This window comes from Anaerobacillus sp. QJM3NY_17, assembly GCF_056173665.1.
In genome coordinates, this window is the sequence record NZ_CM149685.1 from 519,045 (window position 1) to 574,868 (window position 55,824).

General features: G+C 38.7%; 62 protein-coding genes (1 of these 62 cut by a window edge). 37 read left to right on the plus strand and 25 right to left on the minus strand.

Annotated features, from left to right (window positions below):
- Positions 1-204 carry the end of a bifunctional GNAT family N-acetyltransferase/carbon-nitrogen hydrolase family protein gene (locus AC0VYV_RS02860; RefSeq protein ID WP_194220046.1) on the plus strand. It extends 1,332 nt beyond the left edge of the window, so 204 of the gene's 1,536 nt are visible here — the last part of the coding sequence; its start codon lies off the left edge, out of view; its stop codon occupies positions 202-204.
- Between the two features lie 191 nt (positions 205-395).
- Complete coding sequence (locus tag AC0VYV_RS02865; protein WP_475374422.1) at positions 396-2,135, plus strand: phospho-sugar mutase; 1,740 nt, start codon at positions 396-398, stop codon at positions 2,133-2,135.
- A gap of 137 nt (positions 2,136-2,272) precedes the next feature.
- Here the strand turns inward: AC0VYV_RS02865 and AC0VYV_RS02870 are convergent, their stop codons facing one another.
- A complete protein-coding gene (locus AC0VYV_RS02870) occupies positions 2,273-2,461 on the minus strand; it encodes a hypothetical protein (protein ID WP_194220044.1) in 189 nt (62 codons plus the stop codon).
- Between the two features lie 157 nt (positions 2,462-2,618).
- Here AC0VYV_RS02870 and AC0VYV_RS02875 point away from each other — a divergent pair, with 157 nt between their 5' ends.
- From AC0VYV_RS02875 to AC0VYV_RS02895, 5 genes are all read left to right on the plus strand, one after another.
- Positions 2,619-2,879, plus strand: a complete 261-nt coding sequence (locus AC0VYV_RS02875; RefSeq protein WP_194220043.1) for a metal-sensitive transcriptional regulator — start codon at positions 2,619-2,621, stop codon at positions 2,877-2,879.
- Between the two features lie 273 nt (positions 2,880-3,152).
- On the plus strand, positions 3,153-3,722 hold the full coding sequence (locus AC0VYV_RS02880; RefSeq protein WP_475366499.1) for a TlpA family protein disulfide reductase: 570 nt from the start codon (positions 3,153-3,155) through the stop codon (positions 3,720-3,722).
- Positions 3,723-3,835: 113 nt separating this feature from the next.
- Entirely contained in the window at positions 3,836-4,024 is a 189-nt protein-coding gene (locus tag AC0VYV_RS02885; RefSeq protein ID WP_194220041.1) for a hypothetical protein, read from the plus strand.
- A gap of 286 nt (positions 4,025-4,310) precedes the next feature.
- The gene (locus tag AC0VYV_RS02890; protein WP_475368373.1) at positions 4,311-5,198 is read left to right on the plus strand and encodes an EamA family transporter; all 888 of its coding nucleotides are present in this window, start codon (positions 4,311-4,313) and stop codon (positions 5,196-5,198) included.
- A gap of 81 nt (positions 5,199-5,279) precedes the next feature.
- On the plus strand, positions 5,280-6,359 hold the full coding sequence (locus AC0VYV_RS02895; RefSeq protein WP_475366501.1) for a mechanosensitive ion channel family protein: 1,080 nt from the start codon (positions 5,280-5,282) through the stop codon (positions 6,357-6,359).
- 38 nt (positions 6,360-6,397) lie between these two features.
- Here AC0VYV_RS02895 and AC0VYV_RS02900 read toward each other — a convergent pair whose 3' ends face one another.
- Positions 6,398-7,363, minus strand: a complete 966-nt coding sequence (locus AC0VYV_RS02900) for a bile acid:sodium symporter family protein (RefSeq protein ID WP_475366502.1) — start codon at positions 7,361-7,363, stop codon at positions 6,398-6,400.
- Positions 7,364-7,534: 171 nt separating this feature from the next.
- Between AC0VYV_RS02900 and AC0VYV_RS02905 the strand changes: the two genes are divergently transcribed.
- The 6 genes from AC0VYV_RS02905 to AC0VYV_RS02930 all read left to right on the plus strand — a co-directional run bounded on the left by AC0VYV_RS02905 (position 7,535) and on the right by AC0VYV_RS02930 (position 12,992).
- Entirely contained in the window at positions 7,535-8,938 is a 1,404-nt protein-coding gene (locus tag AC0VYV_RS02905; protein WP_475366503.1) for a SpoVR family protein, read from the plus strand.
- 3 nt (positions 8,939-8,941) lie between these two features.
- Positions 8,942-9,514 carry a hypothetical protein gene (locus AC0VYV_RS02910; RefSeq protein WP_194220036.1) on the plus strand — a complete coding sequence of 191 codons (573 nt, stop codon included), beginning with the start codon at positions 8,942-8,944 and terminating at the stop codon, positions 9,512-9,514.
- Positions 9,515-9,589: 75 nt separating this feature from the next.
- Entirely contained in the window at positions 9,590-10,294 is a 705-nt protein-coding gene (locus AC0VYV_RS02915; RefSeq protein WP_475366504.1) for an alpha/beta fold hydrolase, read from the plus strand.
- A gap of 254 nt (positions 10,295-10,548) precedes the next feature.
- Complete coding sequence (locus AC0VYV_RS02920) at positions 10,549-11,910, plus strand: TrkH family potassium uptake protein (RefSeq protein ID WP_430243169.1); 1,362 nt, start codon at positions 10,549-10,551, stop codon at positions 11,908-11,910.
- Between the two features lie 541 nt (positions 11,911-12,451).
- Positions 12,452-12,667 (plus strand): alpha/beta-type small acid-soluble spore protein, encoded by a 216-nt coding sequence (locus AC0VYV_RS02925; RefSeq protein ID WP_194220033.1) that lies wholly within the window; start codon positions 12,452-12,454, stop codon positions 12,665-12,667.
- A 76-nt stretch (positions 12,668-12,743) separates the two neighbouring features.
- Positions 12,744-12,992: a hypothetical protein gene (locus tag AC0VYV_RS02930; protein ID WP_194220032.1), complete on the plus strand. Its 249-nt coding sequence runs from the start codon at positions 12,744-12,746 to the stop codon at positions 12,990-12,992.
- 37 nt (positions 12,993-13,029) lie between these two features.
- Here the strand turns inward: AC0VYV_RS02930 and AC0VYV_RS02935 are convergent, their stop codons facing one another.
- The 11 genes from AC0VYV_RS02935 to AC0VYV_RS02985 form a co-directional block, all read right to left on the minus strand.
- Positions 13,030-13,689, minus strand: coding sequence for an amino acid ABC transporter permease (locus tag AC0VYV_RS02935; RefSeq protein WP_194220031.1), 660 nt, complete (start codon positions 13,687-13,689; stop codon positions 13,030-13,032).
- Entirely contained in the window at positions 13,682-14,473 is a 792-nt protein-coding gene (locus AC0VYV_RS02940) for a transporter substrate-binding domain-containing protein (protein WP_430243172.1), read from the minus strand. Before AC0VYV_RS02940 ends, AC0VYV_RS02935 begins: the two co-directional genes overlap by 8 nt.
- 175 nt (positions 14,474-14,648) lie before the next feature.
- On the minus strand, positions 14,649-15,746 hold the full coding sequence (locus AC0VYV_RS02945; protein ID WP_475374423.1) for an ABC transporter ATP-binding protein: 1,098 nt from the start codon (positions 15,744-15,746) through the stop codon (positions 14,649-14,651).
- A 206-nt stretch (positions 15,747-15,952) separates the two neighbouring features.
- The gene (locus tag AC0VYV_RS02950) at positions 15,953-17,176 is read right to left on the minus strand and encodes an ISL3 family transposase (RefSeq protein ID WP_475374424.1); all 1,224 of its coding nucleotides are present in this window, start codon (positions 17,174-17,176) and stop codon (positions 15,953-15,955) included.
- 126 nt (positions 17,177-17,302) lie between these two features.
- Complete coding sequence (locus tag AC0VYV_RS02955; protein ID WP_475368374.1) at positions 17,303-18,193, minus strand: PucR family transcriptional regulator; 891 nt, start codon at positions 18,191-18,193, stop codon at positions 17,303-17,305.
- Positions 18,194-18,366: 173 nt separating this feature from the next.
- Complete coding sequence (locus AC0VYV_RS02960) at positions 18,367-18,582, minus strand: hypothetical protein (RefSeq protein WP_283153046.1); 216 nt, start codon at positions 18,580-18,582, stop codon at positions 18,367-18,369.
- A gap of 57 nt (positions 18,583-18,639) precedes the next feature.
- Positions 18,640-18,861, minus strand: a complete 222-nt coding sequence (locus AC0VYV_RS02965; RefSeq protein ID WP_194220027.1) for a DUF5342 family protein — start codon at positions 18,859-18,861, stop codon at positions 18,640-18,642.
- A 44-nt stretch (positions 18,862-18,905) separates the two neighbouring features.
- Complete coding sequence (locus AC0VYV_RS02970; protein WP_475374425.1) at positions 18,906-20,069, minus strand: YheC/YheD family endospore coat-associated protein; 1,164 nt, start codon at positions 20,067-20,069, stop codon at positions 18,906-18,908.
- Positions 20,066-21,439, minus strand: coding sequence for a YheC/YheD family endospore coat-associated protein (locus AC0VYV_RS02975; RefSeq protein WP_475374426.1), 1,374 nt, complete (start codon positions 21,437-21,439; stop codon positions 20,066-20,068). Before AC0VYV_RS02975 ends, AC0VYV_RS02970 begins: the two co-directional genes overlap by 4 nt.
- Positions 21,436-22,497, minus strand: coding sequence for a YheC/YheD family endospore coat-associated protein (locus AC0VYV_RS02980; protein WP_475374427.1), 1,062 nt, complete (start codon positions 22,495-22,497; stop codon positions 21,436-21,438). The genes AC0VYV_RS02975 and AC0VYV_RS02980 overlap by 4 nt, the downstream gene beginning before the upstream one ends.
- Before the next feature lie 12 nt (positions 22,498-22,509).
- Positions 22,510-23,868, minus strand: a complete 1,359-nt coding sequence (locus tag AC0VYV_RS02985; RefSeq protein WP_475366506.1) for a YheC/YheD family endospore coat-associated protein — start codon at positions 23,866-23,868, stop codon at positions 22,510-22,512.
- Between the two features lie 127 nt (positions 23,869-23,995).
- Between AC0VYV_RS02985 and AC0VYV_RS02990 the strand changes: the two genes are divergently transcribed.
- Positions 23,996-25,138, plus strand: coding sequence for a DUF445 domain-containing protein (locus AC0VYV_RS02990; protein WP_475374428.1), 1,143 nt, complete (start codon positions 23,996-23,998; stop codon positions 25,136-25,138).
- Between the two features lie 83 nt (positions 25,139-25,221).
- Positions 25,222-25,590, plus strand: coding sequence for a YlbF/YmcA family competence regulator (locus tag AC0VYV_RS02995; RefSeq protein ID WP_194220021.1), 369 nt, complete (start codon positions 25,222-25,224; stop codon positions 25,588-25,590).
- Positions 25,591-25,781: 191 nt separating this feature from the next.
- Here the strand turns inward: AC0VYV_RS02995 and AC0VYV_RS03000 are convergent, their stop codons facing one another.
- Positions 25,782-26,003: a hypothetical protein gene (locus AC0VYV_RS03000; protein WP_194220020.1), complete on the minus strand. Its 222-nt coding sequence runs from the start codon at positions 26,001-26,003 to the stop codon at positions 25,782-25,784.
- A gap of 195 nt (positions 26,004-26,198) precedes the next feature.
- Here AC0VYV_RS03000 and AC0VYV_RS03005 point away from each other — a divergent pair, with 195 nt between their 5' ends.
- Positions 26,199-27,050 (plus strand): Cof-type HAD-IIB family hydrolase, encoded by an 852-nt coding sequence (locus AC0VYV_RS03005; RefSeq protein WP_404684046.1) that lies wholly within the window; start codon positions 26,199-26,201, stop codon positions 27,048-27,050.
- A gap of 164 nt (positions 27,051-27,214) precedes the next feature.
- Positions 27,215-28,696, plus strand: a complete 1,482-nt coding sequence (locus tag AC0VYV_RS03010; RefSeq protein ID WP_194220018.1) for an aldehyde dehydrogenase family protein — start codon at positions 27,215-27,217, stop codon at positions 28,694-28,696.
- 122 nt (positions 28,697-28,818) lie between these two features.
- Here the strand turns inward: AC0VYV_RS03010 and AC0VYV_RS03015 are convergent, their stop codons facing one another.
- Positions 28,819-29,004, minus strand: coding sequence for a YhzD family protein (locus AC0VYV_RS03015; RefSeq protein WP_194220017.1), 186 nt, complete (start codon positions 29,002-29,004; stop codon positions 28,819-28,821).
- A 146-nt stretch (positions 29,005-29,150) separates the two neighbouring features.
- On the opposite strand from AC0VYV_RS03015, the gene AC0VYV_RS03020 reads away from it, so the two are divergent.
- From AC0VYV_RS03020 to AC0VYV_RS03060, 9 genes are all read left to right on the plus strand, one after another.
- Complete coding sequence (locus AC0VYV_RS03020) at positions 29,151-30,047, plus strand: ABC transporter ATP-binding protein (RefSeq protein WP_475373275.1); 897 nt, start codon at positions 29,151-29,153, stop codon at positions 30,045-30,047.
- The gene (locus tag AC0VYV_RS03025) at positions 30,040-31,290 is read left to right on the plus strand and encodes an ABC transporter permease (protein WP_475366509.1); all 1,251 of its coding nucleotides are present in this window, start codon (positions 30,040-30,042) and stop codon (positions 31,288-31,290) included. The genes AC0VYV_RS03020 and AC0VYV_RS03025 overlap by 8 nt, the downstream gene beginning before the upstream one ends.
- A gap of 180 nt (positions 31,291-31,470) precedes the next feature.
- Positions 31,471-32,712 carry a metallophosphoesterase family protein gene (locus AC0VYV_RS03030; RefSeq protein ID WP_475373277.1) on the plus strand — a complete coding sequence of 414 codons (1,242 nt, stop codon included), beginning with the start codon at positions 31,471-31,473 and terminating at the stop codon, positions 32,710-32,712.
- Positions 32,712-35,495, plus strand: coding sequence for an ATP-binding protein (locus AC0VYV_RS03035; RefSeq protein WP_475374429.1), 2,784 nt, complete (start codon positions 32,712-32,714; stop codon positions 35,493-35,495). The genes AC0VYV_RS03030 and AC0VYV_RS03035 overlap by 1 nt, the downstream gene beginning before the upstream one ends.
- A gap of 12 nt (positions 35,496-35,507) precedes the next feature.
- Positions 35,508-36,173, plus strand: a complete 666-nt coding sequence (locus AC0VYV_RS03040) for a response regulator transcription factor (RefSeq protein WP_430243196.1) — start codon at positions 35,508-35,510, stop codon at positions 36,171-36,173.
- The gene (locus AC0VYV_RS03045) at positions 36,170-37,537 is read left to right on the plus strand and encodes a sensor histidine kinase (RefSeq protein WP_194220011.1); all 1,368 of its coding nucleotides are present in this window, start codon (positions 36,170-36,172) and stop codon (positions 37,535-37,537) included. The genes AC0VYV_RS03040 and AC0VYV_RS03045 overlap by 4 nt, the downstream gene beginning before the upstream one ends.
- 57 nt (positions 37,538-37,594) lie before the next feature.
- A complete protein-coding gene (gene yhaM / locus AC0VYV_RS03050; protein ID WP_430243198.1) occupies positions 37,595-38,563 on the plus strand; it encodes a 3'-5' exoribonuclease YhaM in 969 nt (322 codons plus the stop codon).
- A 147-nt stretch (positions 38,564-38,710) separates the two neighbouring features.
- Positions 38,711-39,988 carry an MDR family MFS transporter gene (locus AC0VYV_RS03055; RefSeq protein ID WP_475374430.1) on the plus strand — a complete coding sequence of 426 codons (1,278 nt, stop codon included), beginning with the start codon at positions 38,711-38,713 and terminating at the stop codon, positions 39,986-39,988.
- An 89-nt stretch (positions 39,989-40,077) separates the two neighbouring features.
- On the plus strand, positions 40,078-40,356 hold the full coding sequence (locus AC0VYV_RS03060; protein ID WP_283153030.1) for a sporulation YhaL family protein: 279 nt from the start codon (positions 40,078-40,080) through the stop codon (positions 40,354-40,356).
- A 45-nt stretch (positions 40,357-40,401) separates the two neighbouring features.
- On the opposite strand, the gene AC0VYV_RS03065 is transcribed toward AC0VYV_RS03060, so the two are convergent.
- The gene (locus AC0VYV_RS03065; protein ID WP_475373279.1) at positions 40,402-41,328 is read right to left on the minus strand and encodes a peptidylprolyl isomerase; all 927 of its coding nucleotides are present in this window, start codon (positions 41,326-41,328) and stop codon (positions 40,402-40,404) included.
- 262 nt (positions 41,329-41,590) lie between these two features.
- Complete coding sequence (locus tag AC0VYV_RS03070) at positions 41,591-41,773, minus strand: hypothetical protein (protein ID WP_194220063.1); 183 nt, start codon at positions 41,771-41,773, stop codon at positions 41,591-41,593.
- A gap of 123 nt (positions 41,774-41,896) precedes the next feature.
- On the opposite strand from AC0VYV_RS03070, the gene AC0VYV_RS03075 reads away from it, so the two are divergent.
- Positions 41,897-42,493, plus strand: coding sequence for a YpmS family protein (locus AC0VYV_RS03075; protein WP_475374431.1), 597 nt, complete (start codon positions 41,897-41,899; stop codon positions 42,491-42,493).
- A gap of 233 nt (positions 42,494-42,726) precedes the next feature.
- On the opposite strand, the gene AC0VYV_RS03080 is transcribed toward AC0VYV_RS03075, so the two are convergent.
- Complete coding sequence (locus AC0VYV_RS03080) at positions 42,727-43,272, minus strand: DUF3267 domain-containing protein (protein WP_475366514.1); 546 nt, start codon at positions 43,270-43,272, stop codon at positions 42,727-42,729.
- Positions 43,273-43,507: 235 nt separating this feature from the next.
- On the opposite strand from AC0VYV_RS03080, the gene AC0VYV_RS03085 reads away from it, so the two are divergent.
- The gene (locus AC0VYV_RS03085; protein WP_430246908.1) at positions 43,508-43,849 is read left to right on the plus strand and encodes a DUF1878 family protein; all 342 of its coding nucleotides are present in this window, start codon (positions 43,508-43,510) and stop codon (positions 43,847-43,849) included.
- On the opposite strand, the gene AC0VYV_RS03090 is transcribed toward AC0VYV_RS03085, so the two are convergent.
- On the minus strand, positions 43,846-44,418 hold the full coding sequence (locus AC0VYV_RS03090) for an HTH-type transcriptional regulator Hpr (protein WP_475374432.1): 573 nt from the start codon (positions 44,416-44,418) through the stop codon (positions 43,846-43,848). The genes AC0VYV_RS03085 and AC0VYV_RS03090 overlap by 4 nt on opposite strands.
- Before the next feature lie 71 nt (positions 44,419-44,489).
- A complete protein-coding gene (locus tag AC0VYV_RS03095) occupies positions 44,490-44,858 on the minus strand; it encodes a YtxH domain-containing protein (protein WP_430246905.1) in 369 nt (122 codons plus the stop codon).
- A 169-nt stretch (positions 44,859-45,027) separates the two neighbouring features.
- On the opposite strand from AC0VYV_RS03095, the gene AC0VYV_RS03100 reads away from it, so the two are divergent.
- Both AC0VYV_RS03100 and AC0VYV_RS03105 read left to right on the plus strand, forming a co-directional pair.
- Positions 45,028-45,225: a hypothetical protein gene (locus AC0VYV_RS03100; protein WP_194220001.1), complete on the plus strand. Its 198-nt coding sequence runs from the start codon at positions 45,028-45,030 to the stop codon at positions 45,223-45,225.
- 120 nt (positions 45,226-45,345) lie between these two features.
- On the plus strand, positions 45,346-45,744 hold the full coding sequence (locus AC0VYV_RS03105; RefSeq protein WP_430246903.1) for a YkvA family protein: 399 nt from the start codon (positions 45,346-45,348) through the stop codon (positions 45,742-45,744).
- A 36-nt stretch (positions 45,745-45,780) separates the two neighbouring features.
- On the opposite strand, the gene AC0VYV_RS03110 is transcribed toward AC0VYV_RS03105, so the two are convergent.
- Together AC0VYV_RS03110 and serC are read right to left on the minus strand one after the other, a co-directional pair.
- Complete coding sequence (locus AC0VYV_RS03110; RefSeq protein ID WP_430246902.1) at positions 45,781-46,299, minus strand: tryptophan transporter; 519 nt, start codon at positions 46,297-46,299, stop codon at positions 45,781-45,783.
- Between the two features lie 130 nt (positions 46,300-46,429).
- Entirely contained in the window at positions 46,430-47,518 is a 1,089-nt protein-coding gene (gene serC / locus AC0VYV_RS03115; protein WP_475374433.1) for a 3-phosphoserine/phosphohydroxythreonine transaminase, read from the minus strand.
- Between the two features lie 197 nt (positions 47,519-47,715).
- Here serC and AC0VYV_RS03120 point away from each other — a divergent pair, with 197 nt between their 5' ends.
- Positions 47,716-48,615 (plus strand): hypothetical protein, encoded by a 900-nt coding sequence (locus tag AC0VYV_RS03120; RefSeq protein ID WP_475366516.1) that lies wholly within the window; start codon positions 47,716-47,718, stop codon positions 48,613-48,615.
- 32 nt (positions 48,616-48,647) lie between these two features.
- Here the strand turns inward: AC0VYV_RS03120 and AC0VYV_RS03125 are convergent, their stop codons facing one another.
- Complete coding sequence (locus tag AC0VYV_RS03125) at positions 48,648-49,082, minus strand: HIT family protein (protein ID WP_475374434.1); 435 nt, start codon at positions 49,080-49,082, stop codon at positions 48,648-48,650.
- 537 nt (positions 49,083-49,619) lie between these two features.
- On the opposite strand from AC0VYV_RS03125, the gene AC0VYV_RS03130 reads away from it, so the two are divergent.
- From AC0VYV_RS03130 to AC0VYV_RS03140, 3 genes are read left to right on the plus strand one after another with little or no spacing between them, the layout of a single operon-like run.
- The gene (locus tag AC0VYV_RS03130; RefSeq protein WP_475374435.1) at positions 49,620-50,360 is read left to right on the plus strand and encodes an ABC transporter ATP-binding protein; all 741 of its coding nucleotides are present in this window, start codon (positions 49,620-49,622) and stop codon (positions 50,358-50,360) included.
- A complete protein-coding gene (locus AC0VYV_RS03135; RefSeq protein WP_475374436.1) occupies positions 50,357-51,571 on the plus strand; it encodes an ABC transporter permease in 1,215 nt (404 codons plus the stop codon). Before AC0VYV_RS03130 ends, AC0VYV_RS03135 begins: the two co-directional genes overlap by 4 nt.
- A gap of 47 nt (positions 51,572-51,618) precedes the next feature.
- A complete protein-coding gene (locus tag AC0VYV_RS03140) occupies positions 51,619-52,359 on the plus strand; it encodes an EcsC family protein (protein WP_430246895.1) in 741 nt (246 codons plus the stop codon).
- 52 nt (positions 52,360-52,411) lie between these two features.
- On the opposite strand, the gene AC0VYV_RS03145 is transcribed toward AC0VYV_RS03140, so the two are convergent.
- Complete coding sequence (locus tag AC0VYV_RS03145) at positions 52,412-52,846, minus strand: ferritin-like domain-containing protein (protein ID WP_098446445.1); 435 nt, start codon at positions 52,844-52,846, stop codon at positions 52,412-52,414.
- Between the two features lie 182 nt (positions 52,847-53,028).
- On the opposite strand from AC0VYV_RS03145, the gene AC0VYV_RS03150 reads away from it, so the two are divergent.
- From AC0VYV_RS03150 to AC0VYV_RS03160, 3 genes are all read left to right on the plus strand, one after another.
- Entirely contained in the window at positions 53,029-53,544 is a 516-nt protein-coding gene (locus AC0VYV_RS03150) for a type 1 glutamine amidotransferase domain-containing protein (RefSeq protein WP_303533146.1), read from the plus strand.
- Between the two features lie 18 nt (positions 53,545-53,562).
- A complete protein-coding gene (locus tag AC0VYV_RS03155; protein WP_194219992.1) occupies positions 53,563-53,910 on the plus strand; it encodes a DUF3243 domain-containing protein in 348 nt (115 codons plus the stop codon).
- A gap of 103 nt (positions 53,911-54,013) precedes the next feature.
- Complete coding sequence (locus AC0VYV_RS03160; RefSeq protein WP_475374437.1) at positions 54,014-54,760, plus strand: phosphatase PAP2 family protein; 747 nt, start codon at positions 54,014-54,016, stop codon at positions 54,758-54,760.
- Here the strand turns inward: AC0VYV_RS03160 and AC0VYV_RS03165 are convergent.
- Positions 54,725-55,618: a diacylglycerol/lipid kinase family protein gene (locus AC0VYV_RS03165; protein ID WP_430246892.1), complete on the minus strand. Its 894-nt coding sequence runs from the start codon at positions 55,616-55,618 to the stop codon at positions 54,725-54,727. The genes AC0VYV_RS03160 and AC0VYV_RS03165 overlap by 36 nt on opposite strands.
- Positions 55,619-55,824: the final 206 nt, after the last annotated feature.

Below are 55,824 nucleotides of genomic sequence, written 5' to 3' on the forward strand. Positions count from 1 at the left end.
CAGTATGCACAATCAGGGATTTTTACCCCTTCAGATTTTGCTTTTTCAAGAGATGGAATTGCTGGTGAATGTCACCCGAATATTGAAACTGTCGTGGTAGGCGATGTAGATCTTGAGATTCTTAGAAGACAACGTCAATCTGGTACGGTACGACAGTTGCGAGATCGCCGAAAAGATTTATATGAGATACATTACAAAAAGTAAGCAGCTTTGCGGCTTGCTTTTTTTGTCGAATTTAAGCGAATGGTGTTTTTTTCCTATATAGCATTGGCGTACGATTCAATTCATATTATGATAATTAGAGAAAAGGAGAAAATCTAGCCAAAATGCAGGATTTTAACAGGTTTTCTCGAATTGATAAAAATTAAAGAAGATTTACATAATAGGAGGCAATAATGGACTGGAAAAATGAATATAAAAGATGGGTATCAGCAACTTCCCTTGACGAAGAATTGAAAAAGGATCTTGAAGCATTAAAAGGACAAGACCAATCACTTGAAGATGCATTTTATAAAAATCTTGAATTTGGCACGGGTGGCATGAGGGGAGAAATAGGCCCTGGTACGAATCGAATGAATTTATATACGATTCGAAAAGCCTCTGAAGGTCTTGCGCAATACATAGATGCACATGGTGAAGCTTACAAGAAAAGAGGAGTAGCGATTGCTTACGATTCACGTCACAAGTCTCCTGAATTCGCTATGGAAGCTGCGAAGACCCTTTCGAGCCATGGCATTCAAACGTATGTTTTCGAAGAGCTCCGCCCCACTCCAGAGCTCTCGTTCGCGGTTCGAACTTTAAATGCTTGCGCTGGAATCGTTATCACAGCGAGTCATAACCCACCAGAGTATAACGGTTATAAAGTTTACGGAGAAGATGGAGGTCAGCTACCACCTAAGGCTGCTTCAGAAGTGATTTCATATGTAGACGGTGTTGAGAATGAGTTAGAAGTGAAGGTTACGTCCGAGCAAGAACTGAAAGAAAAAGGACTTATTCAGATGATTGGCGCAGAAATTGATCGCCAATATGTAGAACAATTAAAAACGCTTCGCGTAAATCAAGGATTACTTTCTAAAATGGGCGAGCAATTAAAAATCGTCTTCACGCCTTTGCACGGAACAGCGAATATTCCTGTTAGGGAAGGTTTGAAAGCTTATGGATTTTCAAATGTAACTGTTGTAAAAGAACAGGAGTTACCAGATCCTAATTTCTCTACAGTGTCTTCTCCAAACCCAGAAGAACATGCTGCGTTTGAATTAGCCATTCAATATGGGGAGCAGGAGGATGCTGATGTACTTTTGGCTACAGATCCGGATGCAGACCGTGTTGGTGTAGCTGTGAAAAACAAAGAGGGTAAGTATGTGGTCCTGACTGGAAATCAAACAGGTGCACTATTGTTGAACTACATCATTACTCAGAAAAAAGAAAATGGAGAGCTGCCGGAAAATGGCGCAGTTCTTAAAACAATTGTTACTTCTGAAATTGGTCGTAAGATTGCGGAGGATAACGGTCTTACTTCATATGATACGCTTACAGGATTTAAATTTATTGGAGAAAAGATTAAAGAATTCGAAACAACTGGGGAGCATACTTTCCTATTTGGCTATGAAGAAAGCTATGGCTATCTTGTTGGTGACTTTGTTCGAGACAAAGATGCTGTTCAAGCATGCCTCGTAGCAGCTGAAGTTGCTGCTTTCTACAAGTCTAAAGGAATGACGCTTTATGAAGGTTTGCTCGAAGTATTTGAACAGTATGGATTTTATCAGGAAGGTCTTGAATCGTTAACACTGAAAGGAAAAGAAGGGGCAGAGAAGATCGTTTCTTTACTTGCGAAATTCCGTGAAGAGCCGCCTACTGAAGCAGCTGGATTACGAGTGCAAAGCGTAGAGGATTATGAGACAAGCAAAAGAACGTTTTTAGGTAGTGGTGAAAGTGAGCAAATTGAATTGCCTACTTCAAATGTATTGAAATATATTTTAGAAGATGGATCATGGTTCTGCCTTCGTCCTTCAGGAACTGAGCCGAAAGTGAAATTTTATTTTGGCGTAAATAGCGATAATCTTGAAAACAGTCAAAGTAAATTGGCTGAACTTAGATCGTCCGTTATGGGTAAGGTTCAAGAACGTTTGGGATAAAATAAAATAATGAAAAGGAAAACCAGGACAAATCTCTCGTCCTGGTTTTCTTGATGAGTTTCCTCTAAAAGCACAACATGTATCTTATGCTAAACTAAGGCACGAAAAAAAATCGGCTAGTTTCGCCGATTTTTCTACTATTGGTGAAGTTGTTGTTTATTCAATTGATGTTCGTATTCAGCTTTGTTCATACGAATGAGATGAAATACTTTGTCTTTCGTTTCGCTATCTAGTTTCTCGAGAATTTTACCTGCTTTATACTCGTTTGAGGTAACAATCTTTCGATAAATTTTAGATAACCGTTTATCATCTTCGGATAAATCCAAAAGGCACTGCCTCCTTATAATGAACTAAACCTTTTTCCTATCCTTAAATTACGATTTATTTTACAATATATGAAGAGAAGTAGCAAGAAATTAATTTATTTATGACAGAATATTCTTATTCATAGAAACATAAATGAACACGAAAGGGAGTTATATCATGGAATATACAAATGAAATGAAAAACCGTTTAAAAAGAGTTGAAGGTCAAATTCGTGGTGTTCTTCGTATGCTTGAAGAAGAGAAAGATTGCAAAGATGTAATCACTCAGCTATCTGCTAGCAGAACGGCGATTGACCGTACGATAGGTTTAATAGTTGGTTCTAATCTAGAGGAGTGTATTCGTGAACAGCTTGATAAAGGCGAGTCTACAGAAGATGTTGTAAAGGAAGCTGTTCAACTTCTCGTTAAGAGCCGTTAAGGATTATTAGGATATTGAATAAAATATCATGAGAATCCTAGTACCTTTTTAAAATGGATACACGACTCAATAAATCATAACCCTCCTTCGTTTTCAAAAGTAAGATGGGAAATGTTCTGTGACAATAGTTGTCTTAAGTATTTGGTATAGTTCCACCTAAAATCGGTATGATAGTGAATAATGGATAAACTCTGCTATTTACAACATTTGTACTTACGAAGCTATGTGTTAATTAGGCATTTAGTCAATGTTCTTTGGTAAAAGGAGGAGCTAATGAGAAATTTGATAATCGGGATCGTCGTCCTTAGTGGTTTTTTAGCTTTTGGTTTGCAAGTTTTTACGGATAATAAGAATGTTAACGTTATAAATCAAGCAGAACCAGCGAAGCAAGTGTCAGGAGCTGTTGAAGTAGGATTGCAAAAAGGAGATAAGGCACCTGATTTTACATTATATTCACTAGAAGGGGAAGAAGTGAGCCTCTCTGATTACAAAGGGAAGGTAACTTTTATTAATTTCTGGACGACCTGGTGCCCCCCTTGTAAAAAAGAAATGCCGGATATGCAGGAGTTTTATGAAGAAAAGGCAGAGGAATACGATGCAGAAATTCTTTCTATAAATATTACGACCAACGAATCTTCTTCTCAAGTTGTGGAAGATTTTGTGAAAGAATATGCTCTTACCTTTCCAGTATTGTTGGATGAAAATGGTGATCAAACAAATACTTTCGCTACTATAACAATTCCAACGACGTATTTAGTTGACAAAAATGGTATAATAATGAAGAGGGTAATAGGTCCTATGAGTAAAGACCAAATGGTTGAGTTGGCCTCTTCAGTGGAATAAAAGAGGTATTGTTAGGAGAGGTATGAGCTTCCGTTCGCTCAATCGTTCTTTAAAAGAAACGATGTTTTAAAATTGCGAAGGACAAACAGTTGACGCATAAGGGGGAGTGAACTGTGACTAATTTAGGATTTGGTGTCATGTTGTTTTTGATGTTGGGATTTGTCCAATATAGCTGGATTTATGAGCCAGTGAATGGGGTTGGGATTGAATTTAAATCAAAATGGTCCTACATTTCAATGTCGGTTTTTCTTGGTTTACTTGTGGGTTATCTCATTACGACGGGGATCTATCAGATTTATTAGAAGTATACGAATGCTATAAATTATTTTCGTATCTCGTTCCTATGGTTCATTTGTAGTTTTACAGCTCTTATTGACGAGACGGGGATTAGGGCTTATGATTTAAATATACTAAAACTAGCCTCAGACAGGTTAGACGGCGATTTTTCTGAAAGAAAAACCTTTCATTTTCATCGCCCTTTGTCGATTGTTCGACAGGGGGCGATTTTTTTATTGTCTTATTTTTATACCATTTATTGAATTCCTTTAAAAAAGGTAAACATGAGATAAATGATGGGAGGATCATTGAATGTGGAAATATGTATTACTTGTTTTATTTGCAGGATGTAGTTTAGGTTCATTGTCTACAATTACGAAAATAGGGATTTCTAAAGGATTTTCAGTAGGAGAATTATTAGCTGGTCAATTCTTTATTGGATGGCTCGTTCTAATAGTTCTCGTTGTTCTTTCTAAGAAAAAACTAAAATTACAAGGCTTAAAATTTATTCTAATCGGTGGAGTGGCTATCGGTTGTGTTTCTATTTTCTATACGCTTGCTGTATCCAAACTGCCAGCTTCTATTGCGGTGCTTCTTCTCTTTCAATTCACTTGGATCGGCCTCCTACTTGATTCTCTCAGTCAAAAAAGATGGCCAGAACCTAAAACGTTCGTATCAGTTATTATTCTCCTCATAGGGACATTTCTAGCGAGTGGAGTAGTAGGAGCTAAGGAATTCATTTATGATCCGATCGGTATTTTACTGGGTCTTCTTGCAGCAATCTGTTTTGCCATCTATATTTTTATTATGAGTAAAACATCAGCAGAAGTTCCTGCTGTTCAAAAAAGCTTTTATATGGTTACAATAGCTGGTATTCTCGTCTTAACTATGTTCTCCCCTGAGTCACTTTTCCAAGGGGATATATCAGGTGAATGGTGGATGTTTGGTTTGTTTTTAGCGCTTCTCGGAAATATATTTCCGGTCTTATTTATGGCCATTGGTGTACCTAAAGTAGGTTCAAGTGTTGGAACGATTTTAAGTTCCTCAGAGCTTCCAGCGGCAGTGCTTTTATCGGCGATTTTTCTTCACGAAGCGGTTCATCTTGTTCAATGGGGAGGCGTTTTGTTGATTTTGATTGGCATTGTCATCTCCCAGTGGAATGTAAGCTATGACCAACAGTCAGAAAAAAAAGCAGCATAATTCTCTGTAACTGACAAATACAACTTCTAGAAAACGAATGTATATCCTTATAACCTATTTTTGTAAAGGGGAAGTTGCGTAATGGAATTGTTACGTATTCAAGACACATGGATTGAACTTGGTATTGCACTCGGTATTTTCCTTCTTTTTCTAGTAATGAGGAAAATTTTCGCGAAATATATATTTAATGTTTTTCTTAAATTAAGTAGAAAGTCTTCTACAGAATTTTTCACACACCTCTTCCTTGCTTTTGAGAGGCCGTTACGAATGTTATTCGTAATAATTGGTTTGTATATTTCTGTACGTTATGTGTCATTCCTAGATCATCATAATGAATTTTATAAAGAGATTATGAGATCGTCGTTAATTTTTCTTACTGCATGGGGATTATATAACCTTTCCTCATCGTCATCACTGTTTTTCCAAACAGTTAACAGCAAATATAATCTAAAAATTGATCAGCTTCTTATTCCATTTCTATCAAAAACACTTCGTCTTTTAATTGTTGCTATGACGTTTAGTGTTATCGCAGGAGAATTCGGCTATGACGTTAACGGCTTCATTACTGGGCTTGGACTTGGAGGTTTAGCGTTTGCTCTTGCTGCAAAAGAGACGATTGAAAACTTCTTCGGTGGAATAGTGATCATTACTGAGAAGCCATTTTCGATCGGTGAATGGATTAAAACACCGAGTGTAGAAGGCGTGGTTGAGGATATTACGTTTAGAAGTACTAAAATTCGTACTTTTGCCCAGGCGCTGGTGACAGTTCCGAACGCGCGATTAGCGAATGAGAATATTACGAACTGGTCCAAAATGGGTAAGCGGCAAATTACCTTTCATTTAGGAGTAACGTATAATACACCATCAGAAAGACTTGAAACGTGTATTAATCGAATTGAGAAAATGCTTCGCGATCATGAAGAAATTCATCCCGAGACTATATTTGTGTCATTTGATGAGTTTAATCATAGCAGCCTTGATGTTTTTCTTTATTTCTTTACCAACACAACCACGTGGGGGGACTTTTTGAATGTAAAACAAGATGTGAATTTTAAGATTATGAAAATAATGGAAGAAGAACATGTTGCTTTTGCATTTCCTACACAAACTCTCCATGTGGAAACTACTCCATCACATGAAGAAGAGAAAATGTATAACTAAAAGAAAGGCAGGTCCTCCATGGAGAGACCTGCCTTTTCTTATGCGCTTTTTTTAGTAAGGGCTTTTTGCTCTTTAGTAGAAGGTTTTCTTTTGCTCCAAATGGTAGCTAGGATCGGACCAGAGATGTTATGCCATACACTAAAAATAGCGCTTGGTACTGCGGCGATGGGATTAAAATGAGCAGAAGCAAGTGCTGCGCCTAGACCAGAATTTTGCATCCCGACTTCAATCGAGATGGCGCGTTGATCGGGTTCAGGGAGTTGCATTAATTTGGCAAGAAAGTAGCCAACGACAAGGCCAAGTATATTATGAAGAATAACAATTGAGAAAATAATGAGTCCCGTTTCTGCAATCCGGTCTTTGCTTGCCCCAACGACTGCTGCAACAATAGCGACGATTGAGATAACTGAAACAAGTGGAAGGACTTTAATACTCTCAGCAACTTTTTCTTTAAAAATTAGTTTTACTACAAAGCCAAGTGTAATGGGAATAACGACCATTTGGAAGATGGAAAGGAAAAGATCACCTGCAGATACAGGTAGCCATTGACTCGCAAATAAGAGAACGAGAGCAGGTGTTACTAAAGGAGCCAGTAGTGTAGAAACGGCTGTGATCGCTACTGATAAAGCTGTGTTTCCTTTCGATAAGTAAGTGATGACGTTTGAAGCAGTCCCCCCAGGACAACATCCAACCAGAATTACACCGACAGCAATTTCAGCTGGTAATTGAAAAATAACGGCCAGACCGTAAGCGAGCAAAGGCATAACAATAAATTGTGCAGCTACACCGATAGCAACGCTTTTTGGTTGTTTCACTACTTCCTTGAAATCCTTTGCAGATAAGGTCATCCCCATGCCAAACATAATAACTCCGAGTAAGATCGTTATGTATGATGTAATCCATGTAAATCCATTAGGGAATATAAACCCGAGTACTGCAAAAAGAATGACCCAAATCGCAAAAGTATTCCCCGCAAAATGACTTGCCTTCTCAAGAGCTCTCATTTCATCACATCCTTAGAAAATTTAATCCTGATTATACGCCTATTCGTGCAATTTTCAATAGAATCTGACAATTTAATAAAACATTTTTGAATAACGATTTTTTCACGTTACTCATGAACCTACTTGTCCGGTCATACATATTAGTAAGCAATTCATTTAGGAGGGAATGACATGTCTACAGAGAAAGAAATCTTTTACGCTATAGAAGAGATTACAGAAATAGCAAAAGGGTTTGGGCTCGATTATTACCCTATGCGTTATGAGATATGTCCAGCAGACATTATTTACACGTTTGGAGCTTATGGAATGCCAACTCGCTTCTCACATTGGAGTTTTGGTAAGCAATTTCATAAGATGAAGCTACAATATGACCTGGGGCTAAGTAAAATCTATGAGCTTGTTATTAATTCTGACCCATGCTACGCCTTTCTGTTAGATACGAATAGTTTAATTCAGAATAAACTCATTATTGCTCATGTACTTGCTCACTGTGACTTCTTTAAGAATAATATTCGTTTTTCAAATACGCGAAGAGACATGGTTGAGAGTATGACAGCAACCGCTGAACGGATCGCTTATTATGAGCATCACTATGGAAAGGCTGAAGTGGAGAGCTTTCTTGACGCTGTTCTCTCCATACAAGAACATATTGATCCTTCGATAATGAGACCAAGATTGACGTATAATCTTCAAGATGAAACCCCGATTCCAGTGAAGCCTGATTCTCGATATAATGATTTGTGGTCAATCGATAAGGATGAGCTAGCGGACGAGCCAGCTCCGACGAAAAAGAAGAAGTTTCCACCGCAACCCGAAAAGGATCTTCTTCTCTTCATTCAGGAATATAGCGCGGAGCTTGAGGACTGGCAGCGAGATATTATGACGATGATGAGAGAGGAAATGCTGTATTTCTGGCCACAGCTTGAAACAAAGATCATGAATGAAGGATGGGCAAGTTATTGGCATCAGCGAATTCTTCGTGAAATGGATTTAACGACGGATGAAGCAATTGAATTCGCTTCACTCAATGCAAATGTTGTGCAACCTTCACGAACACGCATTAATCCTTATTACCTCGGTCTTAAAATCTTTGAGCATATTGAGGAAGTGTATGATCATCCTACAGAGGAAATGAAGCAGCGCGGATTCGAAGTAGGTAAAGGAAGAGAGAAGATGTTTGAAGTTCGTGAAGTGGAAGCTGATATTTCATTTATTAGGAATTACCTTACAAAGGATCTTGTATATAAAGAAGATTTGTATTTGTTCCAAAAGAAGGGACGCGATTACAAAATAGTTGATAAAGAATGGGAGCATATTCGTGATCAGCTAGTGACAATGAGAGTAAATGGTGGATTCCCATATTTAACTGTAAGCGACGGGAACTACATGAAAGCTGGAGAAATGTACCTTCATCATTCTTTTGAAGATACAGAGCTTGATCTTCAATATTTAGAGCGAGTTCTACCGTATGTACATCAATTATGGGGGCGCCCGGTTCATATGGAAACGCGAGTGGAGGATAAGGAAGTTCTCTTTTCATATGATGGAAAGAAGTTGCATCGTAGGTACTTGTAGCAAATGGATTTCCTGAGTGACTTAAGCGATCATTTCTGGCTGTATCTACTCTCCATAACGCTAGCTGGTGCTTTAGGAGGGATTGGTAATATCCTGATCTCAGGTGAATTTCAACGGTTTCGAAAAGTAGTCAATCAACAAAATAATGCAGTCTATTATAATATTGGATCAATAAAAGAGCCACTAGTTGGTGGAATTGGTGGGATATTAACGACGTTATTATTTATTGAAACAGCTTCAGGTCAATACTTACTCTATTTAGCGCTACTTACAGGGTTCGGGAGCAGCGCTTTTCTAAAGCGTTATATCGAGCAAAAAACAGATCAAATTGTTGAACAAAATAACAACCGGCTTCAGAGTGAAAACATTCAAACGTATCACTACGAGAGCGAAACAAATGGCTCAGTTGTTAAAGGGATTATGAGTCCATCGCCAGTTTATTTAACTCAATCAGAGATAGAACGGCTTACAATCCTTCAAGCCAAGGTGGGAGAAGCAATAGGTCCAAAAGAAGCGAAGGTATATCAATGTGAAATTAATTCGCTTCTTAGCCTGGGAAAACAACGCTCATTTTAACCGATGCAACTATTGTGAAGGTATGAGATCTATCGTATTATATATGTGATAATGCACATATAAAGGGGATCTCAAATGAAGAAGTTCATGAAACGACTGTTAGTTATCGTTCCACTGATATTACTAGTTCTTGCGATCGTCTTCTTTTTCTGGGCAAAAGCGTCTTATGAACCAACACAGGAAGCTTTAGAGTACATGGAAGAGTCAAATGAAAGTGAATTAACATTTGGATCACAACATGCTGACAAGGGGATTATTTTCTATCAAGGCGGCAAGGTAGAGGAAGAGGCATATGCTTTTTTAGCTCACCAGCTTGCTGAGGAAGGTTATTTTGTAGTGATCCCTCGTCTGACGTTGAACCTGGCCATTTTAGATGGAGATAAAGCATCTGAAATGATAAGTAAATATGACGATGTAGGGGAATGGTACATTGGTGGTCATTCTCTCGGAGGCGCTGTGGCATCATCATTTGCTATCGAACATCCTGATGAAATCCAAGGGTTGTTTTTACTTGCAGCTTATCCAATTGAAGATATGTCTGAACTGTCTATATCGACGCTTACGATCTATGGTAAAGATGATGGAGTGGCAGTCCTATCTGATCAAAAAGAAAAAGAAGAGTTGCTCTCTTCTTCAGCAGAGATACACATTATTGAAGGGGGCAACCATGCCAACTACGGCATGTATGGCGAACAAAAAGGTGATAACCCAGGTTCCCTCACTTCTGATCAACAAATCAACGAGGCTGTTCGAACAATTACAACGTGGATAGAAGAATAAACCAAAATAAAGAGCCGTCTATGATGGTTCTTTATTTTGGTTTTATTTCTTTTGTCACGTTTTACTTTACTCAAGCGTGCCAATTATTTAGGGATTCTTTTTAAAGAAACGGGAATGAGGAATAATACGTAAGAAGATTCTCAATAATGGATGATATAGGAAAGAGATTGACAGAGAGCGTATATGGGTTAAGATAGGGAATGTGATGAACCAACCCTCAGAGGGGATGGAAGAATGTATTACGTGAAAAGGCTGTGGATGCTTTGTTAAGATCTCGTTTTCGACGGATACGGTTAACTTCTGTTCAGTTAATCGTTTTGTTTTATTTAATAGCGGTAACGGTTTCTACCTTTCTAATTGGTTTACCGATTGCCCATCAATCTGGCGTGCAGCTATCCTTTATTGATGCCTTATTCACAGCCGTGAGTGCGGTAAGCGTGACAGGTCTTTCTGTTGTGTCGATATCGGATACTTTTAGCGTTCCTGGAATCTTTATTCTTGCTGCTGTCCTTCAAATTGGCGGGATTGGTATTATGACGCTTGGTACGTTTGTCTGGCTTGTGATGGGCAAGAAGATCGGATTAAAAGAAAGACAGCTGATAATGACTGATCAAAACCAATCCACATTGTCTGGCTTAGTACAATTGATGAAGCAAATTCTTGGATTAATTTTCATAATTGAATTAGTTGGCGCTCTTGTCCTTGGTACTTATTACCTTCGCTTCTTTGAGACATGGCAGGAAGCTTACCTTCAGGGATTTTTTGCTGCAGTAAGTGCAACGACAAACGGCGGTTTTGATATTACGGGAAGTTCTCTTCAGCCATTTGCACATGACTATTTCGTTCAATTTATTCATATATTATTAATTATCACAGGAGCCATTGGTTTCCCTGTGTTAATTGAAGTTAAAAACTTTTTATTTGCTAGACAGAATAGCCATCGATATAAATTTTCTTTATTTACTAAATTAACAACAATGACTTTCTTTGTACTCGTTGTTTCAGGAGCTATCCTTATTTGGGCATTTGAAGCGAATTCATTCTTTGCCGGTAAGAATTGGCATGAATCGTTCTTCTATGCCATGTTCCAATCAGTGACAACGCGTAGTGGTGGCCTATCTACAATGGATGTAAATCAATTTCAAGAGCCTACACAGTTGTTGATGTCAGCCTTAATGTTTATTGGTGCTTCTCCAAGTAGCGTAGGTGGCGGTGTGCGTACAACTACATTTGCGATTGTGCTACTCGCTATTTTCTTCTTTGCAAAGGGTGGTACGTCAATTAAAGTGTTTGGACGAGAATTGCATCATGAGGATATTCATAAAGCCTTTGTTGTGTTTACCGTGGCGATTATCGTGTGGAGCTGTGGAATTATTATGCTTTCCTTCTCAGAACCATATCCAATCGTGGCTATTATTTTTGAAGTATCGTCAGCCTTTGGTACCACAGGTTTATCGATGGGCGTGACACCAGGTTTAAGTACTTTTGGCAAAATTGTTATCATGTGTTTGATGTTTATTGGTAGAATTGGAATTCTTTCGTTCCTCTTCCTTATTCGAGGAACAGTTCTTCGGGAAAGATACCATTATCCAACTGAACGAGTGATTATAGGTTAATTATAAAAAAGCAGGGGGATATGATCCTCTTGCTTTTTTTGTGTTTAATTCTTTAAGTTTTCTTTAGTTCTAATATCTTTGTTTCTAAAGGCTCGTCTCCGCTTTTCATGTCTAGCTGCAGTGGGCAGACACTCGGTCACTTCACCTTTTCATCCGAACACAAAGACCGTGTTCAAATGAAAAGGCTCCAGTGCCTGCCGTGTCTGAACGCCCACTTCCGCTTTTCGTGTCTAGCTGCGACTCGCAGAAACTGCGATATTTCACTCTTTCACCAGAACACAAAAGGCGTGTTCTAGTTCAAGAGTTCCAATATCTCCGTTTCTAAACGCTCGCCTCCGCTTTTCATGTCTAGCTACGCGGGCCAAATCCTCTGGCTGTTTCGCCCACTCGAATGAGACAAAAAGCGTCTCAATCTCATGGGCTCCAACATCCTGCGGATTTAAGCAGGCCCGCTCCGCTTTTCATGGTCATATTTACCAAAAAAAATTGGTATATAAATATCGGGAATTCACAAACTAGTTGTACAAAGGAGGTGATTGACATGGCTCAACAACAAAACAGACAAGGAAGCTCTAACAACCTTGTAGTACCTGGTGTAGCTCAAGCTATCGACCAGATGAAGTATGAAATCGCTACTGAATTCGGAGTGCAACTTGGTCCAGATTCAACTTCTCGCGCTAACGGATCTGTTGGTGGAGAAATCACAAAGCGTTTGGTTCAAATGGCTGAACAACAGCTTGGCGGTTACCAAAAATAATTTTATACCATGGCTGTAAGGGGTGGACTTGTCCATCCCTTCTTGCGTGATTCGATACATAGAAGGAGAGGGTAGCATGTCTTTTGAATGTCCACTCTGTAATAGCTTTGCTGCTATCCAGCTTGTTTGTCAGGTATGTGAAGATAAACTAACAGATAAGGGAAGAGAAGCAGAGTATTACGATGAGTACAGTGCCTATGAATCGATTGAGTCGACTAAAAAAATGGACGGATTCATAAGTAAAGCACATGAATGTCCTCATCTTCTATCATGTCCAACTTGTGGTTGGAATGATGTTTACTTAATTGAAGAATGGAGTACATAGCAAAGAGCTGCCTTGTCTGGCAGCTCTTTGTCTCCATTTAAGAAGAAGGGATATATAGTTTTTTCTCAAGAATGCTTTGAATGACATTGAGAATCGTTGTAAAGAACCAGTAGATGAAGGCTGCTGTTAATAAGATTGGTAAGACTTTAAAGTTTGATGCGGCAATTTGATCTGCGTTATAGGTTAATTCTGAAATCGTAAGTACTGAAGCAAGAGAAGAGGCTTTAACGATATCAATTAAAGAATTCCACACCGGTGGAATGGCTCTTCTCCATGCTTGAGGTAGGATAACCTCTTTGTAAATTAACGATTTTTTCATACCGAGTGACATTGCGGCTTCCCATTGTCCCTTTGATAGGGAGAGAATAGCTGCGCGAAATGACTCTGAAATATAAGCACCAAAATGTAAAATAAGTCCAGTGTAGGCGGCCTGCCAGGCTGTTAATTGAATATCCACTGAAACAAGACCATAATACAAAATAAATAATTGAATAAGAAGAGGTGTGCCTCTAAAGAACGAGACGTACAATTTCGCTATTCCAGATGCGATTTTGCTTTTTGAAAGACGTAACAAAGCGATGAATAAACCAACTAATAGGGCACCAAATATTGAAAAGAAACTAAGTAGAAGTGTATTCTTCGCCCCTTCCAGAAGAAAGGGCAAAGAATTTATTAACACATCAGTTGTCTCACTCACTTACATTTTCTCCATTAAAATATTCTTTAGAAATGTCTGCAAGCGTTCCATCTTCCTTCATTTCTTGTAGTGCACCGTTGATCTTTTCAATAAGCTCTTCGTTTCCTTTTGGTAGGGCAAAGGCCATTTCTGTTTTGTTGAATGTTTCTCCAACGCCTTTTACTTTATAATCCTGTTCAGGAAGCTCAGTTAAAATGAAGAGACGATCATTCATCGCTGCTTCAATGTTACGTTCGTTACTAAGATCTGTTAACACCTGGTTAGCGCCCTTGTAGATTTTCGTTTCAGCACCAGCTTCTTCAGCAGCCTGAGCATAGTTACTTCCCTGGGTAGTTCCTACGGTTTTTCCTTCAAGATCTTCTATACCTTTAATATCATCGTTATTCTCGTTAACGATCACTTGTCCACCTGAATAAGTGTATGGTTCTGTAAAATCAAATTGCTCTTTACGATCATCTGTGATCGTTACTTGATTGGCGACCATATCGATGCGTTCTGTTTCAAGTGAAGATAGAAGTCCTTTCCATTCAATCGCTTTAAATTCGGCTTTCATTCCGATACGATCGGCAACTTCACGTGCAACCTCGACATCGTAACCTGTAATTTCGTTATTATCATCTCGATAGCTGAATGGTGGATAAGTTGCTTCTGTTCCAATTAATAGGGTTTCTTGCTCTTTTGAACTGCCTTCTTCGTTATTTTCTGTATTATCATTGCTACCGCAGGCAGCAAGTACAGTAAGTGTTAATGCAAGCACCAACCCTAGCATCCATTTTTTATTCAAAATAACATCCTCCTTTTAATTCCTACAAAATTGATGTGAATTATAAATTTATTGTAGTTAGCATTTAACTTAAAGTCAATCAAGAAACATTATTGACGTTAATTTACCGCTTCATGCAAGAAGATAAATAAAAAAAGCTTCCTCGGTTTAAGAGGAAGCTTTCCCTATCATTTTATTAACGAATGCGCAGTTCTGATTCAGTATCAAAGAAGTGACATTTGTTCATATCAAAAGCAAGGCTGATGTTTTGACCATTTTGAATATCCGTACGAGAGTCAACACGAGCTACAAAATCTTGATCAGCTACTTTGGAATAAAGATATGTTTCAGCACCCATCAATTCGGCTACATCAATGATAGCACTTACTTTAGTATCCTGTGAAGATTCGATGAAGACAGGCTCATCATGGATATCTTCAGGACGAATACCAAGCATAACTTCTTTGTTCAAGTATCCTTGTTCACGAAGGGTTTTCATTTTTCCTTCAGGAACTTTCACTTGAATATCACCTAGCTTGAAATAGCCATCTTCTAATGTACCGCTGAAGAAGTTCATTGCAGGAGATCCAATAAAGCCACCAACGAAGACGTTGTCAGGTGCATCGTATACTTCTTTTGGTGAGCCTACTTGCTGGATAAGCCCATCTTTCATAATAACGATACGCGTTGCCATCGTCATCGCTTCAGTTTGGTCGTGAGTAACGTAGATAGTCGTTGTTTGTAGACGCTGATGAAGCTTAGAAATTTCAGCACGCATTTGAACACGAAGTTTTGCATCAAGGTTTGAAAGAGGCTCATCCATCAAGAACACTTGTGGATCACGAACAATCGCTCGTCCTAATGCTACACGCTGACGTTGACCACCAGAGAGTGCTTTAGGTTTACGATCTAATAGGCTTTCAAGCCCAAGAATACGAGCAGCGTCCGTTACGCGGCGCTCAATTTCTTTTTTGTCGAACTTGCGTAGTTTCAATCCGAATGCCATGTTATCGTATACGTTCATGTGAGGATACAGGGCATAGTTTTGGAATACCATTGCGATATCACGATCTTTTGGTGCAACGTCGTTGACGCGACGATCACCAATAACGAGGTCTCCATCTGAGATATCTTCAAGGCCGGCAATCATACGAAGCGTCGTTGATTTACCGCAACCAGAAGGACCTACGAAAACAATAAATTCCTTATCTTTAATATCCAGGTTAAAGTCTTTTACTGCCTCAAATTTGTTATCATATCTTTTGTAAATGTGATTGAGAGCGATCTCTGCCATGTTAATGCCTCCTAAGAAATGAACTCTTTTGCTAGTTCTAAGTCTACTCTATGAAAACGCTATCGTAAATTGGGAGCGTGCACAAAAATACCATTAGGTTTTGTGCATTCTGTACGAAATGCCATTATTTATACGTAATATTGTTGAAAAAGGTAAAAAAACGGTTCTAAATCAAATGTTGGGGTAGGAGATTCATCTCCTACTCCTTATCCTAGTTGAAAATGACGAATTTTTTTGTACTGATGATGTAAAAGGATCTTTCTTCGTAAGCGGTCATATCGCTTAAAACCAAAGGCATTTCGCTTAATGACCTTCGTTTGATTGTTTAAACCCTCGATAAAACCATTATTATAGTTCAAGGCAAAACTATTCAGGACTTCTGGTTGCCAGTTCTTAAGTGTTTGAACGGCTTGTCTGAACTCCTTCATATTCGCTGCTTCAACCGTTTTGTAGTAATTATACAGAGACTGTTTAACTTGGTTAGGATTCTCTTGACCGATTCGTTTCGCTTCCTCAAACCAGCTTCGAAACGCTTCTTTTAACTCGTAAGCCTTTCGTAATTCCTCGGATAATCCAAGGTAACGGTCCAGATACCACTTTTGTTTCTCACTCAACTGCTCATATCGCTTGTAAAAAACATGCTTCATTCGCTTGCACTTTTTACGGTCATAATCATGGAAATTCTGTTGAACTCTTCTTCGTACACGCTCTAATGCCCAATAGATGTAGCGACAAAAATGAAAGCGATCAGCCACGATGATCGGCTTTCCTAGTGCCTTTTGAACAGCTGACTTGAAGGCATAGCTCATGTCCATGATCACCACTTCAACTCGCGACCCCTTCTTGCGAAGATAGTCCTTTACGGTCTCAATGGAGCGATTAGGAAGGATATCCAAAGGCTGCTTTGTATCTCCATCCGCAATGACAACTTGATATTTTCCTTCATCGGTATCTCCTTTATATTCATCAATAGCGATGACACGAGGAAGATCACTCACTTCTTGAAGCGTTGGTGCGGCGACTTCATCAAACCGCCTTATCGCAGTTGAATGCGACGTACGAAATTGGGCTGCGGTACCCTTGAAATTCTTCCCCTGTACCACGCGTAATCCCAGGGCCTGATTCCATTCCTTTGAGTGACGCTGATAGCGATTGACGATCGAATTCCTTTCAGCGAATCGTTTCCCACAAGCACACACATAACGGCGCTTGCGATAAAACAAAAAAGCCGTTCGCTCAAATACTTTAAGGTGTTGTACTTTCTGAGTCCGATAATCATGAACACGTACAGTCCATTCTTCACATTGGGGGCACTGGTGCGCCTTCTTTGGCACTTCAATATGAACATGATACTGGCCATTAATGGCTTCCATTTTCGATACCATCACTTCTTCTAATCCGGGTAAATTCATGTTAAAATGCACGTACACGCAACTCCAATCTTTTTCTTGTTTCTCGTCAATTCAAGTGTAAAAGATATAGGAGCTTGCGTGTATTTTTGTGCTTCATTTTCTTAAACCCCAACAAATATTATAGAGCCAAAAAAACTGCGTTTATTAACGCAGTTCCATCGCAAGAAGAGAAAGGTAAACCATCACAGCTCCTTGAAAACTTTTTACATCAATTCCTGTTTTCTCTATAAATTTATCCACACGATATTGAAGACTATTTCGATGTACATAAAGTTGTTTGGCTGCAAGAGTAATATTTAAGTTAGATTCTAAGTAGATGCGAATACTCTTCAAAAGCTCTGTGTCATGTTGTACGGGTTCGATAGCTTTAATTAAGTAATCAATCGATTCGTCACTTGCCTCGTGGAAGAGGACGGACGGGACCATATCCTGGTGCGTAAATACCATTTGTGATGGCATAAGATTTCGTCCTGTTGAGAACCATTTTTTTTCGGCTTTATAAATCCGTTTTAAATGGCTGTTATCATAATGTTGAATCGTTTGTCCGACAAAAAGAGACATGCCTGTGAAAAAGTCGGCAGTAAGTGCAGCAGCTGTTTGTTTAAGTTCATCTACCATCTGTTCGTCAAATTCATTTGTTTGAACGAGCAGACCTTCTTTGTCATTTTCAAATAGGAGTACAGTTTCTTCTGAAAATAAGCCGGTCATGGCTTCTGTGAAATCGGATAGATCTGATGGTGCATTTTTGAGGTTGAAATGTATGTATCGAATTGGGAGATCTATTGTAAGGTCAACGCTGAGATCGTCCTCAAAAAGAAGAGATGTCCATTTTTTTTGGGTAAGAGTCATGGACTCATTTTCCAGTCGGACAGTAGGGAAGAAGGCATTTAATAACTCATTTTCCTCGTTTGTTAGTCGCGTTTTACGTATGCCAAATCGTTCACCATCGGTTGTTCTATACCAGTGGAAAAGATCAGGTTGATCGGAGGTAACGACGAAATCATTTCCATATAGTTCAGCTAGTTTTGCATTCATAAGTGCCCCTCCTAAGTAACAGTTAACATATAGTATAACGTAATGATGAACACAAATTAATAATGAATCAAAGAAAAGAACCTCTATATGTGTAAGAGGTTCTTTTCTAAATTAGCCGTGATTGTCTTCGTTCAGTTTCAGTGAACGAATGAAAAGCATTTACTTTTATGTGATTATGAATAGTTTTGTTGATCATCATTTCTTCTTTGTTTACCTGAACGATGTGGAGGCTCCTGTTCCATGAGTGGAATAGCTTCCTCGATTTGAGCCTGCTTGTAACTTTGATGAACGGCACCGCCGGCCATTCCTTCATTAACCATACGGTCAATGTCCATATCGTATTTATCGCGACCTTCGTACTGAGAGTCTTCTGTTCTTTTGTTCGGCATCCTTTTTCATCTCCCTATTTCTTTGAATAGGGTTATTATGTGAAGAAATCAGGAGAATTATGAGTCCTGCTGTTCATAGACGTGAAAAAGCATGAGCTCATGAATTTGAGATTGCAGTTTGTTTTGCTCCGATTCAGGTGGAGCAGGTTGATACCATTCGAATTGGCCAGTATGGAGATAAAGAGTACGATAATATGTTCCCTGATAGAAAAAAGATACTTCCCATTTAGGTTTTCTTATTTTTGATCCAACTGATTTATATTGAAAGTGCGAAATCATGGTATTCCCCCAAATCACCTTTTTTATCATCATAACATAGGAAGCTAATACGCAGAATACGTTCGAAAAGAAGTGAGGAGAGAACGTATAAATGCTTGATGAATAAGTGGTTCATCAAAACGCATTGGTTTCGAATTCGCTTCAAAAATCCAGAAATGTCCTTCGCTGTCTTTTCCAATGTCCAAAGAGCATTCAAGCATCTTTTCTTTTTCTTCAAGTGATTCTGCAGTGCGAATAGCGAGCTCTCTTACCCGAATTTCATCGTCATTGTTGGCCACCTTATGAAAAGGGAGGATTTTTCCTCCTCTTGGAACATGAGTCGTCAGGCTGTTATTCTGTGCAGCTCTTATGCCGATACCTGTGACCTGCCAACTTTTTAATGGTTTTTGCAAAAGAATTCTAAAATCATAAGGATATTCATTATGAGTTGCGAGATCAATTTCACGTTGGATCAAATATTGCTCATGAATTAAGGGAGTGACGTGTTCTTTAACTAAGGCGAGATTTGGAAAGAAACGAGTGTTTTCGTGATCGGTGAATAGAAAACCGGACTTAACAGTTTTAACTTTAAATATTCCTCTACCTTTGCTTCCAGATGCAGGTTTGCAGAAAATAGATGAATATGTTTTTAGAAATGTATTAAGATTCGCATCTGTAAAGCAAGCTGTTTCTGGAATGTGATGCATTAATGCTTCATTCTCAGCTAAGTGATCGAGTATTTCATTTTTGAGGAAAAAAGATCGGTTAAAAAATGGAATGCCTTTTAACTTCAACAAGTTGAAAAAAGATCTCACTTTTGGAATGCGTTCTTCTGCCCTGTCAGGAATTCGATTGTACACAATATTAGGATATGGGAAGCGAAAACCTGTCCATTTTTGAGATGTAGCATCATAGAGATAGCCATTGATATATGAGGGGTAAATGTCGTCAGGTGTAAAAACAAACGAAAGCCCTCCGGAATCAGTCAATTCCTTTTGAATGGATTTGAAGATCGCAGCATTGCCACTGAAATGGTGATGTAAGTTAGACCCTGCCAGAATGCCAACAAGAGGTCGAATGGCATCATGAGGAGTTTGAAGCTTTACAATAGAAGAAGAGAAAGCAGGAGAGGGAGAGAGCCTGGATGGCTCTTTCCCCCAATATACATATTGATAGCTACTTTTTTGATGCCACCGATTATTTTCTCTACTGTAAAATAATTCGATCATACTGGTGTAACCAGCTGTTTTTCAATGGTGGATCTTGCTAAAAAGATCGCGTATTCCATTGGTAATGTTCTCGTTTTGGCTTCTTCCGCTTTCAATCTCGGATGGGCAAAAATGCCTCTTCCAGGTTTTGAATTTGCTTCAAATAAATAAATTTCCCCTTCTTTTGTAATCCCGAGGTCAAATCCAATTTCGCCAATAAAGCCTGAAACTCTTTTATCGATGGCACGACTTAGTAGCAGGGAAGCTTCCATTAAATCTGTTTCAACTTGTTTTTTAATACCAAATTCAGAAGTGAGCTCTCCAATTGTTTTAACTGTTCCGTTAGAAGCCATGTGAGTGGTTAAACTTCCAGCTCCTGCAATCTTTGCAGCGATCGCACTAACTTCCCACTTCCCCTCTTTGTTTTTGTTTGTATGAACACGATAATCCATGGAACGCTGATTAATCCGATGTAAGTCAATTCCTTGTTGAGCAATTAAACCGTTCATGCCGTTTGGATATTGGGTTTTAAGAAGGCGTGCAAGAGAGGTATATCTTCTTAGACGATTTTCTTTGGCCGTTCTGAACCTGCAATAATAATACTTCTCATCGGCTGGCTTTAGAATTTGTTGAATCCCAAGCCCAAGACTACCGTTGGCAGGCTTAATAAAGATCTGTTCGTAATCCTTTAACATACGTGAGATTATGGCGCTCTTAGGACTTAATACAGTTTCAGGTAAATACGGCTTAACGATTGAGTCTTCACGTAGCTTTTCGAACATCGTCCATTTATCGAAAAATCCTGGGTTAAACCAGGGAGTGAAATATTGAGATTGAAGTTTCTCCATTGTAGTGCTTACTTGTTCGATGCTTGCTGAGCTTCGATTCGGTAGTCGATCGTATACAACATCAGGAATGGGAACAGTTACTCTGTACCATCCTCGCTTGTTATACATTAATCCTTTGATGCTTCCCGTTTTCCAATCAATATGATGAGCACCAAATGCAAAGCCAAAAGCACCACACTTAGAGGTAGCGGATAGTAGCTTGGCAAAATACATACTGCGCTCTCCGATAGGTCTCATACTATCCTTAGTAAATCCTGCAGTGAAAATACCTACTAAAGGTCCAATATGAAGAGAATTTCCTTTTTCGAAAAGGTGAACAGACATTTCTTCAGGAACACCTAATATTTTCCATAAGTCTTCTGAAATAAGGTATTCTTCTTTGTTACTAGGGTGAGGAGAAACCGTGCAGAATGAGCGTCTTGACCCAAAGCAAAGTTGATTCGGAAAAGAAACTTGGTCAACCCATTCCTTAAACTTTGTTGGAGGAACATAGAAATTCCCTTGAGAATTAATGTCCTTTTTTAATGGAAGAATCGTGTTCATGATTCGATAACCCCTTTCTTCTCATTCATGAGAGACCGGCAATATTGAAACGGTATAAAATGTAAAGAATCGTATGGTTGAATGGCTTTGTGTCCAGGTTTAGAGTTGGCTTCAAGTAACCAGACTTTACCACTTCGGTCAATTCCGAAATCAAGACCAAGTTCAAACAACGGAGGAAATGTACTCTCGAGGTTAGTAGCAATACAACGGGAGAGGAGATTAATCTTTTGATCTGCGGCTTGGAGAACAGTTTCGGGAATAGAGAGCTTGTGATCACTTTGAATAGAGCCACCACTATGCAAATTAGATACAAAAGAGTCAGAACTCCCTACGCGCGTAGCACGGCCAATCTCCTTCCAACTTTCGATCGACGTTTTCTTCATTACCACTCTTCGATCAAAAGGTCGGTTGTTTTGGTCAAGTAAAGAAAGCCATTCTTGGGCTATATAGTCACGCTGGTTTTGAATTCTCCTCATTATTTTGAGGAAAGAACTGGTTGTATCATAAGTATGATGAAGGACGTTCCCATTATGATTGATTTGAGCATCAACTTGATTTTGATTTCGGGTAAGGAGCATTAACCCATTTCCTTGAGAACCTACCACTGGTTTTAGAACGACCTTCTCGTGCTTCGTTAATAAATCGGATATAACGCTAGCGCTAGTAGCAGGCTGAAGCTTAACTGTTTGTGGAAGGTGCCGATTTATAAATGGCTTTTGCTTTAATTGTTTGTATATCGCCCATTTTCCTGGTAACCCGTGTCCTAGAAAAGTAGCGTTAGACTCGTTTTTTAACCACTTAATAAAGGAGGCTTCCATTTCTGTTATGAGACCATTATGGAAGCAGCGATCATAAATAAAATCAGGAATCGGAAAATTTGTTTCCAGCCATTTTTTTGTCTTTGGATCGTATTTCATTCCTAGAAGACTATTTCTAAAGTGCTGATCTGGAGAAAAACGATAGACGTTAAATCCAGAAGTGGATCCTGCTTCACCTAATTTAGAAAGGTAATCTCCTTCATGTTGGAGCGAACGTTGTAAAATACCAAGTGATGTCATACCTTGCTCCTTTTAAGATGACGTGTACCAGTTAATTAAGCGGATAAGTGCTTTAACCGATGGGCGATAGGTACTTGGTGTGATTCCTTCAGAAGTCTTGGAAGGTTTTGTGTTCACTTCAATGATCCAGGGGTGACCATTTTTATCAGAAGACATGTCGATTCCAAGCTCCGCAAATACTCCTTCACTTTCACGATCAATGATCTGTGAAATCTCACAGGCCAATTCGGGAAGGATTCGCTTCATTTGTCTTTTCATTGAATCCTCTAAGGGGGTGAGCCCCTCATCAAACTTTTTTAGTAACGCGCCGCGTGCAATATTGGATACGAACTGGTCATTTGTTCTAGAAACGCGCGAAACGGCTGAGACAACTGACCACTTGTCTCCAATACCTTTCAAGCATAAAATGCGGAAATCAACGGGGCATCCATTGACCTCAATTAGGGGAATGCCTTGTTGAATAAGATAAGGAATCGTTTTAGATCGTGAGCGAATGGTCGTATAAATGTTTTGAAGCGAATGTGACGTGAGCGTTTGATTGCCATTAAAGCTTGAGTAATCAAGGTAATAGAGATCATCTTTCTGAGTGATTCGAAAAATATGTTTTCCCTGACTTCCATTTAAAGGTTTCAAATAAAGGATAGGGTATTTATCGATCATGAAATGAATATCGTCGATTGTCTCTAACAAAACCGTTTCAGGAAGATAGGGTGCGACTTCATCGTAAGAAAGTAACTTCTGATGAACATCCCATTTATCAAGAAAGGATTCATTAAAATAGGGGATCTGTTGATCACGCCAATAGGTTTTTAATTGTTGAATGTAAACGGATTTCTCAAGCTTTCTCGAATGAATTCGATTATAGATGACAGAAGGGATGGGTAGCGTGGCTTCTACCCAGTCACGTTGGTTCCAAATCATACCCGAGACTTTAGTGTCACTCCACGGTTTTAGTGTGTAAACATAGAACAGAATATGATGCTCTTCGCAGTATTCTGCGACTTCTTTACAGAATTCCGTATAGGATCCGAATGGTGTTTCTTTCAGTCTAGAAATGTTAATCGCAAGACAGAAAATAGGACCGATTGAGAGCATTTGTTGCTGATGACTATAGGTAAGTGTAATCGGAAGAGATTGATTTGGAAGAGACAGAGAAGCTAGTAGTTCGGGTGAACAATATACGGTATGACTTGATGAAGTGCGATAGACCTTGACTGTTACAAATTCCTCAAGCACGCCACATCGAAGTCTAAGTGATGTATCTGAAAGCTTCCATTTTGAGGCGATGTTTTCTGGAATGGAAAGGGTATGATTAGATTGAGCTGAGGTTGAATTCTCTGGTTGTAAAATAATCTTTTCAGTATGTTTCATTCAAGACCCTCGTTCAACGTTTTTTCTTTTTTTACCTTCCTTTAACTGGATAGGCAATAGCGGATATCGTATACTATGAAGATGGAGTTTACTATGTGAACGTGAGAAATAGAAAGGTTGAGGTACGATGTCGTCCATTATCATAACGATCCTATTTATGATTGCCATTGGCGCTGTTATAGGTGGGTTTACAAATTCGTTAGCTATTAAAATGCTATTTAGGCCATATGAAGCTCGTTATATAGGGAAGTGGAAAGTTCCATTTACCCCAGGATTAATTCCAAAACGTAGAGATGAGCTGGCAGTCCAGCTAGGTAAAATGGTCGTTGAACATCTTCTAACGGCTGAGGGAATACAGCAAAAAATGAACGATCCAGTATTCAAGCGTACGATGATTGAATATGCGCAAAAAGAAGTTCTTAAACTTTTAGAGTCTGATGAGAAAATTGAAACACTTTTAAAGAAAGGACTTCATCTAGAGGATCCAGCCAAAGATATTAGAGCGAATGCAAGCTCCTACATCAATGGGAAAATTGAAAAGAAACTATTGGATTTGAAAAATAAAGAACTAGCTGAGATTCTTCCGGAAAAAATGCAAACGAGAATTGATAGCTCAATCGAACCAATTGCTGATCTCGTTTTAACAAAAATTAGTGATTACATTGCTTCTGCTGAGGGCAAGCATAAGCTTTCTGTTATGATCGACCGTTATCTTGCAGATCGAGGAACGCTTGGAAGCATGATTAACATGTTTTTTACAAACACAAGACTAGTAGATAAAGTACAGCCTGAGTTACTTCGTCTTCTTAAGCAAGACGATATTCAAAATGTTATCATAACGATGCTTGAGAAAGAGTGGAATTCGCTCAAAGAAACGAAATTTGCAGCGTTTGAAGATAAATTTAATTCAGAAGAACTTGTCAAAGAGGTAACAGATCTCATTGTGAATGAACTCCCAATTAATCACGTTCTGAATCTTAGTCTATCGGAAGCAGTTGATCCATATAAGGAGCGCATTGTTGAAGACATAGTTCCACGACTAGTAGATGCTGCTGGTCAGTATCTCAGTCAGAATCTCCAGCCACTCATGGAACAACTACACCTGGCAGACGTAGTGAAAAGTCAGGTGGAGACGTTCTCTGTTGGACGTCTTGAAGAGATGGTTCTTTCGATTTCACGTCGTGAATTTAAGATGATCACGTACCTTGGAGCTGTGCTCGGAGGAATGATTGGTTTAATTCAAGGAGTAATCATTACCCTTATTGGATGAATTTCGTGTCAGTCTTTGTTATAGTGGGGAAGTACAGGGTTATGAGAGCGAAATAATCCTCATTTACTAAGGAGGTATATACAATGGCAGAGAAAAATCTTTACGACGTAGCATACGAATTAGAAAGCGCAATGCGTGAGCACGAGGACTACACAAAGCTTAAAGAATTATATGATCAGGTAAACCAGGATGAAGTAGCAAAGAAACTTTTTGATAACTTCCGTAACATGCAAATGGAGCTTCAACAAAAGCAAATGAGTGGTCAACAGATCACAGAGGAAGAAGCTCAAACGGCTCAACAACAAGTTGAACTTGTTCAGCAGCATGAAGTGATTTCTCAGTTGATGCAACAAGAGCAGCGCATGAGCCAGGTTATTCAGGACATCAACAAAATCGTAACGAAGCCTCTAGAGGACCTTTACGGTAGCCCTGAAGAAGACGTTCAGCAATAATACAAAAAACGGTTCACCCAATTGGGTGAACCGTTTTTTGTATTCATAGTACCGATTACTTGTTCATAAGAAGTAAGTTAGCGTATAACCTTTGTTGCTGTGTGATTTTGGGTTTATTCGAGTGAAACAAATGCTTCAATCGAATAAGCACAAAATGAGAGAGGTGGTATTAAAATATAAAAAAATAAGGACTATGAAGCGTTTTCTATTACGCCAACAACTTCAAATTGAGTTGGTTGCGAAATGATCGTTTCTTCAATGGCGCACTCAGGACAATTTAATTGAAGTTCTCTTTTCTCATTTCCTCCAATAGTACCTCGAAATTCATGATCACATTCAGAGCATTTGTAAATGTGTGGTTCATTGAATTCTCCTGTGCAGTCAAACCTGATTCTCTCTTTTCCTTTGGTCATAAGTAAAACCCCTTTCGTTATTTGTAATCTATTTGTAATAAACTAGTTTCATATTAAAACTTCCCACGGTGTCCGTATTCTAAACGCCAAATTCATCCAAACATGTCATTATCATAAATTTAAGTGATAAGACAAGAATTACGAGTCATAGAGATAAGTGTTATAAGGACTACTTTTTACACAGGAGGGATCCGAATGGTCTATCAACTTCTTGCCTTAGATATTGATGGGACTTTGCTTAGATCCAATCATAAAATTGATAAGGAAACAAAGGACGCTATTAGCTATGTGAGAGAAAAGGGAGTTTACGTTACGCTAACGACTAGTCGCAACTTTGCATCTGCTAAGAAAATTGCAAAGGCGGTGAAGTTAGATGATGTGATGCTCGTTACTCATAGCGGCGCGTTTATTGCTGAAGAGGTTGAAGAACCGGTTTATGAAGAGAGAATACCCAATCAAGATGTTCGTGAGATTGTTAAGATCCTTGAAGGATTTGACTGCCATATTCGCATTATTCATGAACGATTAGCCGTTGGTAATCGCGTAAAGCATAATCATTACTTATCTGCTAAAATGACGCTCGGAATAGGAGATCCATTATTCTACCCCGTGAACTTTGTTGAAACCTTAAGTGAGTATCTCGAAAAGAAAGATTTATCCCCTCCGAAAATTGACGCTCATTTCTTTAATGAAGAAGAAAGAGAGGAAGCCCGTCTCCTGTTAGAAGAGCGAATTCCTTCTATTTCGGTTGTTCGATCGACAAAATGTAATTTTGGAATCATTCCAAAAGGCGTCTCAAAAGCAAAAGGATTGCGCATTTTAGGAGAGAAATTAGGAGTATCTGTCGATCAAATGGTGGTAATTGGCGATGCGGATTGTGATGCTGAAATGATTCGTCAAGCAGGCCTTGGTGTCGCGATGGGAAATGCTTCTTATGAGCTAAAACGACTTGCGGATTGGGTAACCCGCTCAAATGATCAACAGGGCGTATCCTACATGGTTAAAGAAGTTTTTAGAAGACAAATGCGAGTTCAATTAAAAAGGTAATGGTTAAAGAGAATATAGACGCCTTCATCGAACCCTGGCGATTTATGGGGAATGAAGGCGTTTTTTATGTTACTTTTGAATCATTTTAACAAAATGAAAAGGCTTTCACGAAAAAACCGCTAATATGTATAATGTTTGATAATTTTGAATTCTGGAGGGATAGTATGCAAAAATTACTCGACTTGAATCCAAAGGTGACTGAATTTCTGAAAGGAACGAAAAAACTTTATATTAATGGTCAATGGAAGGATTCGTTATCAGGAAGAACATTTGATACCCTAAACCCCTCAACTGGTGAAGTGCTTGCAACAGTTAGTGAAGCCGTGAAAGAAGATATTGATGAAGCCGTTATGGCAGCTCGTAAAGCTTTCGACAGTGGTCCGTGGTCGCGCATGTCTGCGTCAGCTAGAAGCCGATTAATTTATAAGCTTGCTGATTTAATGGAAGAAAATAAAGAAGAACTTGCCATGCTTGATACGCTTGATAACGGTAAGCCGATTCGTGAAACGCAGAATGCCGATGTACCACTAGCGATTGAGCACTTTAGATACTACGCTGGCTGGTCAACAAAAATTATGGGACAAACCATTCCCGTTAATGGACCATATTTTAATTACACACGTCATGAGGCCTTAGGGGTTGTTGGACAAATCATTCCATGGAATTTCCCTCTACTTATGGCGGCATGGAAGCTTGGAGCAGCTTTAGCGACGGGGTGTACCGTTGTTCTTAAACCTGCGGAGCAAACACCACTTTCAGCTCTATATCTAGCGCAGCTGATGGAGGAAGCTGGATTCCCTGAAGGCGTTGTGAACGTCGTACCAGGGTACGGTGAAACAGCAGGTGATGCACTAGTTAAGCATCCAAATGTAGATAAAATTGCATTTACAGGATCAACTGATGTAGGTAAGTATATTATGAACCAGGCTTCGAATGATTTGAAGCGAGTGACGCTTGAGCTGGGAGGTAAATCACCAAATATTATTTTACCAGATGCTGATATGACAAAAGCGATACCAGGCGCGTTAAGCGGTATTATGTTTAATCAAGGACAGGTTTGCTGTGCTGGATCAAGACTATTCGTACAAAAGAAAGCCTATGATAATGTGATGGCTGATTTAGTGAGTCATAGTCAAAAGATCAAGCAGGGAGCAGGATTGGATCCTGAAACGCAAATGGGACCACTCGTATCCGCTGAGCAGCATGAACGCGTAATGAGCTATATTTCAAAAGGGCAGGATGAAGGTGCTGAGTTACTTACTGGAGGACAGGTTCCTTACGATAAGGGATATTATGTCCAACCTACGATTTTCTCTGATGTGGATGATAAAATGACCATTGCAAAAGAGGAAATCTTTGGACCAGTAGTAGCCGCAATGCCGTTTGAAGACCTTGATGAAGTAATCGAGCGAGCGAATGCTTCGAATTATGGACTAGCGGCTGGACTATGGACAGAGAACCTCAAGTCCGCACACTATGTTGCAAACAAAATTAAAGCTGGTACTGTTTGGGTGAATTGCTATAATGCATTTGATGCGGCTTCTCCATTTGGTGGCTATAAGCAATCTGGTATGGGAAGAGAAATGGGCTCCTATGCACTAAATAATTACACAGAAGTGAAGAGCGTTTGGATTAACTTAAAATAACAGAAGAAAACCGCTCGTCCTTTACGGACGGGCGGTTCTTTTTAATGTTCTATTCTTAGGTGAAGTACTTCCAAAGTTTCAATTCGATCAGCTAATCATCAGAAAATCAAAATATGATAGCGCTATCTTTTTAATACGATTAATTTACCAGCAGAGGATACAACTCGTGCCGTATGGTTTTCAAAACCTTTTTGCTTTAAGAGTTCTTCGCCAACTTTTTTTGCTTCTTTGTCATCCTGTGCATCAAAGCTTTCATCTAGAACAGTCTCTCCGCTTTTTTCGAATGCCGTGATAATGTACTTTTCCATATTATCGCCTCCTCCTTTTAGTTTACCGATGTAATAATTTCTTGTCACTTATTTTTGGAAAAAACGAATCTTTTGAGAAAACGAAACGTTATACTAGTTGGGAAGCTATTTTTCATGTAATGAATGTCAATATAAAGGGGGAAGCTATGCTCGAATTTCAGAATGTATCAAAAAGATTCGGACCTTTTACAGCAGTAGAAGGACTTAATTTATCAATTCCTGAGAATGAGATTTTTGGGTTACTTGGAGGTAATGGAGCGGGTAAGACAACAACATTTCGAATGCTATTACGCCTCATTGATCAAACAAATGGAACGATTAGCTGGAAGAAAGAAGAAATATCTTATGATTCAAGCCATTTAATTGGCTATTTACCTGAAGAACGCGGTCTTTATCCAAAGATGAAAGTGAAAGATCAATTAATTTATCTTGGCAAGTTACGTGGGATGAAGAAAGCTGATATTGAGAAAGAAATTGTTATATGGCTTGATCGTTTCAATGTGCCAGAATATCTTGATAAAAAGGTAGAAGAATTATCAAAAGGAAATCAGCAAAAAATACAATTTATTGCAGCAGTTATTCATAAGCCAGAGCTTCTCATTCTTGATGAGCCATTTAGCGGGCTGGATCCAGTAAATGTGGAAGTGTTGAAAGAAGCTGTTCTTGATTTAAAGAATGCAGGAACAACGATCTTGTTTTCTAGTCACCGAATGGAGCATGTGGAAGAACTTTGTGAGCATCTTTGTATACTACATAAAGGAAAAGCAGTTGTTTCTGGGAACTTAAAAGAAATCAAGCGTTCTTATGGTAAGAAAAACATTATCATTGACGTTGATTTTGATCTAACATTTCTAGAAAATATTGAAGGGGTTCATCACATAAAGCAAGGAATGAATCATAGCACTGTTCAAATAGCAAATGAGCAAGTTTCTCAGAAGGTTTTACACGAGTTGATGAACAAAGGGTTTGTTAGAAAGTTTGAACTAGAGGAGCCGTCATTAAACGATATCTTTATTGAGAAAGTGGGTGCGGCATATGAATAAATTTCTTATTGTCCTCTCCCAAACATATTTAAATCGACTGAAGTCCAAGGCATTTATTATTACAACGGTTATTACGCTACTTATGATCTTTCTCATTACAAATCTTTCGACCATTATAGATAATTTCGATTCGAGTGAAGCGGATCGAGTGGGAGTCATCGATACAGCTTCGTATTATACACAACTTGAAAACCAAATGAAGATGATGGAATCTGATATTGTATTAGAAAAATTCGATGGCTCTGAAGAAAAAGCCGAACAGGCTATTGAAGAGGGTGATCTCGATAGCTATTTGATTCTTAAAGAAAACGAAAATTCCGAACCGACGGCCCTTTATAAAGCGGAGACAGTAGCAGAACAAGTCACTCCACAAGTTCTTGAATCAGCACTTCAGCAATTGAAGAGTACAATTGCTGCTGAGAAAGCAGGGGTTACTCAGGAGCAGCTTAGTGAAATCGACCAACCTGTCCAGTTTCAAAAAGTTGCACTCGAAAAAGGAGCAAAGACAGAAGATGAATTAAATCAAGCAAGAGTGTTCGTTTATGTACTTCTATTCGTCATCTATTTTTCAGTGATTTTCTATGGAAATATGGTTGCTGTGGAAGTGGCGACAGAGAAATCATCGAGAGTAATGGAAATCTTAATTTCAAGCGTTTCGCCAGTCAAGCAAATGTTTGGGAAAATACTTGGAATTGCCTTACTCGGTTTAACACAATATGCGATCATTATTGCAAGTGGGTACCTCTTTATGCAAATGCAGGAAGATGAGCTCGCAGAAGCAGGTTTCCTATCCTTTCTTAATTTTAGTAACCTTTCAGCTTCACTCATCATTTATGCGATCGTATTCTTTATTCTTGGCTATTTACTGTATGCGACGATTCTTGCAATGGTAGGCTCACTCGTTAGTAGAGCAGAAGAAGTTCAGCAAATGATTATGCCAGTCCAGTTTCTCATTATCATCGCTTTCTTTATTGCGATGTTTGGACTAAGTACGCCGTCTTCTACATTTGTCACCATTTCGTCCTTCATTCCCTTCTTTACACCAGTAGTGATGTTCTTACGGGTAGGTATGCTCTCCATTCCATTCTGGGAAGTAGCCATTAGTCTTGCACTCCTAATTGGATCGATTGTGTTTTTTGCAATCATCGGGGCGAAAGTTTACAGAGGTGGTGTTCTCATGTATGGGAAATCATCTTCTTTAAAAGATATAGGCAAAGCGTTAAAGTTATCACGACGTGAGTAATAGCTTTCAACTAACAATCTAGAAAGTTCCGGAACTTTAGTTCCCGGGACTTTTCTTTTTTTTTCTTGTCGCATGATGAGTATAAAATCATTGTATGAGAAAAAGCGGAATCGTGCGAACGTGCGCTCGTTTGATTATGGTAAAATGAGAGATAGAGAGCATTAGAAAGGGAGATGAGTGATGAAAGAAGTAACCTTTCTGCACTGCGCGGATCTTCATTTAGACAGACCATTTTCCGGTACAAATCAGTTACCTAAATCCATCCATGAGTTTGTTCGAGAAAGTGCCTATCGTTCATTACGAACAATCGTTGATATTGCTATTAATCAACGGGTAGATTTTGTGCTGTTTGCAGGAGATTTATTTGATAGTAGCTATCGTAGCTTGAAAGCACAGATGATTTTATTACAACAATTGAAAAGATTGGATGAGGCAGGCATTTATAGCTATCTTTCTCATGGAAATCACGATGCGCTAGATGGAGAATGGGTTGATTTAACGTGGCCAGATACAAGTTATTTTTTTGGAGCGGAAGTAGAATCGGTTTCGTATAACAGAGATCAGACACCAATCGCATATATTCATGGCTTTAGCTATCCCACGCGTCATGTGAATGAGAAAATGGTAAGTGCATATGAAAGGGTAGATGAAGAGAGTTTCCAGATCGGAATGCTTCATGGGAATTTAGAAGGACAAACAGAACATTCTTCCTATGCTCCATTCACAATAACTGAACTAATGAATAAGAAATTTGATTACTGGGCTCTTGGGCATATTCATCAGAGAGCAATACTATCAGAAGAGCCCTTTATTGTTTATCCCGGTAATATACAAGGAGCACACTCGAAAGAACGTGGTGAAAAAGGGTGTTATGTTGTAAAGTTAAGCGATTCTGAGCCATCGCTTGTTTTTCATCATACCGCTGATGTAACCTGGCACAAGTCTATTATTGATATTGGACAGTGTGATACGATCCAAGATCTTTTAAATAACTGTGAAGAAATTTTGAACCAGGAAATTTTCTCTACTGGAGGACATTTCATTAATCTTGAATTAGTTGGCAATAGTCCGATACATTCAGAGTTAATACATGGGGATCATTTAGAAGATATATTGCAGACGCTACAACTTAATAGAGAAATGGAAGACGAAGGATTTGTTTGGCCATATAAATTCACACTAAAATCAATGCCACTCTGGGATCGCGAGAATTTAAAACAGCAGAATGGATTTTTACAGGATATTTTATTTACCTCTGATCAGTACGAGCATTCCCAAATGAAAGAAGCGTTAGCTCCGCTATTTGAACATAGACGAGCTAGAAAAGCTCTACACCCCATTGAAGACGAGCAACAATTAATAAAAGAAGCTGAAGAGCTATTACTTACATATCTCATTGAGTCAAAAGGTGGTGAGAGTTAATGAGGTTACTCGGTCTAACAATTTACGGGTTTGGTAAATTTGAGAATTACGAAATCGAAGACGTTTCAACTGAACTTCAGCTTATCTTTGGAGAGAATGAGGCAGGGAAATCTACACTTATCTCTTTTATTGAATATGTTTTATTCGGTTTTCCTAGCAGGCAGGAGAACTATTATGAAATGAATCATCTCTCGCGTTTTGGAGGTAGTCTCTTTGTAGAAGAAAGTGGTGAAGCATTTAGAATTGAACGGACGAGGGATAGGAATTCTGAAAATCTTTATATCTATTTTCGAGATGGTACTTCAGGAAATAGTGATGATTTAAAAAAGCTCTTAAAAGGAATGAATCGAGCTAGTTTTAGACAAATTTTCTTTTGTAACCTTACTACTTTAAATAATGATCATCATTATGATGAAGAAGCGTGGAATCAAGTCCTTTATGAAGCAGGAATGAGCGGTGGAGCTTCATTACTTGAAATTGAAAAGAATTTTGACAAGTGGCAGGGTGAAATTTTTAAGCCTGGAGGAAGAAAACCTCAACTCAATCAAGATGTGGAATCCTACGAGTCTTTAAAGAAGAAAACAAACGAATGGGAAAAGAAAAATGAGAACTACAATGAACTTATCAAAAAGACAAAGGAGTTAGAAATAAAAGTTCAAGAAAATGCTGAGCGGTTGCAATTTATCCAAAATGAGCAGCGAAAGCTTGAGCGTGAGAAGCACATCATTCCTTTATTGAATGAGAAAAAAAGACTTGAAGAAGAGATCGAGAATCTTCCTGAGTTTCATCCTTTTCCTGAAGAAGGACTTATAAGAATGGATAAATGGAAAGAACAAGCTGTTCTTCTTTCTGGGGAATTAGAAGGGTTAAAGAAACGAAAAGAACGACTAGAAAATGATATTCATCACGCTCAGTTGCTTCCTGATTCGAATGCGTTTTTACAAGAGGTATCTTATTGGAATGAAGAAATGATTCTTTATCGTGGGAGAGCAGAAGAAAGAAGAAGACTGCAGAGTGAGATACGCTCACTTAATACAACTTTAGAATCAGAGCTAATGGAATTTGGTCAGACTGAAGAAGCTCTTAAGTCCATCCATCCGACCTTTACTGGACGTGAGAGTCTCAAACAATTGGTGGCGTCCTATCAGCTTTCTGATCAGAAATACCAGTATATTCAGGAAGCTTTTCTTTCTGCACGAGATGAACTGGAGAAAGAGGAGAATGAGTATGATCGTCTGAAAACACGCCTTCTTTCACCGAAAGATCGGGAAGGGTTAGAAAAAGAACAATCGTCTTCTACTAATCAGAAGTGGTCGTTTGGGATGATAGCTGTCGCGTTATTAGTCTTTATTATTCTTGGCATTTATGAAAGTTGGCTGCTTGGTTTTGTAGCCGCGGCTATAGTGGTAGGTGGTGCCATTTTAATGAGAATGACCTCTAAAAGTACTGAGACGAAGAGTGAAGATGAGGTGCTTATTCGCGATAGAGAGTTGAGGAGACAAGCTGAGTCAATAAAAGACCAGGTCGATCGCCTTAATCGAACCTATTTGAAAGCAGCTGAAAAAGTAGACTTGTGGGAAGCAGAAAGGTATCAACTTGATGATAAGTTGAAAGAGTGGAGAACGATTCATGCTTTTCCTGAGTACATTCCTACCGATTCATTGCTTGATGCTTTTGATAGGATTGGGTCAATTAAGAAGGTTCAGACGGAACGAAATCAAAAGCAGCAGCAAATAGAAGATCTTGACTACAGTTTAACGGTAGTTGAAGATAGAATAAAGAAACTATGCGAGCGTGCAAATGTTTCCTACCAGGAGCCTGATAAAGCGATACAGCTATTGCTGCAGAAGGCAGAGGAACAAAGAGAATTAATGAGAGACATAGACCTCGCAACAAACAAGCTTCAAGAACTTGAAGAGCAGCTTGGTGGGGGAACCGAAAAGTGGCAAAGCTGTAATGATGAAATGAACAAGCTGATGCGCTTAGCAGGTGAAGATAATGAGGAAGCGTTTCGTGTGAAGGGAAAGGCTCATAAAGAAGCACAAGAGCTTAAACGACAGCTCGCAATGATTACTTCCCAATTAAGTGATGAATCGTTCGTGGAGCATACTACGGTGGAAGAAATCGATTATCATCGTGAACAGCTGGAGCACGAAGAGACTTCTATTATGAAAAAGCAGCAAGGTCTTTATCAACAGATTGCAAGTGAAAACGAACAAATTCGTCTCTTAACAGAAGATGGAACTTACGAAGAACTTCTCTTACAGCGTCAGCAGAAGGAAGATGAGATTAATTCTCTTGCGTGGAAATGGTCTGTACTGAAGGTAGCATCTGATTTTCTAACGAGGGCGAAGGCGAGGTATCAGGAAGAACGTCTCCCCGCGGTCATAAAGAAAGCAGAGAGCTATTTCAACATAATCACAGAAGGGCGGTATACAGCTATTTATCCTCCTGTAGAAGGTAATAAATTTCGAGTGCTGACCGTGGACGGCCGAGCATATAAGCCGTCTGAGTTAAGTAGAGGCACGGCAGAGCAGTTATACCTTTGTATAAGACTTTCGCTTGCGTCTATTTCGACAGTTCAGATGCCTATTTTTCTCGATGACATCTTTGTGAACTTTGATGAAAAAAGAACTGATGTTGCGAAAGCATTTATTAAAAGATTTTCAAAAGACAATCAGGTTATTTTATTAACGTGTCATACAGCTACAACAGTTGGGATAGATGACAGGATTCACATACTTGATCCGTCGCCAGCTTCCACAAAAAAAGGGACAATCTAATGAGGTGATCTTATGGAAGAAGTTTATAAAATACATTTAGTTGAAGATGAAGAAAATCTAGTGCAAATCTTAAAAACGTATATGGAAAAAGAAGGGTTTCAAGTTAAAGCGTTTATGAGTGGTGAGGAAGCACTTGAGAGTATTCACGAATCTTGCCACCTGTGGATTCTAGATATCATGCTACCTGGGATAGATGGGTATGAGTTATTAAAGAAAATAAAAGCTGAAGACGACGTACCGGTTATTTTCATTTCTGCGAGAGATGAGGATCTAGATCGTATTGTAGGATTGGAATTAGGAAGCGATGACTATATTGCTAAACCATTTATGCCGAGAGAACTTATTATTCGCGCCAAAAAATTATTAAAGAGAGTGTACCAACAATCTTCCCAGAAAAGGTTTGAGATTGTGGAGTATGAAATAGATCCGGTATCGAGAAAAGTACTTGATCGAGGAGAGCCAGTTGAATTAACGACGAAGGAAATGGATTTAATTCTTTTCCTAGTCGAGCATGTGAATCAAACCTTATCCCGTGAACAAATTCTCGTTCAGGTATGGGGGGATGATTATGTGGGATCAGATCGTGCTGTTGACGATGTGATTAGACGAGTAAGAAAGAAAATGCCACGCATGAACCTTGAAACGTCATACGGCCTTGGTTATCGGTTGATTACATGATTCGCTTAAATTTAACGAAACGAATCTGGCTCTCATTTATGATTCTTGTTCTGCTTGTTGGGGTAGTGATTGCGGTGATCTACCCTCTCTCCATTAAAGGCACGCTAACTGAAGAGACATATCAGATTATTGAAAGTGAGCAGCAGCGATATACGTTTCCGGATCAAGACGGGCCACTTCCTCCTCAAACGGATCAAGATTTTATTGAACGAAGAGACGCGGAGCGTTCGGTTGGCCATACGTTGATTACAAGACTTTATAGTGGACCATTGCAGGGAGACCCCATACCTGATGAAGTAATTATCGAAATGCGTAAAAACGCACTTGATCAGAAAGAAGAGAAGGGGCGCTATGAGTTAACGTATAATAATCAGGCATCCTTGTTTTATGTGATATCTAAAGTAGATGTTAACGGACAAGAAGCGTACTTTATCTCTTATATGTGGGACACGTATCGTAATCAAATGATTGATCGCCTCTGGTTTAGACTTATCATTATTTTGCTTTTTGCATTATTGCTTAGTCTTTTGCCTGCAGCGTGGATTGCAAGGTATTTACGGAGACCACTAACCGTTCTCGGAGAACGCTTCGATCAAATTGCTAACCGCAATTGGAAAGAACCTTTCAAGTGGGAAGGTGATGAAGAGTTCCAGAAGCTTTCCAATCAATTTGAATCAATGAGACAGAACTTAATGAGGTATGATAAGGCTCAGAAAACGTTTATACAGCATGCCTCTCATGAATTGAAAACACCAATTATGATCATTAAAAGTTATGCCCAATCCATTAAAGATGGCGTAATGCCAGATTCTCTTGATAATACAATGACAATTATCCTAAATGAGTCTGATCGGATGGATCAAAGGGTAAAAGGGATGCTTACTTATATTAAACTAGATTCCATTGATGAACCTGAGGGAAACTGGGAACCATTTCGATTTGGGGTTCTTGCTGAAGAGATTCGTGAACGATTCATGTACCAGCGTGAAGATGTGACGTTTACAATATCTGGTGAAAATGTTGAGTTGATGGCTGTTCACGAACAGATGTTAACTGCTATGGACAATCTTGTTCAAAATGCATTGCGGTATGCGAAAAGCGAAATTCACTTAAATGCAATCCAGAGGGATGAAACCATCATACTAGAAGTGTTTAATGATGGAGAAGAAATTTCGTTTCAAAAGGTAGAAAAAGAGCAGTTGTTTGAACCTTTCCAAAAAGGGGATAAAGGTCAATTTGGGATTGGTCTAGCTATTGTAAAGAAAATTGCTGAACGTCACTCAGGTAAAGCTGAAGTGGCGAACTTGGACCATGGTGTTGTTTTCTCAATTATATTGCCAAAAAAACGAAGCGAAAGGTCCTAATGATGTATTAGGGCTATGCTATACTAGGTAAATACATTTTGCCCCGGAGGTGGAAAGATGAAGGAATTCAAAGGAATCGGACATTATCGCGTAGGAGATCAAGTTGATCACTACTTATTAATTAAATCATCAGTAAAAGGTGTAGCAAGTAACGGAAAACCTTTCCTTACTTTAATTCTTCAAGATAAATCTGGAGATATTGAAGCAAAGCTCTGGGATGCTTCTCCAGACGATGAAGAAAGCTTTGATGCTCAGCAGATCATCAAGGTAAAAGGAGACGTGACAAGCTACCGTGGACGCAATCAGCTTAGAATTAAAGCGATACGTCTCGCAACAGACATGGATCAAGTCAAGGTGGGTGATTTCGTTGAAACGGCACCTCTTGAGATGAACGAAATCATGGAGAAAGTGACGCAATATGTATTTGAAATGCGTAATCCAAACATACAACGGATTACACGTCACCTTGTGAAAAAACACCAAAATGACTTTCTGACTTTTCCTGCAGCAACGAAAAATCACCATGAATTTGTGTCAGGCTTATCCTATCATGTTGTTTCGATGCTTGATATTGCCAAGTCGTTAGCGAATCTTTATCCTTCTCTAGATACGGATCTGCTATATGGTGGGATAATCCTCCATGATCTTGGAAAAGTAGTCGAACTATCCGGATCCATTGCAGCAAGCTATACGAACGAAGGGAAATTACTTGGCCATATTTCTATCATGGTTAATGAAATCGGGCAGGCTGCAAAAGAATTAGAAATTGACGGTGAAGAAGTGATGCTTCTTCAACATCTTATCTTAAGTCATCATGGAAAAGCGGATTGGGGGAGTCCTAAACCTCCTATGATTCGTGAAGCAGAAATGCTGCATATGATTGATAACATTGATGCGAAAATGAATATGCTCGATAGAGCTCTTGATAAAGTAGAACCTGGCGAATTTACTGATCGAGTGTTTGCACTTGATAATCGTTCATTCTACAAGCCTAAAATGAGTACTATTGATAGCTCGAAAAAATAAAACAGGCAAATCCAAGAGAAATGTGCTCTATGAGCCGTTTCTCTTTTTTTATGGTCATGTTACGTTAATTGTAAGCGTATAAAAAAGCCAAGTATCCATTCAATTTACTAACTTAGCCTTAGGATACATGCATAGTGGAGGAAGTACATGAGAATAAAAGATTGGGATCGGAATTTAAAGATACGGCTTTTGGGTGAAGGGATGATGAACATTCTTTTTTGGATGTTCTTCCCGTTTATGGCTATTTACTTTTCGGAGTCCTTTGGCAAAGGAATGGCCGGACTCTTACTTGTTTTATCACAGGTTGTTGCTGTTGTAGCTAACTTAGTAGGAGGATATTGTGCAGATCAGTATGGACGAAAGAAAATGATGTTTATCTCTGCAGTGGGTCAAGGACTCACCTTTGTCGTATTTGCTTTTGTAAACTCTCCATGGCTTGTTTCACCAATGCTAACGTTCATTAGCTTCTCCATTCTTGGGGTATTTGGGTCATTGTATTGGCCAGCTAGTCACGCAATGGTGGCAGATGTTGTGGCGGAAAAAGATCGTAATACGGTTTTTGCCGTTTTCTATACAGCTTTAAATATTTCTGTTGTTGTAGGGCCAATATTAGGCGGTCTTTTTTTCTTTCAACATCGATTCCCTTTACTTCTTATCGCTTCTATCGTCAGTTTCGCCGTCGCGGCATTGATTGCAATCTACGTTCGTGAAACAGCACCAGAGAAAAGAGAAAACAGTCTCGTTTCAGATTCATCTGTAAAATGGACAAGGTTTATTTGGGATCAGCTTCAAGATTATCGAATCATTGTTAAAGATAAGGTCTTTCTTTTATTTATACTTGCTGGAATACTAGTAGCACAAACGTTTATGCAGATGGACTTATTAATTGCCGTTTATTTGAGTGAAAAAGTACCTGACCAACCAGTGTTAACCTTCTTTAATACAGTCATTACTGCAGACGGAAATCGCATTTTTAGTTGGCTTATTTCAGAAAATGGGTTACTAGTTGCTCTATTAACAGTGTTTATGACGACTAAAATGAGTAAATTCAAAGAACGTAACGTCTTTATTTTCTCCTGCATGATTTATGCTGTCAGCATGATCTTATTTGGTCATGTAACGTCCGTTTGGCTACTTGCCATTGCGATGCTTGTATTTACGATGGGAGAACTGATGGTTGTGGGTATTCAAGAGGGTTTTGTATCACGCTTGGCACCGGAAAATATGCGCGGGCAGTATTTTGCGGCTGCAAGTCTTCGCTTTACAATTGGAAGAACTCTTGCACCAGCTGCCATCCCGCTCACAGCTCTCCTAGGGTTTCAATGGACTTTCTATCTCATTAGTTTCCTTGCGATCATTGCGGGAGTTATCTATTATGTAATGTTTGATATGCGAAGTAAACAGGGAGCGTACGGGCAATCATAATACTTCTAGGAGGAATAAATCACGATCTTTGCTCATAAATTGTAGTAATTAATGGAGCTTGTACGAAAGAAGGAAAGGAAGTGCTTTAGGTGAGAAAGAGTGTTCTTATACTTCTTGGATTTCTATTGATTCTTAGTCTATTTCAGCTTACAGAAGTGTCTTCAACGTTATCGGGAGTATTCTCTTCATTTCCCTGGTGGCTCTATTTTGTACTAGCGGGGATTGTTTACAGCGGTTATAAAACGATGCAATTGACGGCTGAAGAGAAAAAAATCGATCAGATCCATATTGAAGAAGAAGGACGAGTATATGTGGAGAGAATGGAAGAAGAGCGGGAGCGGAGGAAACAGCGTATAACAGAACACTAAATAAAAAAAACGAAAGAGCTAATTTAGCTCTTTCGTTTTTTTTATTTATTCATTTGACTCTTTGGACTCTTCTTCAGTGTTAGCACTGTCATCAGCTGGTTCGTCAGCAGCTTCTTCGACTTTAAAGAGATCTTCAAACTGATCGTCTTTTACTTTAATATCAGACTCTTTAATAAGCTCATCGATTACAGTTGGAACATCTTTTGCGTTTTGTAACATATATTGTTCTTCAACTTGTTCTTTAGCATCTTCAAACGGCATCACCGTTTTCTTCTTTAGCTTAATAATGTGATACCCAAATTGTGATTGGACGATATCACTTACTTCGCCTTCTTTCAATGCAAAGGCTGCTTCTTCAAACTCAGCAACCATGTCGCCTTTTTTGAAGACGCCAAGATCGCCACCGTTTTCAGCAGATCCATCTTTAGAATACTCTTTGGCAAGCTCAGCGAAATCGCCGCCATCTTCCAATTTCTTTTGAACTTCTTTAGCAGTGTCTTCATCGTCAACTAAAATATGGCTCGCTTCTAGTTCAGTGAAAAGGTTTTTGTTTTCATCGTAGAATTCTTTTAGCTTCTCATCTGAAACTTCTACTCCCTCAGTTGCAGCTTTTTGAGCTAATAGCTGCTTACGTACATCAACTTTGAATTGTTCAAGGTCTTTGTAACCATTTGATTGAAGGGCTTGTTCAAGTTGTTCATCGGTTTCAAAGTTTTCTTTAATTTTATCAAGTTCTGCATCGACTTCTTTATCGGATACATCATATTTATCTTCAAGAATTTTAGTTTGGACAAGGTCACTTAATACTGCTTCACCAGATTGATCTTTTAACGCTTGATAGAACTCTTCCTTTGTAACATCTCCAGCACTTGTTTCGACTACGGCTTCTGAATTATCCGCAGAGTCATTGCTACAAGCAGATATCGCGAGTAGGGCGATCAATGCAGAAAGCATTATGAACATTTTTTTCATCAAACATACACTCCTAAAGGGTTAGTTAAATTTAACAAAATTGTGATACAGTTAATACTATAGCATAGAAAGATAAGTGAAGTTAAATTCAATTGGAAATATGAGAAAAATTACACAAAACAGGCGAATTTTATGGGAAATTGATATAATAAAAGCGAGAATACAGTGTGATTCCCTAACCGGGTTAAAATCACTAAAAAAAGATGAGGCATTTGGCCTCATCTTTTTCAATCGTTCGTTAGGTAATAGGCTACCTAAGATTCTAAGTGAATAAAACTTCTACATATGAAGAAATGAGCAAAATAGTAATAAGAACGTTAATGGTTCTAAATACATTAGGCTGTTTTTCTTCAGGAATGTTTTTCTTCAAGCATAGTGCATTTGTCATTGAATTAAATGTGACTAGAATGAAAGTCGCAAATAGGATGAAGAATATTCCAATCATGGTCATTTCAGTACCTCCCAGAGTCCAATTCGATAATTCGAAGAAATATATAACGGTTTACTTTAACTTATCTTTCGATCCGTAGTATCATGGAAAATATTCGTCCCATAAGGAGCTGTTCAAATGTTTAAAAACCGATGGAAGGCGGCCTTTATCATTCTCTCCGCTGCCGTCATTCTCATCTTCGCAGGAATAGTAGGATTCTATCAATACTATTTTCCTGAAAGTGAAATTGCCAAACTCTCAAATGAGAAAAACACAGAAGAACCTTTTGAAACAACCTTTTCCATCCAGATGAAAAAAGATGAATTGAACGAGATCATCAATCGAGAACTTGAAAAGTATAGCGAGAAACAAAAGAACATCGGTTATAATGTAAACCTTGATGAACTTGCAACTTTTCAGGGGTATGTGACGATTTTTGATCGTAAAGTTGATTTTTTTCTTAAGTTTGAGCCACAGGTACAGCCAAATGGTGACCTTTTATTAAAAGAAAAATCTTTTCAAATTGGTTTGCTTGAACTCCCAAGTGATAAAGTTCTTTCTTTTATAAAAAAGCAGGCATCATTGCCGCCTGAAATAACAATTGATTCTGATGAAGGGACAATCTACATGGCTGTAAGCGAATTAGAATTGAAGAATGATATGAAACTAAGGGCTAAATCATTCGATCTTCCTAATGATGAAATTGTTTTCGATGCTTACTATCCTATTAATTAGTTCCTTGTCCTAATATTATTATGAAGGAAGTCTCATAATAATTCAATACTGCTGACCTAGTGGCCAATCCAAAAGAACAGAGCGCTGAATTTCAGCGCTCTGTTTTTATTCTATTAGCTATGTTAATGAGCTCAAAATCGAGCAATTACTGTTGGATAGCTAATCTATTAGGGGCATCATATTTTATTCTTTCTCTCTGAAGTCTATTGTTTAATAGAGTGTAAGATTAGTTATTAAGAAGCCCGTTTAATAAGAATATGGAAACCTTCACTTCGATCCTCAACATAAGCATTCTTCGGTGCACGGAGCACCTGAGAAGCGTAAAGGAAGTCACTAAAGCTAAACCCAAGATTTATAGCCGCTAGGATCGAGAAGAACGATACATAAGCTGGCATATAAACTGACGCAATTATAGCTGCGGTCGTAATCGAAACCGCAGGTGCAAGTGCCGCAATTAAAAAGAGGTTACGTGAAATTGGGCTGCACGTTTCACAGCGCATCATCGGTACGATCACAAATCCTTTTTCTAATTTCATTGTTGCTTTTAATCCGGCTATTGTTAAAGGAAGCCAGTGTATTAGCTTATGAATAGGGAAAAGGACAGCTAAGGAACCGAGAAACGGTAAAATTGGTACGATCGCATGTTTTGTTGTCGGGTATAACATACTGAACACAAGATAAAACGCAATAAAGTATAATAAGGTTAACAGCATCGAGAAAATCGTTAATCGATGTGTACCGAATTCGCGATGTAGATAAATCGATTTCCAACAATTCATAAGAATCACCTGCTTCCGTAGCTTTCAATTTAGTTGATGTTTATTGAATACTCGTATACTGTACAGCGATTCTCGGAAGAAATCAACACGTTTTTTTAGAAAGAAATTAGTCAAAATTATTTTGACAAAATCAGCGGTTTTTCGCGCTGGATTAGTCTGGAAAATACATTTCAATTTAAAACCCGTTCCGTTAAACTATAAGTACTATTAATTGCACAGTAAGGAGTTAAGTCAGATGGAAGCTATCCACAAAAGATTAGATAAAATTGAATTTCATATGCGCCTACTTGCAAAGATGGAAGAGGAAGGAGACTATCCCTTTTACCGCCTTGTGATTGACAGAGGGCTGACAGAGTCAGAAGTGTCAGAAGTATATCAATTATGCGTAGAGGTGAACCAAAAAATGCATGAGCAGATCGAGGAGGGTCTCTTGAACCGTTCCACGTTGCTCACGCATTTCGTAGGGATGTTAAATATTAAATTGGAGCCCCTCTCAACCATTAAAGCACTGCAATCTCAAGAAGAGGTTTATAGAGAACTTATGGAGACGCTATTAAAAGTGTCGCCTTATCGTTAGAAAAGATTGGAGCGCTCTTTATCATCTTGTTCAGTGAGTTCTCTAGAGAATTCACTTTCAAGCTTGGTGAAAGATTTTTGGAAGATTTTCATGAAGTCTTCACCATATAGGCCTTTAATGACACACATCATCTCAGTAAATTCAGGGAATTTACCGTATAGTTCTCTAATCGGCATGGAAGCTTTCAAAACACTATCTCGACTTGGTGAATAATGTTTCCATGTTTCCTGAAGCAGCTTCTCTCCCTTTTCGGTAAGCTGTACATATGTATTTCGCTTATCATTCTCTTTTTTTGAGAATGTGAGGAGAGACCTAGATTCAAGTTTTTTTGAAAAGTTAAACGCTGTTGAGACGTGCATAACGCCAAACTTCGCAATATCTGATATTGAAGAGCCGTCAAGATGATAAGCAATTGAAAGAATATGGTGCTCATTAATATTGAGATCGAATGGCTTGAGCCAATCTTGCCAATCTCGCTCAACAGATTTCCAAAGTGCTTTGCTTAATTGGCCAATTCGATGGCTAAAAATCATTGCTTCTTGAATAGAAATTTCCTGTTCTTCTTTCATAAATGCCCTCCTTTACAACTAGATGATTCAAGCTATATTAGAATATTGTTGATCTTCGGTAAAAAAACCGGCTATTTTGAAGCCGGACTGTTTACTTCTTCTTTGACTGTTTCAATAGTCTTCTGCATTTCCTCGACATCTGCCTTTAGCCTAGTTAAATTCGGTTCAATATCCTGTTGAAATGAAGAGATGGATCGTTTAAGGTCAGCGGCTACTTCCTGAATAATTTCTTTGCCTTCTGAAGAAAGCTGTTTTACTTGAGCGGTCAGTTCGTTAAGATCACTTTTAAGCTTAGTAAACCCTTCCTTTATATCATCACTCTTCTCTTTAGCGTCAGTCATTAATTCTTTTCCGGATTTCGGAGTGGTTAAAAGTACAGAAGCAGCGGAAACTACCCCGCCTACTACAAATCCTGTTAATAATGTTTTTGCTTTTCCCATGATGTTCATCCTTTCCTATCCAAATCCTTATACTTCTACTTAAAGACATTAGTTCGCCATCCCAGTCAAGAATCCTGCTTTCTCCTTTCATTAATTCGTTGTGGTTATGAAAGCAGTGGGCATCACATATACCTTTTAGTATACGCTAAGGTAAATGGAGGGGACGGGTATGGCTGGATTTATCTTTTTCCTTATTGCAGCTGGCAGTCTACTATTAACTGCAACAGTAAGCAGGCTGTTATTAATTAGAAAATATTCATTTCACAATGAACGAATGATCCGAAAGCAAAAAAGCGCCTACTTATTTGGTACGTTTGCGATTGTTTTCCTTGTGCTTGGGGTATCGATGGCCATGCTTATTTTCTAATGATGTTCTTTATTTTCCCCATGGCTTTCAACTTGCAAACATAAAAACGATATAAAAGGTTAGAATCACGCTCATTTGAGGTATCTTATAGAGAGAAGGGTATTTAAGGAGCGTGAAATAATGAATCGTATGATTAAAAGTGTTTTTAAGAGAATGACAAAGAAGGCAGTAACGGTTATGAAGGATAAAGACAAAATGAAGGATGTTTCAATCGAATCCTTGAAAAAAGGAGCCCTATACAATGGGCGTAAGGGCATGGATGAGATGTGGGTGGATGTGAAGACGTTCTCGAGACTTGTCCAGGAATTTCGTAAAGGAAGTTATCGCGACATTTCAAAAAAATCAGTCGTTATGATTGTAGGAGCATTACTTTATTTTATTAGTCCTATTGATGCGGTTCCTGATTTATTAGCGGGAGTCGGGCTTCTTGATGATGTAGCAGTAATAGGATTTGTTGCAAGTCAATTAAAGCATGAGTTAGAAAAGTTCCGAGAGTGGGAAACAGGAGTGAAAATATAAAAAAACGGCCAATTTGGCCGTTTTTTTTGTGTTTATTTAGAAAGCGAAGCTAGTACGTTTAAGGATTGATTGTACAACTGGAAAGATTAGTACCATTGCAATGGTATTTACTACGGCTGTTGGAAGAACAACGGTAACAAACAGTCCAGTGAATGCGGCGCCACCAGGAAGTCCTGCAAAGACAAGAGCAGCTCCAAGGAATATAGCCCCACTAATCATCGTGCCGATTGCTGTTAAAATTCCAACTGTTACTAATGATTGGCCAAACCGCTGAACGAGTAAATAAAGACCAAAGAAAGCAAAAGCTGTCACAGGTTTATCAATCATGTTAGCAAGTTGTCCACCAGGGAATGTTGTCGTTGCAGCAGAGATAACTCCTGTCGCAAGTCCGAGTACAAGAACGCTTTTGCGCTCAGGAAATAGTAATATTCCTAGAAACATCATTGTAAGAAGCATATCGTTCTTCATGCCAGAAATTAAGCCAGGTATAATTGCGTGTAGAATCGTTCCAATACCAAGTAGTAAAGCCATGAGTACTAAATTTTTTGTTTTCATAAAGAAATCTCTCCTCTTCTCATCTCATTCTCCGTCAAAAGACGGTGTTCTCTCCATCAGTGCGCTATGTGCCTGCTGCGAAAGAACTAATTTTTTATATCATAACAAACGAATGTCCTATTGAAAAGTGTTAAATATTGTGTTTGTGATGGAATGTCTGCATAAAGTCACTTAATGCACGAACTGATTCAAAGGGAACAGCGTTATAGATGGAAGCACGACATCCTCCAACAGAGCGATGGCCCTTTAACCCAACAAAACCTTCTTCTGCCGCCTCATGTAGGAACAGTTCTTCAAGCTCTTTTCCTGGTAAATTGAAAGTTACATTCATTGATGAGCGACTTGCTGTTTCAGCTGTTCCACTATAAAAACCTTTACTACTATCAATCGTGTCATAGAGTAGATTTGTTTTCTCAGCATTCATATTTTCGATTTCCTTAATACCTCCCTTAGTCTTTGTCCATTCAAGAACAAGGGATAGCATATAGATCGCAAACGAAGGAGGGGTATTATAGAGCGACTTCTTATCAACGTGAGTACGATAGTCTAACATTGTTGGAAGTTGATCTGGGATGTTTTTGAGCATATCTTTCCTTAAGATGACTACAGTTACTCCTGCTGGACCAAGGTTTTTCTGAGCACCTGCATAAATAAGACCAAATTGGTCAATTGGAAGGGATCGACTTAATATATCGCTCGACATATCGGCAACGATAGGAGAATGGGTATGCTTGGGGAATTCCTTCCACTGGGTGCCATGTATTGTGTTGTTTGAAGTCAAGTGAACGTATGCATCTTTGTTACTGTATTGTAGCGTGTCGATCTCTGGTATACGTTTGAAATCATCTTGTTCACTACTTCCACCAACATACGTGTCTCCTAATTTCTGAGCTTCCTTTAATGCTTTTTGGGACCAGCTTCCTGTAAGGAAATAATTACCCTGCTGACCAGTTTGAAGAAAATTCATTGGGATCATTGAGAATTGTAAACTTGCTCCGCCTTGAAGAAAAAGAACTTCATAGTCATCAGGGATGTGAAGCAGTTCTCTTAAAAGCTCATTGGCTCCATCATGGATTTTCTGATATTCTTTGCTACGATGACTAAATTCCATAATGGACATACCTTGCTGTTGATAATTGAGAAGTTCTGCTTGAGCATGATTAAGTACATCTTGAGGTAAGGCGGACGGGCCAGCATTAAAATTATAACGACGTTCCACTAATAGACACTCCTTTAGTAATGTAATGCGATGCCTCGATTTAACTTGTACTCATCCTATCATTAAAGGATTCGGCGGTGCTATATTTTTTTCTAATCTTTTCGAATATTTCGTTCTATTGAAGCAGAAGCATTTGTTCTGCTTCATCATTTTGCTATTCTATATAGAAGTGAATGATAAGAAAGTGGTGTGAACTAATGTATCGAGAAAACAAACCAACTCATATCGGACCATACGATCATCCAGATATTTATCCTGGTCCACGACCAGCTTCATCTTTCCTATACCATAACGGGAAAGCACATCGAATTGATGAAGTTCAAAATACTCCAGTAGAGAAGCAAATTGTTCATTATGCAAGAGGGGAAGACGTGTCGGGTTCTCTTGCATTTGCAACGACAGAACAGTTTACAGTGGAAGAATTGCTGTTATCAGAAGGTTTATCTCCTATTGAAGAGCGAATCCCGCTTCTCGCATATGGATCGAATGTCTGTCTAGCACAGCTCAAATATAAGTTTAGTCTCAATCCTGATGTTAGTGATTTCATTCTCTATTATCGTGCAGAAATAAAGGATACAGACGTCATAGCAGGTTCCTTTCTAGCACCATATGGAGCACTTCCTGCTGTCATTGCTCCAGTTCAGGGAGCGAAGACAGAAGTGTGGGTTACATTTGTTGATCGTGAACAGCTAGAACTGTTAAATCGTACGGAAGGCGGTTATGTACTAAGAGAGCACCTTCATGGCAAGCTTACCCTTAAAACAGGGGAGAATTTCGAACGAGTTTACGCATACTATTATCCACACGGTTACATAAGAGAAGGTTCTTATGTACGATTTAAAGATATACCGGGGGAATCAAATCTCCCATCTATGTGGCAAGCAGATTTATTAAATGAGCTGAAGGCTATGGTCGGGTATGGAGGTCATAGAGAAGAGTTTATTCATGAATTAAGGTGGAATCCAGACTTACGAACAAAGATGTCAACGATGTTAAATGGATTAGATCAAACGTTTGATCATCCAGATTGGGTTGTTCCGAATGGCTTTTATACATTAAAAGAAATGAAACGCACCCAAATGAAAAGGAGACCATAAATGGTCTCCTTTTATGTATCAAGACAGTTTCATTAAGAATTAATGTGCGAACGAACCCCTTCAGCAAGACGCTGTAACTTGTCAGCATCATAGTCATTTTCGTGTGTTTTCCATACCGCTCCGAATCCGTCCCCTTTACCGTAGCGTGGAATAAGGTGTAGATGATAATGAAAAACAGATTGTCCAGCAATCGCTTCATTATTGTTTAGAAGATTCATGCCTTCAGGAGAAAAGTTCGCTTTTAAAGCATTTGCTATTTCAGGAACTGCAGCAAAGAGCTTTGAAGCTGTCTCGGGATCAAGCTCGTAGATGTTTTGCTGATGTTTTTTTGGAATGACGAGGGTATGTCCTTCTGTTACTTGTGTAAGGTCTAGAAAGGCTAGAACGTCTTCATTTTCGTAAACTTTCGCAGATGGAATATCTCCGTTAATAATCTTACAGAATATGCAATCGGGTGAATGGCTCATGTTCATCATCCTTTCAATCTTTTTATATATCGTACCATAATTTTCATTTTCGTTAAGACCGCTTCTTTCTACTGTACTTACATATCTTGCAAACAAAATCCAATGATCAAACGAATTTTCTATATGATCTAAGAAATATTTATTTTTAAGAACAATTGGATTGGAACAAGAAAAGGCTCTGCCGGGGGTGCAGAGCCCTGAGTGCAACTTGTTTTAAGGGAAGACGCCACACTCTCTATAAGGATGTTCTTAATATCAACGATCTATTCATGTATTGTGAGTTTTATTATCTCGATGATTGACTACTTAGGCTGGAAACTAAATCTATACTTAACTGAGTCAATAACAAAAGTTAAATAATATCAACGAGACTATAAAATGAAAAATGTCCTTTATGGAAAGTCTTCTGTGAAAAAGGTAAGATGTGGATAGGGGTAAGTGAGAAGGGTGCTGTACGAATCAATCAACTCATTGTTTCACGCTCCAATTGAAAGTTTGTTAAAATGTAAACAAATGACGCGAAATGAGAGGAACGCTATGACGAATTCAATTCTGGAAGTTAGCAATCTTACTGGTGGATACCAGGCGAATAAGCCTGTACTCCATGATCTTTCTCTTAATGTAAATTCAAATGAAATTGTTGGTCTCATTGGCCTTAATGGGGCTGGCAAAAGTACAACAATCAAACATATTCTTGGCTTACTTGACCCAATGAATGGTCGTATCCACGTGGGTGGTACGAGCTTCTCTGAAAATAAAGATGGTTACCGTAAACAGTTTTCATATATACCTGAAACACCTTTGTTGTATGATGAGTTAACGCTTTGGGAGCACTTACAGCTGACAGCTCTAGCTTATGAATTAAGTGAAGAATGGAAAGAAAGAGCTGAAGCACTTCTTAAAGAGTTTCGGATGACTAATATGAAGAAGTGGTTTCCGGGTCATTTTTCTAAAGGGATGAGACAGAAGGTTATGATCATGTGTGCCTTTCTCGTGAAACCATCTCTTTATATCGTAGATGAGCCCTTTGTTGGTTTAGATCCTATTGGGATTCAGTCCTTCCTTGATATGATGCTGGAGATGAAAGAGGAAGGGGCAGGGGTATTAATGTCGACACATATTCTTTCAACAGCTGAAAGGTATTGCGATCGATTTATTATTCTGCACGATGGCCGAATTGTAATGTCAGGTACTATGGCAGAATTACGGCATCAAATCGGTAATAAAGCTGCTACGCTCGATGATATCTATATTGAAGCGACCAGGAGTGGCAAATGATGCAGCTTGAGACGTTATGGAAAGAAAGGGCAGGGGCCTTTTGGAAAATTGCCCTGCGTTACTTTAGACTAATTGGTAATAGCAGCTTTTTGTTCACGCTTGTTCTTACCCTCATATTCGGGGCGTATTATTACAGTGAATTATTGAAAGTACTTCCTGAAACATTTCCTGGATTAGCGGTCATCACAGTCATTGCTGCAGTGACTGTGGTTCGAACGCCATTAAGGTTCTTTTTGTCAGAAGCCGATTTAGTATTTATGCTACCAGCGGAAAACCGTTTACACGGCTACTTTCGTAAATCTCTATTGTATAGTTTCGGACTTCAAGTATTTATAACCGTTGTCGTTATGACGATTCTTGCACCTCTCTATCAGCACGAGATGTCTGCTGGAACGCCTTACTACGTGTTTGTGATTATTGTGCTGATTGCATTAAAGGGAGTTAACGTCATCATGAAGTGGATGGAACTCCACTTACCAGCTCACCAAACTTCCTGGCTTTATACAATGGTGCGTCTTTTTACTACAATGCTATTAACATATTTATTACTGGCGCAGGCATCATGGATTTTCGTAACGCTCTCATGTCTCATACTTGTAGCGATTCTTTTTCTATTCTTTCTTCCGTTACAACGTAAATATGCAATCAAATGGGAGAAGCTACTTGTGCTAGATGAACAACAAAGTATGAAGTTCTATCGAACAGCTAATTTATTTACGGATGTCCCTAAATTAAAACAGTCTGTGAAACAAAGGCGTACATTAAGCTCAATTGCGGAGAAACTTCTCCCAACAAATAATGTTTATGAGACGCTCTATCAAAAAGCATTTATTAGAAGTAATGAATATTTAGGTATCTATTTTAGGTTATGGCTTTTAGGACTCGTAGTGATCGCTTTTGTTCCTGGAGTTACAGGTAAAGTGATTGAGACTGCGCTCATTATTTATTTAACAGCTGTTCAACTTCGAACATTGTTCCCTCACTACGAGGCACATGTGATGGTAAAACTTTATCCACTGTCAGATAAAGAACAAATATTGGCGTTTCGCGCCCTGCTAATTCGTTTACTAGGTGCACAAGCAGTTACTTTTGCTGTTATTTCTTTTGTTCTTTCTTTTGACATTGTGTCGGCTGGATTGATTCTTATTGTTGGGTCAGCGGCAGTTGCCGTAGCCACATCTCGAAACAGTACTCTGAAACAGAAGATTTAGTTGACTGGTTTGGTGTTAAAAGTCAGAGCCAAAGGATGTTTTGCAGCATGAGTTATTTAAGTGAGGTAGAAGAAGAGCTTGAATCTTGGGAACGAAAAATAAAGAAAAAATCTTCTATGGTTTCCCGTTCAGCAAAAAAAATACAAAGTCGGATTAACGATAAAATACCTGAACGTATCCATTCGATCGTCACAAATGGTATTAAAACAATGGTCCAAGGTGTTCTGGCTGGAAATACGTATACTGTTAAAGACCCAGATATCAATCAATCTCTTCAAGTGAGAGATGAAAAAGCAAGACGATTAATACTTAAGTATAAACGTATTGCTGCTACAGAAGGAGCAGGTACAGGCGCAGGTGGGATCCTTCTTGGTTTAGCTGATTTTCCTTTGCTTTTATCCATTAAGATGAAATTCCTTTTTGATCTTGCCAGTGTTTATGGATATGATGCTAAGAAATTCGAAGAAAGAGTGTTTATTCTTACGATTTTTCAACTCGCTTTTTCAGCAGATGAGGCGAGGAGGAGCAGTTACGAGCGCATCGCTAACTGGGATGATAACCTTAACCAGATGGAAATAAGAAATAAATTCAATGATGAACATGATTGGAAGTCGTTTCAACTCGAGTATAGAGATTATATTGACCTTCCTAAATTACTTCAGATGATTCCTGGTTTTGGTGCAATAGTCGGGGCGTATGTGAATTATCACTTTCTTGACTGGCTAGGGGAAAATGCCATGAATGCTTACAGGAAGCGCATCATTGACGTAAAGGATGAAGAAGAATAGACAAAGAAAAGGCCAGCCGAATGTTCCGGCTGGCCTTTTTGTATCAATTATCTTATTCGAAGCGTGCATCGCTAAGAATGCGATCCATTTCTTCCATATGGTGTGTTTCATCAGCGATCATATCATCAAGCTTCACAACTAGTTCAGTAAATCCTAGTTCCTCTGCTTGCTTTTTACGTTTTTCATAACGATCGATGGTATCTTTTTCAGCCGTTCTAGCTTCAATAAGCATTTCTTTCACATCAGTAAGCTGTTTTACTTCAGCAGGAGCGGTTGTTGGTGTACCACCAAGCACTTTAATTTTCTCTGCAAGATAAAGAGCGTGTCCCTGTTCATCTGCAATTTCACTTTCAAAGAATGGTTTTAGTGTTTGACGATATAAACCAGATACAACAGCTGCATTGTATGTGTACATAATGCTAGCAGCGTATTCATTTGCTAGATCCACATTAAGTCCATCAATTAGTTCTTGTTTTTTGTCGGCCATTCTAAACATCCTTTCTAAATCTGTTCTGTTTTGGTTCCATATTAATTTTACCCTTCCACTCCGTTAATAAAACATAAACATTGAAAAAGATAGGAACAATAGGATGGATGTTTGACTGATAGTAGGAGGGGTAATATTCAACTATGTAAATCACAATTAGTTAATCTATAGGAGGGCCTAAAGTGAGTAAAATTGCAGTACTTATGACAAGCATGTTTGAAGATGTAGAATATACAAAACCTGCTGAGCAGTTTAAAAATGCAAACCATTCCCTGACAGTAATTAGTACAGAAGCAGGTCAAGAATTAACGGGAAAACAAGGCGAGGCTAAAGTAACGTCTGATAAAGGAATCGATGAGGTAAAAGCGGAAGATTTTGACGTTCTTTTTATTCCAGGTGGCGTTTCACCTGATGAACTGCGTGCAGATGATCGATTTGTTGCATTTACGAAAAAAATGATGTTTCTAAATAAGAAAACTCTCGTGATCTGTCATGGTCCACAGCTGCTCATTTCTGCTGAAGTATTAAATGGAAGAAACATCACAGGATTTAAATCCATTCAAACAGATCTAAAATATGCGGGTGCCAATGTGTTTGATGAAGAAGTGGTTGTTTGTGGTGGAAATCTAGTTAGTAGTAGAAATCCAGACGATATTCCTGCATTCATTGAAAAATCTCTGTCTGTTATGGACAACTAATAAAAAGGAGTGGAAGTAATGAGTGAAAAAAATCATTTAGTTGATAAAGATAGTCAGCTTGATGTAAATAAAGTTGATGATACACTAGATCGTATGAGCGATGACAAAATGGATGATATTCTCTCTAATTTTGAGGACTTTAAAAAATACCTTGCCACTAGAGTCGAAATCGGAGAAAAATTAGGACTTAGTGAAGAAGCGCTAGCTCAAGCTGCAGAAAAAGTAGCGGGTTATCTAGCGAAGAAGGAGGAGCCTAAGAATAGAGAAGAAAAGCTATTACAAGAGTTATGGCTTGTGGGAAGTAAAGAGCAACGTCATGAATTGGCCCATCTTCTTGTACGTATGGTTCTAACTAAAGATAAGTAAAGGCAAAGCCGCTGCTGATACAGCGGCTTTTTTAAAAAGAATTTTATGAGGTGAAGAACTTCACGGAGTTTGGAGAATTGAAAACGGTGAAAGGCGCGATATTATGAATAAAAATAATTTTTTTAGCTCCTTGCCAGGAGCGTTAAAGCAAAAAAAAGTGTGGTTTCCACTTGTACTAAATGCATTTGGACTATTCATCGCTATTTTGGCAATCATGTTGTTTTCAGAGTTAGCAGAAGAAATATTAGAAAAAGAAACGCTACAATTTGATCAAGCGATTATTTCTGGCGTAGACGGCATTCGTTCCGATGGATTATTAAATGTGATGGAATTTATAACAGAACTTGGCTCTGTTTGGTGGATTTCAGTGGTTTCTGTTGCGACTGTAGCTTTTCTATGGTTTAAACTACGTGATGGTTGGAGCATTCTCTTTTTCGTTATAGCACAGGCTGCAGGCGGACTTTTAACGACAGAACTAAAACATTTTTTTGCTAGGTCAAGACCTTCCATCGATGCTGCTTATGATGCAGTGGGGTATAGTTTCCCTAGTGGACATGCGATGGGATCTTTTCTACTATATGGATTTATTGGTTACCTTATTGTAAGAAGCCAGAGGAGTAGAACGACAAAGTGGTTAAGTGGAACACTAGTATTCTTCTTCATCGTACTGATCGGATTTAGTCGAATCTATTTAGGTGTTCATTATCCAAGTGACGTTCTAGCAGGTTATGCAGCTGGTACACTCTGGCTATTTGTTTGCATTTTCTCTCTTGAATGGGTTCTTTGGATTAAGAGATCCTCGTTAACATTAGGTTCATTCAGAAAAATCTTCTCCAGTAAGAACAGTTAAGTATGCAGGCAATACTTCGAGCGTTGACGGAGTCGTATGATGACGTTCTCCGTCACAGTCGATATTTTGCTCTGGATCAGCTTCTATTTTTAAACGTTTTGTTTGGAAATGAATGATATCTTCGTTAAATCGCGACTGCTTGAAAACCTTTGATTGAAAAATGGACCAAAAAGTTGGAAGAGACGTTTCTTTAATGATTAAGACATCAAATTCACCATCTTGCAGGTTATTTTCAGGGAAGAAAGCTTGGATCCCGCCAGTAAATGGACCGTTCCCTACGATCATCATGACAGCTTCCCCTTCAAAATTCTGCCCATCGGCATCTACTTTAAGATGAAAAGGCTGTGGATTGTTGATCGTTTGTGCAGTACTAATGTAGTAAGAAAGCCTTCCGAAAACTTCTTTTGTATCAGGGTTAATGTTCTCAGAAGCCTGAGTGATTAAGCCGATTCCCCAGAAATTCAAGAAATACTCATCATTTGAGCGACCTACGTCAATATGGGAACGGTTATTTTCTAATAGCTGTTCAACAGCAAGGAGTGGATTCTGGTTGATGCCGATTGCTCTAGAGAAGTCATTGCAAGTTCCTCCAGGAATAATACCGAAAACAGGACGCTTCTCTCTTTGGCAAATTGCATTTGCTAATTCATTTATGGTTCCATCCCCACCAGCCCCAATGAGAATGTCTACTTCGTCGCCTAGTTCTGCGACTAATTCAGCACCGTGTCCTTTATATTCTGTTTTATAAAGGGAAACCTGATCATAGTTTTCTCGTAGTCTTTCTTGGATCGTATCAATTTGATTGACCATTTTAACATTTCCAGCTTTGGGATTTAAGATAATGGCTACACGTGTCAAGTTAATGACTCCTTTCGTATAATCTTCCTTTCTTATTCCCTTATATTCGGTGAAGTACACACGGATAGTAGAATTCGAAAAAAGTTGATTTCGAATTCAATTAGCTGAACACCTCCACATAGTAGCTATCGCAATTAGTTGTGAGATTGGACTGATTGACATTGGACTCATTTCTCATGACAATTCACTTCTTAGGGAATTATACT

What these genes read in the sequence shown, in the direction of transcription:
- AC0VYV_RS02990 (WP_475374428.1), top strand. Translation starts at nt 23,996, where the DNA reads ATGTCGTCCATTATCATAACGATCCTATTTATGATTGCCATTGGCGCT.
- AC0VYV_RS03040 (WP_430243196.1), top strand. Translation starts at nt 35,508, where the DNA reads ATGGAAGAAGTTTATAAAATACATTTAGTTGAAGATGAAGAAAATCTA.
- AC0VYV_RS02945 (WP_475374423.1), bottom strand. Translation starts at nt 15,746, where the DNA reads ATGGCAGAGATCGCTCTCAATCACATTTACAAAAGATATGATAACAAA.
- AC0VYV_RS03020 (WP_475373275.1), top strand. Translation starts at nt 29,151, where the DNA reads ATGCTCGAATTTCAGAATGTATCAAAAAGATTCGGACCTTTTACAGCA.
- AC0VYV_RS03010 (WP_194220018.1), top strand. Translation starts at nt 27,215, where the DNA reads ATGCAAAAATTACTCGACTTGAATCCAAAGGTGACTGAATTTCTGAAA.
- AC0VYV_RS03100 (WP_194220001.1), top strand. Translation starts at nt 45,028, where the DNA reads ATGGCTGGATTTATCTTTTTCCTTATTGCAGCTGGCAGTCTACTATTA.
- AC0VYV_RS03135 (WP_475374436.1), top strand. Translation starts at nt 50,357, where the DNA reads ATGATGCAGCTTGAGACGTTATGGAAAGAAAGGGCAGGGGCCTTTTGG.
- AC0VYV_RS02995 (WP_194220021.1), top strand. Translation starts at nt 25,222, where the DNA reads ATGGCAGAGAAAAATCTTTACGACGTAGCATACGAATTAGAAAGCGCA.
- AC0VYV_RS02865 (WP_475374422.1), top strand. Translation starts at nt 396, where the DNA reads ATGGACTGGAAAAATGAATATAAAAGATGGGTATCAGCAACTTCCCTT.
- AC0VYV_RS02930 (WP_194220032.1), top strand. Translation starts at nt 12,744, where the DNA reads ATGTCTTTTGAATGTCCACTCTGTAATAGCTTTGCTGCTATCCAGCTT.
- AC0VYV_RS03080 (WP_475366514.1), bottom strand. Translation starts at nt 43,272, where the DNA reads ATGAATTGTTGGAAATCGATTTATCTACATCGCGAATTCGGTACACAT.
- AC0VYV_RS03160 (WP_475374437.1), top strand. Translation starts at nt 54,014, where the DNA reads ATGAATAAAAATAATTTTTTTAGCTCCTTGCCAGGAGCGTTAAAGCAA.
- AC0VYV_RS02905 (WP_475366503.1), top strand. Translation starts at nt 7,535, where the DNA reads ATGTCTACAGAGAAAGAAATCTTTTACGCTATAGAAGAGATTACAGAA.
- AC0VYV_RS02965 (WP_194220027.1), bottom strand. Translation starts at nt 18,861, where the DNA reads ATGATTTCGCACTTTCAATATAAATCAGTTGGATCAAAAATAAGAAAA.
- AC0VYV_RS03155 (WP_194219992.1), top strand. Translation starts at nt 53,563, where the DNA reads ATGAGTGAAAAAAATCATTTAGTTGATAAAGATAGTCAGCTTGATGTA.
- AC0VYV_RS03125 (WP_475374434.1), bottom strand. Translation starts at nt 49,082, where the DNA reads ATGAGCCATTCACCCGATTGCATATTCTGTAAGATTATTAACGGAGAT.
- AC0VYV_RS03075 (WP_475374431.1), top strand. Translation starts at nt 41,897, where the DNA reads ATGTTTAAAAACCGATGGAAGGCGGCCTTTATCATTCTCTCCGCTGCC.
- AC0VYV_RS03145 (WP_098446445.1), bottom strand. Translation starts at nt 52,846, where the DNA reads ATGGCCGACAAAAAACAAGAACTAATTGATGGACTTAATGTGGATCTA.
- AC0VYV_RS02975 (WP_475374426.1), bottom strand. Translation starts at nt 21,439, where the DNA reads ATGAACACGATTCTTCCATTAAAAAAGGACATTAATTCTCAAGGGAAT.
- AC0VYV_RS02895 (WP_475366501.1), top strand. Translation starts at nt 5,280, where the DNA reads ATGGAATTGTTACGTATTCAAGACACATGGATTGAACTTGGTATTGCA.
- AC0VYV_RS03015 (WP_194220017.1), bottom strand. Translation starts at nt 29,004, where the DNA reads ATGGAAAAGTACATTATCACGGCATTCGAAAAAAGCGGAGAGACTGTT.
- AC0VYV_RS03000 (WP_194220020.1), bottom strand. Translation starts at nt 26,003, where the DNA reads ATGACCAAAGGAAAAGAGAGAATCAGGTTTGACTGCACAGGAGAATTC.
- AC0VYV_RS02890 (WP_475368373.1), top strand. Translation starts at nt 4,311, where the DNA reads ATGTGGAAATATGTATTACTTGTTTTATTTGCAGGATGTAGTTTAGGT.
- AC0VYV_RS03130 (WP_475374435.1), top strand. Translation starts at nt 49,620, where the DNA reads ATGACGAATTCAATTCTGGAAGTTAGCAATCTTACTGGTGGATACCAG.
- AC0VYV_RS03035 (WP_475374429.1), top strand. Translation starts at nt 32,712, where the DNA reads ATGAGGTTACTCGGTCTAACAATTTACGGGTTTGGTAAATTTGAGAAT.
- yhaM (WP_430243198.1), top strand. Translation starts at nt 37,595, where the DNA reads ATGAAGGAATTCAAAGGAATCGGACATTATCGCGTAGGAGATCAAGTT.
- AC0VYV_RS02985 (WP_475366506.1), bottom strand. Translation starts at nt 23,868, where the DNA reads ATGAAACATACTGAAAAGATTATTTTACAACCAGAGAATTCAACCTCA.
- AC0VYV_RS02955 (WP_475368374.1), bottom strand. Translation starts at nt 18,193, where the DNA reads ATGAATGCAAAACTAGCTGAACTATATGGAAATGATTTCGTCGTTACC.
- AC0VYV_RS03110 (WP_430246902.1), bottom strand. Translation starts at nt 46,299, where the DNA reads ATGAAAACAAAAAATTTAGTACTCATGGCTTTACTACTTGGTATTGGA.
- AC0VYV_RS03090 (WP_475374432.1), bottom strand. Translation starts at nt 44,418, where the DNA reads ATGAAAGAAGAACAGGAAATTTCTATTCAAGAAGCAATGATTTTTAGC.
- AC0VYV_RS03065 (WP_475373279.1), bottom strand. Translation starts at nt 41,328, where the DNA reads ATGAAAAAAATGTTCATAATGCTTTCTGCATTGATCGCCCTACTCGCG.
- AC0VYV_RS03025 (WP_475366509.1), top strand. Translation starts at nt 30,040, where the DNA reads ATGAATAAATTTCTTATTGTCCTCTCCCAAACATATTTAAATCGACTG.
- AC0VYV_RS02915 (WP_475366504.1), top strand. Translation starts at nt 9,590, where the DNA reads ATGAAGAAGTTCATGAAACGACTGTTAGTTATCGTTCCACTGATATTA.
- AC0VYV_RS02900 (WP_475366502.1), bottom strand. Translation starts at nt 7,363, where the DNA reads ATGAGAGCTCTTGAGAAGGCAAGTCATTTTGCGGGGAATACTTTTGCG.
- AC0VYV_RS03055 (WP_475374430.1), top strand. Translation starts at nt 38,711, where the DNA reads ATGAGAATAAAAGATTGGGATCGGAATTTAAAGATACGGCTTTTGGGT.
- AC0VYV_RS03105 (WP_430246903.1), top strand. Translation starts at nt 45,346, where the DNA reads ATGAATCGTATGATTAAAAGTGTTTTTAAGAGAATGACAAAGAAGGCA.
- AC0VYV_RS02880 (WP_475366499.1), top strand. Translation starts at nt 3,153, where the DNA reads ATGAGAAATTTGATAATCGGGATCGTCGTCCTTAGTGGTTTTTTAGCT.
- AC0VYV_RS02960 (WP_283153046.1), bottom strand. Translation starts at nt 18,582, where the DNA reads ATGCCGAACAAAAGAACAGAAGACTCTCAGTACGAAGGTCGCGATAAA.
- AC0VYV_RS02910 (WP_194220036.1), top strand. Translation starts at nt 8,942, where the DNA reads ATGGATTTCCTGAGTGACTTAAGCGATCATTTCTGGCTGTATCTACTC.
- AC0VYV_RS02970 (WP_475374425.1), bottom strand. Translation starts at nt 20,069, where the DNA reads ATGATCGAATTATTTTACAGTAGAGAAAATAATCGGTGGCATCAAAAA.
- AC0VYV_RS03085 (WP_430246908.1), top strand. Translation starts at nt 43,508, where the DNA reads ATGGAAGCTATCCACAAAAGATTAGATAAAATTGAATTTCATATGCGC.
- AC0VYV_RS02925 (WP_194220033.1), top strand. Translation starts at nt 12,452, where the DNA reads ATGGCTCAACAACAAAACAGACAAGGAAGCTCTAACAACCTTGTAGTA.
- AC0VYV_RS02875 (WP_194220043.1), top strand. Translation starts at nt 2,619, where the DNA reads ATGGAATATACAAATGAAATGAAAAACCGTTTAAAAAGAGTTGAAGGT.
- AC0VYV_RS03140 (WP_430246895.1), top strand. Translation starts at nt 51,619, where the DNA reads ATGAGTTATTTAAGTGAGGTAGAAGAAGAGCTTGAATCTTGGGAACGA.
- AC0VYV_RS02980 (WP_475374427.1), bottom strand. Translation starts at nt 22,497, where the DNA reads ATGACATCACTTGGTATTTTACAACGTTCGCTCCAACATGAAGGAGAT.
- AC0VYV_RS03045 (WP_194220011.1), top strand. Translation starts at nt 36,170, where the DNA reads ATGATTCGCTTAAATTTAACGAAACGAATCTGGCTCTCATTTATGATT.
- AC0VYV_RS03030 (WP_475373277.1), top strand. Translation starts at nt 31,471, where the DNA reads ATGAAAGAAGTAACCTTTCTGCACTGCGCGGATCTTCATTTAGACAGA.
- AC0VYV_RS03120 (WP_475366516.1), top strand. Translation starts at nt 47,716, where the DNA reads ATGTATCGAGAAAACAAACCAACTCATATCGGACCATACGATCATCCA.
- AC0VYV_RS03095 (WP_430246905.1), bottom strand. Translation starts at nt 44,858, where the DNA reads ATGGGAAAAGCAAAAACATTATTAACAGGATTTGTAGTAGGCGGGGTA.
- AC0VYV_RS03005 (WP_404684046.1), top strand. Translation starts at nt 26,199, where the DNA reads ATGGTCTATCAACTTCTTGCCTTAGATATTGATGGGACTTTGCTTAGA.
- AC0VYV_RS03070 (WP_194220063.1), bottom strand. Translation starts at nt 41,773, where the DNA reads ATGATTGGAATATTCTTCATCCTATTTGCGACTTTCATTCTAGTCACA.